Consider the following 52,650-nt stretch of genomic DNA (forward strand, 5'->3'; position numbering starts at 1 on the left):
ACCTTGGACGTCCTGTCGCTGGGACGCGAGAAGGCGATCGCGCTGGGCATCGACCACCGGCGCACGGCCACGCGCCTGCTGGTCATCATCGCGCTGCTGGTGGCGGTGTCGACGGCGCTCGTGGGACCCATCGTCTTCCTCGGGCTCCTGGTGGCGAACCTCGCCTATCAGCTCACCCGTACCCATCGCCATGCGGTCAACCTCGTGGCGGCGTCGCTCATCGCCGTCGCCGCGCTCACGCTCGGGCAGGCGCTGCTCGAGCACGTGCTCGACTTCAATGGCACCCTCGGATCCATCATCAACCTCGTGGGCGGCGTGTACTTCATCGCGCTGCTGGTCAAGGAGGCCCGCTCGTGATCACCCTCGACGCGCTCACCAAGTCCTACGGCCCCGCGACCGTCGTCGACGCGGTCAGCCTGGAGATCGCCGATGCGGGGGTCACCTCGATCATCGGGCCCAACGGGGCGGGCAAGTCGACGCTGCTGTCTCTCGCCTCGCGCATCCTCGGCGCCGATGCCGGCGGCGTGACCGCCGACGGCGTGGACGTGCTGAACGCGCCCAGCCGTGCGGTCGCGACCATCCTGTCCATCCTGCGCCAGGAGCACCACACCACCGCGCGCATCACGGTGCGCGAGCTCGTCGAGTTCGGGCGATTCCCGCACTCCCACGGCCGGCTCACCCCGGAGTGCCGCGCCGCCGTGGCGGAGGCGCTGGCCTATTGCGACCTCACGGATCTCGCGGAGCGACCCATCCATCAGCTGTCCGGCGGACAGCGCCAGCGCGCCTACGTCGCGATGGTGCTGGCGCAGGACACCCACTACGTGCTGCTCGACGAGCCGCTGAACAACCTCGACATGGTGCACGCGACGGCCCTCATGCGGCTGCTGCGGCGGCTCGCGGACGAGCGCGGCAAGTCCATCGTGCTGGTCCTCCACGATGTCAACTACGCGAGCGCGTACTCGGACAGGATCATCGCGATGCGCGACGGGGCGGTGATCCAGGATGGCCCGCCCTCTCTCGTGATCGCGGAGGACGCCCTCGAAGCCGTGTACGGCATGCGCTTTCGCGTGCACGAGCTCGACGGCGATCGCGTGGCCGCCTACTACCGCTGATCGCACTCACGAGCTCAGGACTCTCGACGGCGCGGCGACGGCGCGGCGCGCCACCGATCAGAATAACGAGCGATGACGTGCGCTTAATCCTGAGCGAGCACCAACATGCCTGGTAGACAGCCAGCAAGGGTCGCCTTTGCGGAACAATGAGGTTTCGTAAATCTATATGAAAGCGTCGCGTACTTTTATTCTTTAATGTGACAGGGAGCCATTTCGGACGTATTCTCGAGTGGTCAGCAACCGACGACTGCAGGAGGGCACCATGGCCACCATGATCTCGCTGCCGATCGTCTCGTCCTGCTCGGTCGAGACCTGCGGCTACAACCACGACGGCTGCCGTGCCGGCGCCATCAACGTGTCGGGCGACCACGGTCACTGCTCGACGTTCGTCGAGACCGACCGCAAGGGCGGCAATGCGGACCACGCCGGCGTGGGCGCCTGCACCCGCACCGAGTGCAGGTACAACCAGGACATGTCCTGCACCGCCGAGGCGATCGAGGTGGGCGCGTCGTTCGACACGGCCGACTGCCTCACGTTCGAGGCCCGTTAGGCAGCACTCAGCTCGGAGCCCCGGCTCGCCCCGCGGCAGGTCGGGGCTTCGTCATGTCGTCTGCGAGGTGCGCACACCGCAGCGGGACGCACGCTCAGGCCGCTTGCACCGACAGTGGCCCCCGCGCGCCGTGACAGACTGGCGCGGTGACCACGCCCCCGCCCCGGACCCGGCTCGGCGTGGCCCCTGAGCAGTGGGCGGACCTCTGGACGGGCACCCGGGCGATCGCGCCCCTCATGCCGGGGGCGGTGGTGTTCGGCATGGCCTTCGGCGCCCTCGTCCAGGTCGTGGGGCTGCCGGGCTGGCTGGCTCCGTACGCGAGCTCCACCGTGACCGCGGGCGCGAGCCAAATCGCGATCGTCGAGGCGCTGCGCCAGGGCGCGCCCGCGATCATCGCCATCGTCACCGCGCTCGTCATCAACGCTCGCCTGGCCCTGTACTCGGCGGCGCTCGCGCCGATCTTCGCGCCCTTCCCGCTGCGCTGGCGGCTCGCGCTCGCGTATCTCATGACCGACCAGTCGGCCGCCGTCTCGAGCTTCGAGGCCGAGCGCTGGCCCGACCCGGTGCGCCGGCGGTGGTTCATCCTGGGCGTCTCCGGACCGTTCGTGGGCGTGTGGATCCTGGGCACTGCGGCGGGCGTGGTGCTGGGACCGGTCATCCCCGAGTCCTGGCAGATCGGGTTCATCGTGCCGCTGATGTTCATCGCCGTGCTGGTCCCGGGACTGCGCGCGTGGCCGTCGGTCGCCGCGGCCGGCATCTCCGTCGCGGTCGTGCTGGCGCTCAAGGACCTTCCGTATGGGCTCAACGTCCTCGCGGGAGCGCTCACCGGCTTCGCACTGGGGTCCTTGGTGCCGGAACGACCGCGTCGCCCGCGAGGCGAGGTCCCGCCGCAGGCCGTTCCCGAGGCGGGCGACCCATGACGCTCACGGCCTTCATCGTGTTCACGCTCGCGGCCATCGGGACCTACCTGATCCGCATCTCGGGCATCGTGCTCCTGGGCGGCGACCGCGACCTGCCGCCGCGCGTGCGCAAGGCGCTCTCGCTCGTGGCGCCCGCCGCCATGGCGGCTATCGTCGCCAACTCGCTGTTCCTGGACGCCGGCGAGTGGCGCGCGTTCGGCGCGTGGCACCTCGCCGCCATCGTGGCCGTGGCGGTCGCGCTGTGGAAGCGCTCGATGGGCTGGACGCTGTCGCTGGGCGCCCTGTCCTTCGCCGCCCTCCTGCTCGCCGGACTGTAGGCGGGCCCGCGCTCGCCCGCCGGTCCCCGCGCGAGAGCGCGCCGGCCGCCGGCCCTGCCAGCACGAGCATCCGGTCACGAGGCATGCGGCCCCGACCGCGCATCGGCGCCAGCAAGCCACCGTGTCAACGGGTTGACAAGTGCGGAGCGCACAGTGTTAACTCGTTGACATGTCCGACAAGCTGACCTTCACGCTCCACGAGCTCGTCTCCGAGATCGACGCCTCGGCCGACGAAGTGCTGCGCGACCGATACGGCGTCACTGGCCCCACATTCGTGTTCCTCGCCACGTGCGCTGACGTCGAACCCACCGACATCACCACCCTCGCGCGCTGCCTGGGCGTGACGAAGGCGGCCGTCTCCAAGCGTGTGCCTGCGCTGGTCGCCGAGGGCTGGATCACGACCGCTGGCGACCCCGCCCACGGGCGCCGCGTCATGCTGAGCCTCACCGAGCGTGCTCGCGATCTGGTCGATCGCGCGGGCCGCGACCTCGACCAGCACTTCACGGCCATGCTCGCCGACCCGCGCGCCGCCGCCATCGATGCTGCGGTGCTCAACGCGCAGCTCAACACCCTGGTCGCCATCCTGCGCGAGAAGGGCGGCCGGGCATGAGCCGCATCCTCGTGGTCGTCGGCTCGCCGTTGGCGGGTTCCCTCACGCACGCCCTCGCCCGCTCCTATGCAGACGCGGCCCGCGTCACCGGCGCGGAGGTGGACGTCCTCGACCTTGCCGCCGAGCCCGTTCCGGACCATCCTGCGACGCGCGCCGACCTGCGCGCCCCCCGCACCCCCGCAGACCCCGACCTCGACCCCGTGATCGCGCCCCACGTGGAGCGGCTGCTGGCCGCCGACCACCTGGCACTGTTCTTCCCGCAGTGGTGGGGCACCTATCCGGCGGCGTTCAAGGCGTGGATCGACCGCGTCATCCTGTCCGGCTCGAGCTTCGCACCCACGGACGGCCAGAGCTGGACCAAGCTGCTCACGGGAAGGACTGCGCGGATCGTCATGACGATGGACTCGCCGCGCTGGTGGAACTGGTGGATGTACCGCGACGCCGCGGTGCGCTCGGTGCGGGTCGCCACGCTGTGGTACGTGGGCGTCAAGACCATCGGCGTGACCCGGATCCCGGACGTCAAGCATGCCGATCGCGCGCGGCTCGAGCGGGCGATCGCCGCGCTGGGCAGGCACGGCGCAGCGGATGCCGCACGCGGATCCACGGTGACGGCCGCGCGCACGGCCGCTGCTCGCTGAGCCGTCAGTGCAGCGAGCCGTCGGGCTCGCCGCGGCGGTGAGCCGTGAACGTCACCCGCAACCCCGCCCGCGTGGGTGCGCAGCAGAACAGCCCAGCCCGCGCATCGGCCCCAGGCACCAGGGGCGCCACGCGCACCAGCCGCCACGGCTCGTCCTCGACGCGAGCGCGAACGGTGACCGCATCACCCGAGCGGGAGGCGCGCACGGTCACCTCGCGATCGCGCCATTCGGGCACGGGCGCGACGGACCAGTCGGACGCCCCGCGGGTGACGACGGCGCCCACCTGCGGCAGCCCGTCGGAGACCTCGACGCCCGCCTTGATCCACGTCTCCTCGTCCACGCGGATCATCACCCCGGCCTGGTCGAACTGCTGGTCGAAGTCGAGAAGGAAGCTCACCTCCACCGCCTCCGCCGATCCGAGTGGCGCGAGCAGGGCGTGCGCATCGTCGTGCACGAACCCGTAGGACGTGGTGCGCCACGCGTCCGACTCCTCACGCGCCTCCACCACCAGGCGCGAGTCATCCATCCGCGCGGACACCGGGGGCGTCGTCCATGCGCCGTCGTCGAGCAGCGTGCTCAGATCCATGCGCCCAGGCTACGGCGCGCGTCGCACCGCGTCCGCCCCTAGTGTCGAATCCGTGGCGCCCCGTTCGTGGAGAGGGTGAGAGCGGGGACGGCCCGCTTCGAGAGAGGACATCATGACCGAGTACCTGTTCAGCGTTCACCACGACTACTCCAAGCCGCTGTTCGACAGCGACGCGGATGTCCAGAAGATGTTCCGGGACACCGCCGCGTTCAACGAGCGGGCGCAGGAGGCCGGGATCTACGTGTTCGCCGGCGGCCTCGAGGAGCCGAGCACCGCCACCACCGTCCACGTCCGCGAGGGCGAGACGCTCACCACGGATGGCCCCTTCGCGGAGGCCCGCGAGCGCATCGGCGGCTTCTGGGTGCTGAATCTGCCCGACCTCGACACCGCGCTGGAGTGGGCGGCGCAGGCGTCGGCGGCCTGCCAGGGCCCGGTCGAGGTGCGCCCGTTCCAGGGGGAGTGACCGTGCCGCGCTACATGCTCAGCGTCCACGACACCATCGACGCGCCGGCGCCCAGCGACGAGCGCATGGCGGAGTTCGCCCGGCGCGTGGGCGCGCTCGACGCGGACCTGCGCGACGCGGGCGCGTGGGTGTTCGGCCTTGGGCTCGCTCCGGCGGGCCAGGCGAGGGTGGTCACGGCCGATGCGCTGGTCACCGACGGGCCCTACCTCGAGACACGGGAGCACATCGCGGGGGTGTGGGTGATCGACGTCGCGGACGACGACGCCGCGCACAGCTGGGCCGCGCGGGTGGCCGATGCGACGGGCGCGCCGGTCGAGGTCCGACCGACAGCGGGGCCGTAGGTGGCGGTCGACGCGGCGCCGGACGCGCCGGGGGGCGCGCACGCGCACGTCGCCCGGGTGTTCCGGGAGGAGTCGGGCAAGGCCGTCGCCACGCTGGTGCGCATGCTCGGCGACATCGACGCGGCGCAGGAGGCGGTGCAGGACGCGTTCGTGCGCGCGCTCGAGGCGTGGCCCCGCGACGGCGTGCCGCCCAACCCGGCGGCCTGGATCATCACCACCGCCCGCAACCGCGCCATCGACGTGGTTCGCCGCGAGGCGACGAGGGAGTCGCGCTATCGCGGCCGCGCCGTCATCGAGGGGGACGACGGCACCCAGGCCGATCCCGCATCGGCCGTCGCGGAGGCGATCGACCAGCCGGTCGCCGACGACCAGCTCCGTCTGATCTTCACCTGCTGCCACCCGGCGCTGGGGATGGAGGCGCGAGTGGCGCTCACACTGCGCCTCATCGCGGGCCTCGAGACTCGGGACATCGCGCGGGCCTTCCTGGTCCCTGAGACCACGATGGCGCAGCGCCTCACGCGCGCCAAGCGCAAGATCGCGGCGGCGAACATCCCCTACCGGGTTCCGTCGCGCGAGGAGCTCCCGGCCCGCCTCGACAGCGCGCTCGCCGTCCTCTATCTGGTGTTCAACGAGGGGTACGCGGGGACCACGGACGCGACGCGGCCCGATCTCGCACGCGAGGCGATCCGCTTGACGCGCACCGTGCATGCGCTGCTGCCCGAGCCCGAGACCGCTGGCCTGCTCGCGCTGATGCTGCTCACCGAGGCGCGCCGACCGGCACGCTTCGATGCTGACGGCGCCGTGGTGCTCCTCGCCGACCAGGACCGCACGCTGTGGGACGGCGCACTCATCGCCGAGGGCCAGGCGCTCATGCTCGACTGCGTGCGGCGCGGGCGGCCGGGCCCATACCAGGTCCAGGCGGCGATCGCGGCGGTGCACGGCGACGCCGCACGGTTCGAGGACACCGACTGGCCGCAGATCCTCGCTCTGTACGACCAGCTGTTCGCCCTCACCCCCACCGCCGTCGTCGAGCTGAACCGCGCGGTGGCGCTCGCGGAGGTGCGCGGGCCAGAGGCCGCGCTGGCGCTGGTCGACGGGTTGCCGCTCGAGCGCTATCACCTGTGGCACGCGACGAGGGCGACGCTGCTCGACCGGCTGGGACGGACGGCCGATGCGCGGGCCGCCTTCGCGACGGCCGCTGAGCTGACGGAGAACCCGGCTGAGCGCGAGTTCCTGAAGGGCAGGGCCGGGCACTGACGCCCGCTCGGTCGCCCGCGGTGACGGGCGCTCGAGCGGTCGCGTCAGCGTCGTCTCGTTAGCGGGCTCGTGTCAGCCCTGGCCCTCCCAGCCGGAGTGGTTCATGCCCTGGCTGCGCTGCTGCTTGTGGATCTGCGAGTCCGGCGGCTGCTTGGCGTCCGGGTTCTGGTTGCCGCCCTTGGCGACGCGCCCCTCGGCGGACACGGGCTCCTTCGGAGGCGACTGCAGGTTGGGACCTCCAGCGCTGTCGGGTCGGTGGCTGTCCGCATTGTCGAGCGCGATGGGCTTGTCCTGGTCGGTGACGGCGTCGTCGTCGCGCGGCTTGTCGTCGTGGTGCGCGTGATCGGTCATGATCATGCTCCCTTCATCGGTTGCCGTACTCGCGACAACGCTCCGACCGGGCAGATCCATCCATCCGGTACGCGGTGCTAGCGTCGCGACCATGAGCGAGGCCAGCGCGGGCGCGGACGCAGTGGCGACCGTGATGCCCCGCGGCGGCGCGCCGCTGGACACCGGCCCGCCCGCGGCGCACCCCGCGATCTCGGAGACGACCGCTCGGGCCCTGCTCGACTCGCAGCTGCCGCAGTTCGCGGACCAGGAGCTGGGCGAGCGGTTCGATGGTTGGGACATGGCGATGTTCCGGTTGGGAGGCGCGCTCGGGGTGCGGCTGCCCCGCGTGGAGTCCGCCGTCGACTCCCTCGAGCGCGAGGTGCGCTGCACGACGGAGCTCGCCCATGACTGGACCTTCGCCTATCCGCACGTGATCGCCCGCGGAGAGCCCGGCGAGGGCTATCCGTGGCCGTGGGCCGTGGTGACCTGGGTTCCAGGCGACACGGCCGATGCCCACCCGCTGGGCGCATCGGCCGGGCAGCACGTGGGCCGCGCGATCGCGCAGATCCACGCCCCCGCGCCGGGGGATGCGTGGCACAACCCCGAGCAGTCCTTGCCGTTCGCCGGGCGCACCGCGGAGACGATGTGGGCGCTCGGTCGCGTCGAGGCCGGGGGTGGCCACGAGGGGCGCCTGCTCGACGCGCCGGCAGCTCGGGCGATGTGGGATGCGGGTCTGGCGGCGCACGAGCCCGCGGAGCAGGTGTGGTCCCACGCCGACCTCCACGGATCCAACCTGCTGAGCGACCGCGGGGAGTTCGCCGGCATCATCGACTGGGGCAAGATGGCCGCGTGCGACCGCGCGGTGGATCTGGCCTTCCTGTACACCGCGATGCCCCAGGCCGGCGTGCTTCAGGCCATCGAGGCCTACCGCGAGGCCACCGGTGTCATCGACCCTGGGCTCGAGGCTCGTGTGGACGCGATCGCACTGCAGAAGTGCCTGCTGTGGGCGAACCTCGGCCGGCCCCTGAACGTCGCCATGGCGTGGAGGGGACTCGCGGCGCTGGGCGTCACCGTCGCCGCGTGACAGGGGGAGCCGGGAGCGCCGTGCCACGATGGTGAGGGTCCCGCCTCGGAAGGAGCCCTCCATGCCCGACCGCCGCTTCCCCCGCTCCGTCTACGCGACCGGGGACGAGCCCGACCCACGGTTCTCGATGGCGAACGAGCGCACCTTCCTGGCGTGGGTGCGCACCTCGCTCGCGCTGATCGCCGCTGGCGTGGCCGTGGAGGCGCTCGACCTCCCCGTCCAGCCGGGGCTGCGAGCGGCGGCCGCGACGGTGTTCGGGGTGCTGGGCCTCATCGCGGCGGCGCAAGCGTGGCTGGGGTGGATGCGGGCCGAGCGTGCCATGCGGCTCGCCGCGCCCATGCCGGGACCGGGGCTGGGCGTGGTGATCGTCGCCGGAGTGTTCACCGCGGCGGGACTGCTGCTGATCGGGTGGATCCTGTGAGCGCGTGGCAGGGATGAACGCCGTGCGCTTCGATCATGGGCTGCAGCCCGAGCGCACCTTGCTGTCGTGGCGTCGCACCGCGCTCGCGATCGCCGCCGGCGGCGCTGCGGGCGCGCGCGTGTTCGCCGACTCGCTCGGGCCCGTGTCATGGGTGGTCGGTCTCGCCGTCGTGGCCGTTGCCCTCGGCGCGTACGTGGCTGCGAATCGTGCCTACCGCCGTGCCGTCGCGAGCCTCGTGCACGGCTCGGGCCTCGCGCCGTCGCCGGGCGTTCCTGTCGCGGCGCTGGCCATCGCGTGCGGTCTGCTGGGGCTCGCGGGACTGGGATACGTGGTCATCGACGCCTGGTGAGGCGCGACAGCGCAGCGCCGATGCGCGAGGGGCTTGGTGCAGTCGAGTACCTTGCGTGGGGACGAGGCACGCCCGGAACAGCGAGAGCACCATGACCGTTGGGCAGGAGACCCCCAGGAGGATGTGATGGACGCTGGCCGACGGCCGAGCCCGGCGCGCACGGCGCTGCTGTGGCTCGCGCTGGTCGCGACCGTCGCCGTCATCGCCTGGCTGACGGTCGTGCCGGAGCTGCGCGCAGGCGGGACCGGCAGCACGGGCGGCGTCAACCTCGTGCCGGGCACGGAGATCGATCGCGGGCTGCACTCGGGAGCAGGTGGTCCGCGACTCAACCTCGTGGGCAACGTGATCATGTTCGTGCCTCTGGGAGCGCTGGTCGCGCTGCTCGTCCGCGCTGGCTTCTTCACCCGCGTGCTGGTCGCCACCGTCATCGGCGCGCTGCTCTCGGTGGGCATCGAGGCGACGCAGTACGCGGTAGGCCGCGTCGCCGACGTCGACGACGTGATCCTCAACGCAGCCGGAGCGTTCGCGGGCGGCGTCGTCGCGGCCTCGCTCGCCGCAGCGAGCTCCCGGAGTCGCTCCAGGCCGACGGTGGACGGCGCGTAGGATTCTTCGCGCAAGGGCCTCTAGCTCAGTTGGTAGAGCAGCGGACTTTTAATCCGTAGGTCGTGGGTTCGAGCCCCACGGGGCCCACCCTTGACCGGCGCTCTCCAGCCCGCGACACTTCGGTCATGCCCATTCACGCGGACATCGCGCGGTACAACGACGCACTCGAGCCTCCGTTCCGGTCCGTCGCTGACCTGCTCGCCACCGAGATCGATGCCGCGCTGCCCGACGCCGAGAGCAAGATCTGGCACGCCCACCCCGTGTGGTTCCTCGAGGGCAATCCGATCGTCGGCTACAGCAAGCTCAAAGGCCCCGTGCGCCTGCTGTTCTGGAGCGGACAGTCCTTCGACCTCCCCGGCCTCGCGCCGGGGGGCACGTTCAAGGCAGCGGAGGCGCGGTACTCGAGCGTCGACGAGGTGGACGTCAAGCAGCTCGCGCTCTGGCTCGCGGCATCACGCGAGATCCAGTGGGACTACCAGCACATCCGGACTCATCGTGGCCTGGTACCACGCAAGGGGCTGTCGCAGCCGTGACCGGCGACTTGGCTTCTCACGACGACTGCATCGCCGCAGCGCCCGAACGCTTCCAAGCCGCACTGCGCGATCTGCGTGAGCGCATCGCGGCCGCGCTTCCCGACGCCGAGGAAACCGTCGCATACGGCATGCCGGGCTACCGCATCGGCGAGAAGACAGTCGTCGGCTATGCCGCATTCGCGAAGAGCTGCGGCGTGTACCTGCCCGCGGATGCGATCGCACAGTGCGAGCGCGAGCTGGCAGATGCCAACCTCGCCTTCTCGAAGACGGGCGTGAAGTTCACGCCTTCCCGGCCGATTCCTGATGACCTGCTGGCACGTCTGCTGGAAGCAACTCGGGCGACGCTCGTGGCCTAATGCCGTTGGGCGGCGGGGGGCGCGCTCTAGGCTGGGCGCGAGCGCCTGGCGTCCACCGCACGGCGTCTCTCGGCACTGCAGCCAGGGGGAGGCAACCATGCATGAGACCCGATCGCTCGTCGGCTCGGCGGATGCGCTCGCGCGGCATCTCGACGCGGCCATCACCCGCGGGTCGGTCTCCGCTTCGATCTAGCATGCAGGCGAGCTGCGCCTGGGCGACGCGCGCATGATCGTGCGCGCCTACGAGCGCTACAGCATGACGGGCAGCAACCGAGTGTCGCTGTCCGTCAGCATCCTCGCGGTCGGAGACCGCATGGAGGTCTCGCTGACCACCTCCGGTGGCAGTGAGGCGGTGTTCTTCAAGCTCAACATCTTTGGCGAGCAGGCGTTCATGGACAGGGCCATCGAGGCGCTCGACGCGTTCGACGCGGGGTGACGGTCACCCTTGCGCGCCGCGCTCATGCCCCACGACAATGCGAGCCATGGAAACCCTGCTGGCGGTCGTGCTCTCCGTCGTGCTCGGCGCTGTGTTCCTGTACGTGCTCTATCACCTGGTCCGCGCGGCGGTGCGCGACGGCATGAGGGACGCCCGCAAGGACGGAGAGTCCTGACCGCACTCGCATCCGTCTCCGCGACGTGAGGCTCCGCCGCCGTCACGCATCCGCGAACGTGAGGTTCACGAGTTCCTGCGAGACCTCCCACACCCGCCCGGCATCAGCTTCGCTGCGCAACGGCTTGTACAGCGACTGCCTGCCGGGCGCACCGCCCACCCGACCAAGCCCGGTGGGTCCGTAGAGCTCGCCGCCGCGCGCATCGGCCGATGCGGCTGCCAGCAGTGCGGGAAGACCGGCGCTGCGAGCCGTGCCGACGAGGATGCCGCGCCGCGCCATCGCGCCGATGAGCCGGCGCCCTCCGGTCTCGGTGGAGCGTCCCAGCTCGGAGCGAGCGGAGAGCAGACTCGTGGGCGCAACCCCCGGGTGCGACAGGTTGCTGGTGATGCCCCAGCCAGCGGCGGCGCTGCGACGGTCAAGTTCGAGCGCGAACAGGCCCAGCGCGATCTTGGACTGACGATACGCGCGCATGCCGTCGTAGGAGCGCTCCCCGTTCAGGTCGTCCCAGTTGATGGTGCCGCGGGAAGCGGCGATGCTCACCTGCGAGGTCACGCGGGCCCGGCCCGCGCGCAGCAGCGGCAGCAGGTGAGCGACCAGCGCCACGTGACCCAGATGGTTGGTGCCCCACTGCAGCTCGAACCCGTCCGCGGTGGTCTGGCGCTCCGGCGGCGTCATCACGCCAGCGTTGTTGATCAGAAGGTGGACCGGCTCGCCCTCGGAGCGCAGCTGCTCCCCCAGGGCGGCCACAGAGTCCAGCGAGGAGAGCTCGAGGTCGCGCAACGACACGACCGCATCCGGGGCCTCGTCGAGGATGTGCGCCATCGCAGCCTGGCCCTTGACACGATTGCGGACGGGCAGGACGAGCTCTGCGCCGGCGGCAGCGAGACGGGCCGCGATGCCGAGACCGATCCCGTCGCTCGCTCCCGTGACGATCGCTCGCTTCCCGGCGAGGTCGGGGATCTCGATGTCGAGAGGGGTGCGGGCCATGGTGGTGCTCCTTCGTGGTGGTGTCGTGAGCGTTCAGCGTTCAGCGTGCAGCCGCTCGCCGCGCTCAGCCAGGGTCGAGCTGACCGTGGATACGTCGGCCCTCGGCGAGTAGAAAGATCCTGAGAGGAGCGCGCATGGCTATCGACAGATCGGGACTGGCCGAGTTCCTTCGGCTGCGCCGCGAGGCACTGCAACCGGAGGACGTGGGCCTGCCGCGCACCCATCGCCGCCGTACGGCGGGCTTGCGTCGCGAGGAGGTGGCCTCCCTGAGTCACCTGTCTGCCGACTACTACACGAGGATCGAGCAGCAGCGCGGACCGCACCCGTCGGCGCAGAGCATCGCCGCGATCGCCCAGGGACTGCACCTGAGCCTCGCCGAGCGCGACCACCTGTTCCGCCTCGCTGGCCACGAGCCACCCGCGCGGGCCGGTTCAGTCGACCACGTGCCGCCCGGAATGCTGCGCGTGTTCGATCGCCTGCGGGACACCCCCGCGGAGATCGTCACGGAGCTGGGCGAGACGCTGCTCCAGAACGATCTCGGCGTCGCGCTCGTGGGTGACCTCACCCGATACTCAGGCTTCTCGCGCTCGATCGGCTACCGGTGGTTCGACGACCCGAGCTCGCGCGACATCTACGCTGGCGACCAGCACGAGTTCCTGGGGCATCTGTGGACATCAGGGTTGCGCGAGGTCTCGGCTCGCCGCGGCGCTCGATCCCGGGCGAACGCGATGGCCGCGGAGCTGCTCGCCCGTTCTGCCGAGTTTCGCGAGCTGTGGGAGCTGCACGAGGTGGGGATTCGGCCGCGATCAGCCAAGCGGTTCGTCCACCCCTCGCTCGGGGTGCTCGAACTGACCTGCCAGACGCTCGTCGACCCGGAGCACTCGCTGTCCCTGCTCACCTACACGGCGACGCCGGGCACCGAGAGCCACGAGAAGCTGCGCATGCTGGGCGCCGTACCGGCCTGAACCCGTGCTGTCAGCGTGCCGTCTCGACGTCCTTGCTGCGCGACGAGCGGTACTTGAACCACCAGTACGCCGCCGTCACCAGGAACAGCACGAGACCGAGCGCGGCGAGCCACAGCAGCGCCTCGATGAGGAAGCCGATCACCCCGAGGGCGATGGCGGCGATCAGGACGACGATCAGCAGGATCTTCATGCACACCGAGACGCTCCAAAGGCTCCTGGTATTCCCGAGTCGCCAGCGCCTGCCGGGCTCACCCGAAGGTGAAGGAGTACGCCTCGACCCCCTCGGAGAGCGTCACGTCGAGCACGTGCTGCTCGCCGTCGAGGTCGTCGAATAGCCCGTACGACTGCGGCGTCCCGTCCACCTCGATCTCGCGCGCCTCGCCACCATCCAGCGACACGGTCACGGTGCCGGAGCCCGCCAACACCATGCGCACCTCGGTGGCGTGGAAGTCCAGCCTGATCCGCGCATCGGCCGCCGCGGGCGTGGCGTACTGCGTCTCGAGCTGCCACGCCCCTTCGAGCGCGAACGAGTCGGCCGGCTGGCCATCCGGAAGTTCGTAGGTTCCCTCGCCGGGCGCATAGCGCACCCCGCCGCCGAAGTTCGCGTCCTTCGACGTGCCCAGGAACGTCTCCTGGGTGGTCGATCCCGCCTCGGGCGTCACATCCTCCACGTCCGTGTCGCCCGGCAGCGACACCTCCGGATCGGCGTCGACCAGCAGCTCGCGGATCATCGCCTCGGTCGCCTCGTAGTTGCCCTCACCGAACGCGATGTGCCGCACCGTTCCCTCGGCATCGATCAGGTAGTGCGCCGGCCAGTAGCGGTTGCGGTAGTTGGTCCACGTGGACAGGTTGTTGTCGAGCGCCACCGGGTAGGTGATGCCGAAGTCCTCGGCGCCCGCGCGCACATTGCCCTCGTCCTTCTCGAAGGCGTACTCGGGAGAGTGGATGCCGATGACGTTGAGGCCCAGATCTCCGTACGCCTCGTCCCACGCGACCACGTGCGGGATCGAGCGCTGGCAGTTGATGCATGAGTACGCCCAGAAGTCGATGAGCACCACCTCGCCCCGCAGGTCCTGGAGGTCGATGCCCTCCTCGTTGGGCGTGTTGAACCACGCCTCGATGCCCTTGATCGACGGCGCCGTGCCGCAGCTCTCGAGCTCGGTCGCGCCATTGGTGCACTGGTCGAGATCCTCGTTCTCCTCGTTGATCAGCCCGCCGAGCGCGAGCGCCTCCTGCGCCTCCTCGGTGTCGGTCAGGTCCTGCTGGATCTGCGAGGTGTAGTCGGGCACCAGGCGCTGCAGCGTCTGAGGAAGGTTGAACGCGAGCCCGATGGCGAGCGCGATCATCGCGACGCCCGCAGCGATGCGGAGGCCCCGCTCACGCCTGCGGAACGCCTTGACGCGCTCGGCGACGCCGCGCCCCGCGAGGGCGAAGGCCAGCAGCGGGATGGCCACGCCGATCGCGAAGGACACTGTCAGCACGACGGTCCCCACCCCGATCTGCCCGGTCGAGCCGGCGACGATGATGGCCGCGAGCACCGGCCCCGCACACGGCACGAACACCGCGCCGAGAGCCAGCCCCACCCCGAACCCGTTGCCCTTGTTGTCGACCCGCCGGGTGGGCACCCAGGTGAAGGCGCGCTCGAGCACGTGCGAGAAGCGGGGCACGATCAGCCCGATGCCGATCGCGACGAGGACGGCCATCGCGACCCACCGGATGATGTCCTGCGGAAGGCCGAGCGCCCCGAGCACCAGGGAGCCCACCAGCGTCACGAGGGTGAAGCTCGTGACGAGGCCGGCGATCATGAGGAACGGCCGCCAGCGGGAGGGCTGAGCGGGCGCCGATGCGCGGGTCGCCACCGCTGTCGCGCCTCCCGAGCGCGGCGCGGCGGGCACGCTCGCGACGCCTGTCCGCAGGGCGGCGCTGCCGATCGCATCGACCTGCGGGATGCGCGCCGACTGCGCGCCACCCGTGAGGAAGATCACCGGCAGGACCGGCAGGATGCACGGCGAGATGCCGGTGATGAGCCCGCCCAGCAGGCCGATCAGTACGAGTTCCATGGTTGCCTCCGTTGTTGCGATCGGTTCGGCCGCGCACCCGGCCCGGATTGGCGACCAGCCGCCCGGCAGAGCCTGCGGGCGAGAGCCCAGCGCGCGCATCGGCGCTGCGGACGCCGCCTGCCGTGCCGCTCACCACACAGCGGGGACTGATGGGACGGGAGGGGCGGGTGGGGATGCCCACGCGTCCCACGCCTCACGTGAGTCCCAGGTGTGTGTTGGGCGGTGCGCAGGCCAGCTCAGGGATGTCCACCAATCCGGCAGGCGGCAGCCGGCGAACCCGACTATGAACGCCGTCGACAGGCGGCGAGCGCTCCACCGGGGCGCTGCACCAGGACCCGAGATGCGGGTCCGTGACACACGGAGGAAGTCATGCTCAGCAGCAAGACGAAGTTCTCGACGGGCATCGCGCTGGCATTCGCCGGCTCGCTGGCCCTGTCCGCCTGCAGCGCGTCGGACGACGCCATGGAGGAGACCCCCACCACCGAGGCCCCCGCCATGGAGGAGTCCGCTGACCCCGCCATGACCGAGGACGCGATGGAGGAGGACGCGATGGAGGAGGACTCCATGGCGATGGACCCCTACGCCAACCTCGTGGGCCCGGCCTGCATGGACTACGACAGCGCAGTCCCTGATGGCGCCGGCTCGATCCAGGGCATGTCGCAGGACCCGGTCGCGGTGGCCGCGTCCAACAACCCGATGCTCACCACCCTCGTGTCCGCCGTCAGCGGCGAGCTCAACGCGAGCGTCGACCTGGTCGACACCCTCAACGGTGGCGAGTTCACCGTCTTCGCGCCCGTCGACGACGCGTTCGCGAAGATCGACGATGACACCATCGCCACGCTGCAGGACGACGCCGATCTGCTGACGTCCATCCTGACCTACCACGTGGTCGAGGGCCAGGTGGAGCCCGCGGAGATCGCTGGCACGTGGACCACCGTCAACGGCGCCGAGCTCGAGGTCACCGGTTCCGGCGACGAGCTGACCGTGAACGGCGAGTCGACCGTCCTGTGCGGCGGCGTGCAGACCGCCAACGCGACCGTCTACCTGGTCGACACCGTGCTCATGCCCCCGGCTGAGTGACACGCTCCTGTCGTCCGTCCGCAGGCTGAGTAGCGGACGGGCGACAGGCTAGGCGCCGGCTTCGGTCGAACGCGGCGCCATCGCGGCCGTCGACGTCTGTCCCCCCACGGCGTCGGCGGCCGTTGGCGTGCTCAGCGGTCCATCGCGCTGGGTCTCGCGAGCAACACCGATGCGCGGGCCGGGTAGACCGGCCCTCTCACCCCTTTCGCGCCAGCCAGTCGAGGACGGTGGCGGCGGTCTCCTGCGGTTGCTCCAGGTGGATCCAGTGCCCGGCGTCGATGCTCGTGATCTCGATGCCCGGAACCAGCTCCGGCAGCCTCTCCGAACGCACGATCGGGTCCCGGTCGCCGTAGATCATGAGGGCTGGCTTGCGGATGATGGGGTCCGCCTCCGCCAGCAGGTGCCAGTCGCGGTCGAGGTTGCGGTACCAATTGATGCCGCCGGTGAAGCCAGAGCGTGAGAACGCCGAGGCGTACGCTTCGAGCTCCGCCTCGCTCAGGAGCGGCTCGCCGCCGACCTGCGCTGCGCGTGCCAGGTCGAGGAGTGCCATGCCTTCCGAGGGCTCGGGCGGGAGAGCGTCGGCACGGTACATGTTGCGCAGAAACTGGCGGGGGTTCGCGTCGAAGACGGCGTCGGCCACTCCCGGCTGCCGGTTGAAGTGCACGAAGTAGTAGTCCGGCCCCAGCACCGCTTCCATCCATTCGATCCACGGGGTGCTCCCCCGCTCCAGGTAAGGCATGGCCATCGCGATGACGCCCTTCACCCGGTCGGGATGCAGGACAGCGGTGGACCACACGACGAAGGCTCCCCAGTCGTGACCGACGAAGACCGCGTCCTCGTACCCGTAGTGATCGAGCAGCCCGACCAGGTCTCCTGACAGGTGCTCGATGTCGTAGGCCTCGACGTCGGCGGGCGCCGTTGTGGCCCCGAAGCCGCGCTGGTTGGGCGCGATGACGTGATAGCCGGCGGCCACCAGCTCGGGGACAAGCCGGCGCCAGGTGAGCATCAGGTCCGGCCAGCCGTGGCACAGCACGATGGGATTGCCCGCGTTCTCGCGACCGGCCTCGACGACCTCGAGGTCGATGCCGTTCACGGCGATGAGGGTCGGCTCGGGGATGGTGGTGTCGTGCATGACTGCTCCTCTATGGGTGGGATGGGATCGCCTGACGACATGAACGGTCGCCCGGCTAGGCCGACCGTAGGAAGCATTGCGGACAGCATCGGTCCTCAAGTGGTGGCAGAGTTGGCAGATGCCGAAGGACCCCACGGGCCGCGCTCTCCAGCTCCTGTCGCTCCTCCAGACTCACCGGTTCTGGAGCGGAGTCGAGCTCGCTCGACGCCTCGAGATCACCGGCCGGACCGTGCGCCGTGACGTCGACAGGCTCCGGGCGCTCGGCTACCCGATCAGCGCGACATCGGGCAAGCACGGCGGCTACCGGCTCGAGTCGGGCGCCCACCTGCCGCCACTCGTCCTCGATGACGAAGAGGCCGTCGCCGTCGCCGTCGGCCTTCGCCACGCGTCCCAAGTCGCCGTACACGGCATCGAGGACGCCGCGGTGCGGGCGCTCGCCACGATCGAGCAGCTGCTTCCCCACCGGTTGCGGCGACGGGTCGAGGCGCTTCAGGTGAGCCTCGCACCCGCGGCCGTCGTCACCCGACAGTTTCTCGCCGATCCAGAGGCGCTCAGCGTGCTCGCCGCAGCCTGCCGGGACCGCGAGGCCATTCGCCTGGAGTACCGATCTCGCGAGGGCGACGTCAGTCGGCGTCTGGTCCATCCGCATCAGCTCGTGAGCGCACAGGAACGCTGGTACCTGGTGGCGTGGGATCACGACCGAGCCGACTGGCGTACGTTCCGCGTCGACCGGATCCGCAGCCCGCAACCCACGGGAGGGCGGTTCTCGCCTCGTGACGTCCCGGGCGGCGACGCCTCGGCCTTCGTGGCGAACGCACTGAACGCGATGCCGCGTGCGCACACTGGAACCATCGCCGTCGCCACCGCTGCAGAGGAGATCTCCGACGCGCTGCTCTGGGTGGACCACACCATCAAGGAGACCGGGCGCCGCTCGAGCGTGATCGAGGTGCGCGGCGACGACCGCCAATGGCTGGTGCTCGCCATCGCGCGGATCGCGCTCACGGCCCCCGTGACGGCAGTGCACCCGAAGGAGCTCGCCGATGCCGTCGACGAGCTGCGGAGCCGCCTTGCCTGCTCGCGCTCCTGACGGGCTCGGAAGTCTGCTGGCCTGCGTCCGCACGGAAGCCAGCCCACGCATCGGCGCTCCCCACGCTCCATACTGAACTGGTCCGCACGCACGTAGAGGAGACCAGCATGGCCCACGGCGACATCACTCACATCGACATCCCCGTGTCCGACATGGAGCGGGCGAAGGCGTTCTACTCCACGCTGTTCGGCTGGCAGATCTCCGCGCCGCCCGGCTTCGAGGGGTATCCGATGTGGCAGGCTCCCAACACGATCAGCGGAGGAGGGCTCGCACCGCGCTCGGAGGACTTCGCCCAGCCGCGCAGCTACGTCGAGGTGGACTCCATCGACGACACCCTGGCACTCGCCAAGGAGCACGGCGCGACCGTCGTGATGGAGAAGTCGGAGATCACCGAGACCAGCTGGTGGGCCGTCATGACGGACCCGGACGGCAACGTCATCGGGCTGTACGAGGGCACCACCGACGTGGGCGAGGGCTGATCACACCTCGCGCACGCCCACGACCTCCCCGAACAGCTCCTCCCCCGTGCGCACGAAGCCACACTTGAGGTAGAACTCCTCGGGCCCGTCATCGCCGGGCTCCCACAGCACCGTGATGCGCCCGACCCCTCGGCGACGCGCCTCGTCGACCACCTGCTCGACCGCGAAGCGGCCCACGCCCCGGCCGCGCGCCTCGTCCGCGACGTTGAGCCGCCAGATGCCGGCCCTGAACGCCTCATACTCGTTGTCGGGATCCCAGTTCGCCATCACGAAGCCCACCACCTGGTCGCCGTCGACGATGAGCCGCGGCCACGCGGTGGGCGTCACGTAGGCCTCGGCGAGCGAGTACACCACCGGCGCGACCGTCGACCGCTCACCCGGGGCCGGCGGCAGCGCGACGGCTCGGTCCAGATTGTCGGGCGTGATGTCGATGAGAGCGAGGGCCATGCCAACACCGTACGTCGACGCACCCGCTTGCGGTCCGCTTCCGCGCTCGCGCTCGCCGGGTCAGCTCGTCGAGGCGATGGCGGCGGCCGAGGTCACGGACGTCAGCGCGACGGTCGCAGCCGCGAGCCCGACGGCGCGTCCGACGCCTTGTGCACCCCAGTCGCCCTTCTCGAGCTGCTTGCCCCGGCGGTGAACGTCCCCCGACCAGGGAATCTCCCGGTGGAGCGCATACAGGGAGCCGTTCGCGGACAGCAGCGCGCCGATCACCGCGATGCGGGGGTTCGGCTCGACGCCGTCGACGAAGACGGGCCTGAGCTGCTCCATGAGCACCTGGCGTCTGCCGGTGCCGCCGTCCGCGAGCGTGGTCGTGGGGAAGATCTTGAGGAAGCGTCCCTTGCTCCGCGTCACATGACCGTTCTCGACCAGTCGGTCGAGCACGGGCGTGCGCAGGCTCGGGCCTACCGCGGCGAGCAGGGTGTGAACCCTCTGGGGCTTCGCGGCGATGCGGTCCCACGTGTCCTGGAGAAGCGGGTCCGCTGGCGGCTCACCCGACGCGGTCACGGCAGCCGACAGCGCCGAGCGCGACTGGTCGAGCGCGATCCTCTCGTCGAGCGCGAGCTCCGACAGGATCGCGCCGGCGAGCGGATAGAACAATGTGCCCTCTCCGTGGATGTGCCCAGTGCGCGGTTCGAAGAGGACGAGCATCAGATCCTCGGCGATGGTGGGCTCGCCGTGGTCGCGCCCGCCGACCTCACTGCTTGTCACCGCTGCCCTCCAGGCGCGACGAGTATCGCCGCTCACCTCGCCACGGTACGGGAGCGGCGTGCGCCCTCGCGTCCTTCCCGGGAGTGACCGCACGCGCCGCCGCATGGGGGAACGCCCGGTGGCACGCCGCTCGCGACTGGGGACGCACGGCCACGCGCCGGGCCGAGAACCTGGAGCCCCGCCCACGCCAACTAGCCTGAGGCCATGGCCACGACCACCACGCGCAGCACCCCGCGTGCCGCGTGGGCCATCCCTGCCGCCGCATCGTTCATCTACCTCGTCGCGGTCGTGCAGCGCACGTCCCTGGGTGTCGCGGGGGTCGAGGCGCTCGACAGGTTCGGGGTCGAGGCGATCGGGCTGTCGATGCTGTCGGTGGTGCAGATCAGCGTCTACGCCTCGCTGCAGCTCCCGGCCGGGGTGCTGCTCGATCGGTTCGGACCCCGCCGCATGCTCGCTTTCGGGTCGCTGATGATGGGGGTGGGCCAGCTGGCACTCGCTCTCGCCGACAACCTGTGGTGGGCGATCGCCGCGCGCGCACTCATAGGCGCTGGCGATGCTCCCGTCTTCATCGCCGCGACGCGCCTGGTCTCGGAGTGGTTCCCGCCGCGCAGGGCTCCGCTCATGGTGCAGATGGTGGGGATGCTCGGCCAGGTGGGGCAGATCGCGAGCGCCATCCCGGTCGCGTGGCTGCTCCACGAGAGCGGGTGGAGCGCCGCGTTCTCGATCCTCGCCGCGCTCGGGATCGCCGCGGCGGCGATCGCACTGTGGCAGATCCGCATGCCCTTGAGCGATGATGGGCACCACGCCGTGCCGTCGGTGCCGGGCGCGTCGGGAGAGGTCGCTCCGGCTGGTCGTGCCTCGTCCCCCCAGAGGACCGATGCGCCGGTCACCGTTTGGGACGCCGTCCGCGCCCCTGGGGTGAGGCTGGGCTTCTGGACTCATTGGACGGGGCTGTTTCCCGCGAACACCGTCGCCTTCCTGTGGGGCGTGCCGTTCTTCGTGCAGGGTCAGGGGCTCAGCGCAGCGCAGGCCTCTGGCCTGCTCACCTTGCTCGTGGTCACCAACCTGGTGAGCGCGCCGATCATCGGCGCACTCACGGCCAGGCACCCGCTGCGACGCTCGTGGCTGAGCCTCGGGACCGCGACGGCGATGGCGCTGGCGTGGGCGACGGTGCTGATTCCGGCGGAGCCTCGCCCGCTGTGGCACCTCGCCGCGCTCGTCGTGGTGCTAGGCCTGTGCAACCCGGCGGCGCTGGTGGGCATGGACTATGCGCGCACGTTCGGAGTGCAGGGCCGACTCGGCACGGCGACGGGCTTCGTGAACATCGGCGGCTTCGCGGCCACCGTGCTGTCGATCGCCCTGGTGGGCGCGGTGCTCCAACTGGTCTCGCCGAGCGGCTCGCAGTACGGCCTGGACGACTACCGGATCGCGCTCGCGGCCATGGCGGTGCCGTGGCTCATGGGCGTGATCGGCATTCTCAGCGCGCGGCGGCGCACGCGCCAGGAGATGGCTGCCCGGGGCCAGGTGGTCCCGCCGATTCGTCAGGCGCTGCGCGAGGGCCGGCGGCTGTGACGATCCGCCGGCCCTCGCGCGCTCAGGGCAGGTCAGTCCCAGGGAGCACGAGGCCGTCGAACACGGCGAAGTGCGGACCGTGAACGCGCCCGTCGAGCTCCGTACGACCGTCCTCATGCCGTCGGTACAGCGGGAGCCTGCACTCGGGGTCCGTGCAAATCGCAGTGGCGCCTGGGATCGTTCCTGCGAGCAGGCGGTCGGTCCAGACGGCCCAGACGACCTGGCCGACGGTGAGAGCGAGACCCTGCCCGCCCGGCCACGGCAACCGTCGTCCGAACGGCTCCTGCACGGTGACCCCCACGCCGGCGGCGACGACGGTGCGCAGTCCCGGCTGCGGCTGGCGCGGCCCCTCTGGCCACCACGGCAGTCGGTGGACCTGGGTGGCGATGGGCAAGGTCTCGATAGCGGGCTGGGTCGTGCTCATGGCGAGTTCTCCTGACGTCCGTGCTTCCCGGCGCCGGTCGACGACGGGCGGATCTTCCTCCGGGGGCACCGTGAACGGGTCGCGGTTGCCAGGCGGCCAGCCGGAGGGCTTGGGGCCGCACTTCTTGATCCGCCCACACCGTATCGCGGGCCCCTGACAGCCGCCGCAATCCCGCGAGCCCCGCAGCCGCATCGGCCCTTTTCGATCGGGCGTAGGTTGGGATCATGACGACTCCTGCACTGACCCTCAACGACGGCCATGACATCCCGGCGATCGGCTTCGGCACCTACCCCCTCAAGGGCGATGAGGCGCATGACGCGATCACCTCGGCGCTGGACACCGGCTACCGGCTGCTCGACTCGGCCGTGAACTACGGCAACGAGGCGGAGGTCGGCAAGGCCGCGCGCGACTGGCTGAAGGCCAACGGCGTGGACCGCGACCAGCTCACCGTCCAGACCAAGCTGCCCGGGCGCCATCACGACTACGAGTCCGCGCTCGACTCGGGAATGGAGTCGCTGGAGCGACTGGGCCTCGACCGGATCGACGTGCTGCTGATCCACTGGCCCAACCCCATCACAGGCAAGTATCGAGACGCGTGGCGCGGCCTGGTCGAGCTGCAGCGACGGGGCGTGGTGCGGACCATCGGGGTCTCGAACTTCACGGCGGATCACCTGAGCGACATCGTCGACGACACCGGCGTCACCCCGGCCATCAACCAGATCGAGCTGCACCCCTACTTCACCCAGGAGCACATGCGCGCAGTGCATGCCGACCGCGGAATCCTGACGCAATCATGGTCGCCGCTGGGCAAGCGGCAGGCTCCGTTCGAGGAGTCCGCGGTCGCCGATGCGTCTGCGGCCCACGCGGTCACGCCCGCCCAGGCGATCCTGCGGTGGCAGGTCCAGCTGGGCAGCGTGCCGCTGCCCAAGTCAGCCACTCCCGAGCGACAGGCGGACAACCTCGACGTGTTCGGCTTCGAGCTCACCCAGGAGGAGATGGACGCCATCAGCGCCCTGCACCGTGAGGATGGCCGCCTCTTCGGCGGCGATCCGAACACGCACGAGGAGATGTAGGCGAGGGCTCACGCCGCGCGTGCGTTCAGCTCCTCCAGGGCAGTCAGGGCGCGCGAGGCGGCGTCCGGGCGGCGCAACATGCGCGCGTGCTGGTGGTAGCCCACGATCACGCACCACATCTCGAACGCGTACTGCGCCAGGTCCAGGTCGGCACGAAAGTGCCCCTCGTCGATGGCGATCCCGGCCGCGCGCTCGACCGCGGCCACCATCCGTCCGATGTGGTGAGCGGTGCGGTCACGCACCGGCCCCTCGCGGTCGTCGTAGTCGGATGCGGCGGCGATGAAGGGGCATCCCCCCGGAAGCACGTCGGTCTCCCACTGCATCCACAGGCGCTGGATGGCCTCGATGCGCGGCAGCCCGCGCGGGGCTCGCAGCGCGGGCACCATCACCGCGTCGATGAACCGATCCGCACCTGCGTCCAGCACGGCGCACTGCAGGTCCTCCTTCGACGCGAAATGGGCGTACAGCCCGGACTTCGACATTCCGGCGCGGTCGGCCAGGGTGCCGATCGTGAGCGACTCGAGACCGAGCTCGCTCGCGATGTCCAGTCCATGCGCGAGCACTGCGGCTCGAGTCACGGTTCCCTTGCGTGGCTGGGTGGTCCGCATGGGCGCGAGCCTAGTGCCAGCCGCGGCGCAGATCCGCGTCGATCTCCGCCGGGTCCAGCTGGAGATCGACGTCGTACAGGTCCAGCGTCCAGCGGCGGGTGAGGCGGTCGAGACTCCGCGCGATGATCCCTCGGCGCGGTCGGCGTCCGAGGTCGCCGCGCTCGGGCCGGGCAGATGAAGGGTCGAGCCTCGTGACTCGGGGCACGGCCCCTGTCGGGGCGTCCTGCGGTCGTACTGGTGCCTGCGCGGTGGACGTATGCGAGGCGGTGGTGGGTCCATGAGCCATGCGCAAAAAATAGCACGACCGTTCGTTCTTGCGCAGCCGCTCAGGAATGCGACGCCCCGCTCGACTCCCCGCGCAACCCGTTCCGCATTGACATACCTAGAACTGCTATGCATACTTCCTCGAGGGATGCTGCCGCGTCCCAGAAGGAGGCGACCCATAGACATCCCCAAGGACCTCGTGGCGGCCAGCGCCGCGCCACTGGTGCTGAGCATCCTCGCCGAGGGAGACAGCTACGGCTACGCGATCATCAAGCGCGTGGGCGAGCTGTCCGGGGGCGAGCTCGAATGGACCGACGGCCTGCTGTACCCGCTGCTGCACCGCCTCGAGCGGCAGGGCCTGGTCGACAGCCGCTGGGGCGCGTCCGAGACCGGCAGGCGCCGCAAGTACTACGCGCTCACCGATCCCGGGCGTGGCGCGATCGCCCAGCACCGCGCGCAGTGGTCGACGGTCGCGGCGGCGCTCGAGGCGGCCTGGGACAAGGCGCGCGTCGAGCTGCGGTCGGCCGGCCCCGCGGGAGCCCGCGCGTGAGCGCGCCGGAGCTGTCCTCGCTCGACGACCAGGTGGCGCTGTGGCGAGGCCACATGGAGCGTCGTGGCGCCGTTGACGGGCGCGATGTCGACGAGCTCGAGGATCACCTTCGCGGCCACATCGAGGCGCTCACCGCGGCAGGCCTGTCCGAGGAGGAGGCCTTCCTCGTCGCCGTCAAACGCCTGGGCAGCCAGGACGCGATCGCGCATGAGTTCGCCCAGGAGAACTCGCGGCGGCTGTGGAAGCAGCTGGTCCTCGGCGGCGCGCCTTCGCGCCCGGCCGATGCGCGGGCCGGGGGCCTCGCGGCCGTCGCCTTCGCGGTCGCGGGAGGCCTGCTCGCACGTCTTACCGTCGCGGTGGACGCGTCGGAGGAGTTCTGGCTTCGCAACGTCTCGCTGATCGGCTTCGCCGCCCTCATCGCGTACCTGCTGTGGAGGCGCCCGCCATCGCGCGGCGTGCTCGCGGCCACCCTGGTGTGCTTCGCCGTGGTCGCGGCCGCCGCCAACGCGATCCCGCTCACGACGGGTTCCGACGCACTCGTCGTGACCGCCTTGCACGTCCCGATCCTCACCTGGCTGGTGGTGCTGCTCGCGTACACGGGCGACCGCTGGCGCACCGTCGACGGACGCATGGACGCGGTGCGCTTCACCGGCGAGTGGGTGATCTACATGGCGCTGCTCGCGATCGGCGGCGGCGTCCTGACCGCCGTCACCCTCGGCGTCTCGAGCGCGGCGGGTGTGGACGCCGCTCACGTCGTGGAGTCGTGGATCCTGCCGATCGCCGCGGCGGGCGCCGTCGTGATCGCCGCGTGGCTCGTAGAGTCCAAGCAGTCCGTCATCGAGAACATGGCTCCCGTGCTTGCCCGCGTGTTCACGCCGCTGTTCGCGCTGACCTTCGCGGCGCTGGTGGTCGTGGTGCTGGTGGGCGGTTCGCCCGGCGCCCTTGACCGCGACACGCTGCTGATCTGCGACGGCGTGCTGATCATCGCCGTCGGCCTGATCCTCTACAGCCTCACCGCGCGGCCCGACGGTGCGCGAGCCGGGTGATTCGAGCGGGTGCAGCTCGCGCTCGTCGCCGGCGCCCTGACGATCGACGCGATCGCCCTCGTCAACATCGTCAGCCGCATCGACGACGGCGGCTGGACCCTCAACCGTGTGACGGTGCTTGGAGTCAACCTGATCCTGCTGGTCAACCTGGCCGTCACGGCTTGGCTGCTGGTGCGCCTGCTGCGCTCCCGACCGGGCGCGGCACACGCGCTCGCACGCTGGCAGACAGGGCTACTGCCGGTCTACGGCGCGTGGGCGCTGGCCGCGATCCTCCTCCTGTCGCCGCTGCCGGGCCTCGTCTAGCAGCGCGACCCGCCCCGCGCATCGGCCCTCAGCGTGGTGGTCGGTTCTCGCTCATCTAGCGCGTTAGGTGCGCGAGTTGGGCCCAATTCGCGCACGTAGGGGCGGTAGGCGAGCGAGAATCGACCACCAGGGCGGCGACCTACGAGTCCTGCTCGGCCTCCATCGCCGCGACGAACTCGCCCTTGGAGGACTGCCAGCCGTCCTCGTTCATGCCAGTGCGCCAGTACCCGGAGATCGACACGTGCTCGCGGGGCACGCCTCGCTCGTTGAACAGGTAATGGCGCAGCGGCTTGATCATGTCCGCGTTGCCGTGCACGAACGCCTCGAGGTCGCCGTCGGGGAAGTCGGCGGTCTGCACGGCGTAGGTGAGGGCCTCGCCGTACCCCAGGCCGTGGGCGTCGCGCTCGACCCAGTGGACGATCGTGTTGTCGGTCACGGGGAGTTCCTGACGGGACGCGGCGTCGGGCACCTCGAGGAACACCTCGGCGCGCGCGTGGCTCGGCAGCGCCTCGAGCGCGGCAGCGATGGCCGGCAGGGCGGAGTCGTCGCCCACGAGCAGGTGCACCTGGGCGTCGCCGCGTGGGGCCCACGCTCCACCGGGCCCCTTGAAGCTGATCTCGGCGCCAGCCTTCGCGTCGCGCGCCCACGGGCCGGCCAGCCCCTCGTCGCCGTGGATCACGAAGTCGAGCGCCATCTCGCGCGCCTCGTGATCGAGCCAGCGAATGGTGTACGTCCGTGTCACGTCGCCGAAGATGATCTTGATGTAGTGATCCGTGTAGCTCAGCGGCGGGAGCTCGTCGATCGCAGGGCCGCCAGCGATGATGCGAACCATCGTGGGGCTGACCATCTCCTTGCGGAGAACGGAGACGGTGCGGGTGGGGCGGGGAGGGCGCTGGGGTGCAGACACCCGATCATGATAGGCACTCGCATCCTTGCGGCACCGCTGGGCTCTCGGGCGATGCGGCTCGCCAGGCCACGCCGCACGCCCTCGCCACTGCGGAGCGGCATAGTCTGCAGGCATGAGTCCCAGACGCTGGTCCCTCACGGCCCACATCACCGACGAGGACCACCGTGTCACCACGATGGAGCTGCTCTTCGACGTGGTGTACGTGTACGCGTTCATCCAGGTCACCAGCTGGATCGCGAGCGAGCACTCGTGGAGAGCGGTCGCCGAGGGCCTGGTCGTTCTCGCCGTGCTGTGGTGGGTGTGGATCGCGTGGACCTGGCTGGGCAACGTCATGCGCGCTGACCGGGGCCTGCCCCTTGCCGGCTTTATCATCGCCATGGTCGCGGTGTTCGGCATCGCCCTGACCATACGAGGCATCTGGGAGGCCGACGGCGGTTCGTTCGCGCCCATGGCCTTCGCAGCGTTCTACGTGGTGATCCGCGTGGTCCACGGTGCCGTGTACCTGTGGGGAGCCCGCGAGGACCGGAAGCTGCGGCGCCAGATCATGCTCACCACGGCGGCGTGGCTGCCGGCGGCGCTGCTGCTGTTCGTCGGCGCCCTGCTGCCGCCCGATCAGCGGCTGTGGTGGTGGGCCGGCACCGTCGCCCTCGATGTGGTCGCCACGTGGATCCTGTCCGTGCGAGGCCCAGGCTGGCGGGTGCAGTCGGGCTCGCACTTCGCCGAGCGATTCGACCTGCTGGTGATCCTCGCGCTCGGCGAGTCCGTGCTCGCCGTCGGCATCGCGGCCGCGAAGATCGACCCCACGCCGGAGCTGGTCGCGCTCGGCCTGCTCGGCGTGCTCGTCGCCGTCGCGCTGTGGTGGCCGTACTTCAAGGACGTGGGGCCGTCGCTGGAGGAGGCCCTCGAGGAGGCCGAGCCTCGACGCAAGGCCGACATCGCCCGCGACTCCTACACGTACCTCCACCTGCCGCTGCTCATGGGCATCATCCTGGTGGCGGCAGGGAACGAGGAGGCGGTGATCGCGCTCGAGAACGAGGAGGCCAGCGAGGCGGCGGCGCTGCTGATCAGCGCTGGCGCGGCGCTGTTCGCCGCCACCGCAGCGGTGCTCATGAGGCTCGCCGGCGCCACCTGGCACTGGCTCGCAGGCTCCGCAGCGTTCTTCGCGCTCGGAACCCTGTGGCTTCCCCTCCTCGACCCGACGGTCGCGGTCGCCGCGGCCGTGGTCGTGCTCGCCTTCGTCGGATGGCTGACTCCGGCCACCCGCCACCGGGAGCCGGTCGCCGTGGAGGCCGACGCGCACGGCGAGGGCGCCGCCTGACCCGGAGGGCGCCTCGGCTCGCCCACCGCGCCCGAAGCCCCTCGTACCGCTAGCGTGGACAGCGGAGGACATCAATGAGCGAGACCACGCCAACGACCACAGCCAGCACATCGATGACCCGTTCGACGCTCGCGAAGTGGGTGTTCTGGCCGTCGGCGGCGATCATCCTGAGCTTCTGCGCGTTCGCGATCATCGCGCCCACCGCGGCCGAGAGCTTCTTCGACGCCATCCAGTCCGGCATCATCAACTCGTTCGGCTGGTACTACGTGCTGATCGCGGCCTTCTTCGTCGTGTTCGCGCTCGTCATGGGCTTCAGCAAGTTCGGCAACATCAAGCTGGGGCGCGACGACGACAGGCCGCAGTTCTCGATGTTCTCCTGGTTCGCGCTGCTGTTCGCCGCCGGAATGGGCATCGGCCTGGTGTTCTATGGCGTGTCAGAGCCGCTCGCCCACTACGCCGACCCCCGCCCCGGCGTCACCGGCACCCCGGAGCGACTCGCCCAGCAGGCCATGGCGCAGACGTTCCTCCATTGGGGCATCCACGCCTGGGCGATCTACATCGTCGTCGGCCTCGCGATCGCCTACGCCGTCCATCGCCGCGGGCGGCCGGTATCGATCCGCTACGCCCTCGAGCCGCTGCTGGGCAAGCGCATCAAGGGCGGATGGGGCAACGCGATCGACGTCACGGCCGTCGTCGGCACCCTCTTCGGAGTCGCCACCTCCCTCGGCCTCGGCGTGCTCCAGATCTCGTCCGGTCTCGAATCGGTCGACATCGCCGAGCCGACCACTCGCACCCAGATCATCCTCATCATCTGCATCACGATCGTGACCATCTTCTCGCTCGTCACGGGGCTGCAGCGCGGCATGAAGTGGCTGTCCAACATCAACCTCGCACTCGCGCTGTTCCTGCTGCTGTTCGTGTTGTTCGCCGGACCCACGGCGTTCCTCATGCGCGAGTTCGTCCAGTCCATCGGCGCGTACATCCAGGAGTTCATCGGGCTGGCGTTCAACGTCTCCGCGTTCCAGGGAGCCGCCGGCGAGGAGTGGCAGGCGAGCTGGACCACCTTCTATTGGGGCTGGTGGATCTCATGGGCCCCCTTCGTGGGCGTGTTCATCGCGCGCGTGTCCAAGGGCCGCACGGTGCGCGAGTTCGTATGGGGGATCCTGCTGGTGCCGACTCTGATCACCATGCTGTGGTTCTCGGTGATGGGCGGCACGGCGCTGTACGCCGAGCTGTACGAGGGCGGCGGCGTGCTGCTGCCGGACGGCTCGGTCGACTACAACGGCTCGCTGTTCTTCATGCTCGACCTGCTGCCTGGAGGGACGCTGCTCGCGATCGGCGCGATGATCCTCATCGCGGTCTTCTTCGTCACGAGCTCGGACTCTGGGTCGCTGGTGCTGTCGATGCTGACGACCGGAGGCGACGAGAGTCCCAAGCGCTGGATCCGCGTGTTCTGGGCGTGCACGACGGCGCTCGTGGCCATCGCGCTGCTGCTGTCGGGAGGGCTGTCAGCCCTGCAGACGGCCGCGATCATCACGGCGCTGCCGTTCTCGATCGTCATGATCGGGATGTGTCTCGCGACCATCAAGGCATTCAGGCGCGAGCACAGCGCCTTCCTGCGATCGAACCGCGAGGAGTTCGTCACGCACATCACCGAGTCCATCGGCGAGTCCTACGGCCTCGAGAGGTCCACCGACGCGCTGATCGACGTCGAGGGCGCCAAGACACCCCTTCCGCATCCCGGCCGCTGGCACCTGCCAGGCAGGCGCAGGAAGGACGCCGATGCGCGGGCAGGCTCGCCCTCCGACGGCGCCACTGGAGCGGGCGAGGTCGGCCGCGACGCGTACGTCACGGCCGGAGCGGGCGCGGCCGCCGGCGCCTCCGGCGGTGCTCCCGGGAGCGCCGAGGCGCAGGCGTGGGACGCGGCCTCCGCCGAGGCTGCGTCAGACTCGAACGCGACGTCGACCGAGGACCCAGCCGGCGCATCGGCGCCGCCCCGCGACACGCCCCCGCACGCCGACGTGTCGCCGGGGCCGGAGATCCCCGTCTCGCCCGGACCTGACGAGGGCGGCGTGCCGCCGAGCGCGGACGAGCAGGAGCAGGCGCCCACCTACGAGACCCTGCACACCGACCAGATCGTGCGGCCGCTGCCGGAGGAGCCCGACTCCTAGGAGTGACGCGCGACCGCCGGGCGCCCTGGCAGTCGGGACCTGCTACAGCCCCTGCGCGAGGCGGTAGTACGCCTTGTTCCAGCGCACCTGATCACGGAAGCCGCGCGCGGTGGTGTCCTCATCGATCTCGAGCAGCTCGATCTGCGCGATCTCCGCGAAGTCGCGGAACACCTCGATGCCCACCGCGGTGGTCATGACGGTGTGGTGCGCGGCGCCGGCGGTCAGCCAGCACTCGGCGCTCGTCGCGAAGTCCGGCGCCGGCTTCCACACCGCGCGGCCCACGGGCAGCTGCGGCAGGTCGGGCGCCTCGACGTTCTCGACGACGTTGGCGACCAGACGGAAGCGCTCGCGCATGTCGGACATGGCAACCACCAGGGCCGGCCCAGGGTCCGCGGTGAACACCAGGCGCACCGGGTCCTCCTTGCCGCCGATGCCCAGCGGGTGGATCTCGAGACGCGCCTTCGTGGTCGACAGCGACGGCGACACCTCGAGCATGTGAGCGCCCAGGATGCACTCCTCGCCCGGGACGAGGTCGTAGGTGTAGTCCTCCATGAGGCTCGCGCCGCCCGGCAGCCCCGCGCCCATGACGTTCGCGACACGGACGAGGATCGCGGTCTTCCAGTCGCCCTCGGCGCCAAAGCCGTAGCCCTCCGCCATGAGGCGCTGCACCGCGAGTCCCGGCAGCTGCTTGAGCCCGCCCAGATCCTCGAACGAATCCGTGAAGGCGTGGAAGCCGCCGCCCTCGAGGAAGGAGCGAAGTCCCACCTCGATGGCCGCGGCGTCGCGCAGCGACTGGTGGCGATCGCCGTCGGGCAGCAGCTCCTCGGCGACCTCGTAGCTCGCGAGGTAGTCCTCGATGAGCGCGTCCACCTGGTCGTCGGTCGCGGCCTCGACGGCGTCGACCAGCTCGTTGACGCTCCAGGTGTTGACCTGCACGCCCAGGCGGATCTCCGCCTCCGTCTTGTCGCCCTCGGTAACCGCGACCTGACGCATGTTGTCGCCGAAGCGCGCGAGCTTGAGCGTGCGCACCGCGGCCCAGCCGGCACACGCGCGCTGCCAGGAGTCGATCCTGGCGACCACCGCGGGGTTGGACACGTGGCCCACCACGGTCTTGCGCGGGATCGCCATCCTGGACTGGATGTAGCCGAACTCGCGGTCGCCGTGCGCCGCCTGGTTGAGGTTCATGAAGTCGAAGTCGATGTCCTCCCACGGGAGCTCGACGTTCGCCTGCGTGTGGAGGTGCAGCAGCGGCTTGGCGAGCGCGTCGAGGCCCGTGATCCACATCTTGGCGGGGCTAAACGTGTGCATCCACGCGATCACGCCGATCACGTCGTCGCGCGCATTGACCTCGAGCGCGAGCCTGCGGATGGACTCAGTGTCCTTGAGGACCGGCTTCCACACGACCCTGACGGGCAGCCCGTCCAGGCCGGCGACGACCTCCTGCGACTGCTCGGCGACCTGGCGCAGGGTCTCCTCGCCGTAGAGGTTCTGGCTGCCGGTGACGAACCAGATCTCGTACTGCTCGAGCGTGGGCTGGGGCATGAGGGCTCTCCTTGGGTGTGACGCGTCAGAGGGCCGATGCCGCGGCGCGCTCGATCTCGAGCCCCGCGCGGTAGCGGTCCAGGTAGGTGGCGTACCCGGCCACGTCGGCCGGATCGGGGTCGACGATGGACACGGCGGCGTCCGCGAAGACCGTGCTGTCGAGGTAGGTGGGGAGGTCGGATCCGCCGGAGCCGTCGACCTTGGCGGCGCGGAACGCCGCGAGCACCGCCATGCCCCAAGCGCCGCCCTCGGCTGCGGTGTCGCCCACGGCGACGGGTGCACCCACGGCGGCGGCGAGGAACCGCTGCGCGACACCGGCTGTGCGGAAGATGCCGCCGTGGGCGACCATCCTGTCCACGGCGACGCCCTCGCCCGCGAGCACCTCCATGCCGAGGCTCAGCGTGCCGAACATGCCATAGACCTGAGCTCGCATGAGGTTCGCGAGCGTGAGCCGGCTGTCGGGCGTGCGGACGATCAGCGGTCGGCCCTCGGGCAGGTCGGCGATGGGTTCGCCTGCGAGCGTGTTGAAGGCGAGGATGCCGCCGGCGTCCGCCTCGGCTTCGAGCGCCTGGGTGAGCAGCGTACGGAAGACGGCGTCCGCATCGGCCGGCTGTCCGCTCGCCGCGGCGAACTCGCCGAACAGCGCCGCCCAGGCGCCCAGCTCGGAGGCACCGTTGTTGCAGTGCACCATGGCGACCGCGTCCCCAACTGGCGTGGTGACGAGGTCGAGCTCCTCGTGGACGTTCGCGAGCGCCTTCTCGAGCACGACCATGGCGAAGATCGACGTGCCGGCGGACACGTTCCCGGTGCGCGGCGCGACGGCGTTGGTCGCGACCATGCCGGTGCCGGCGTCGCCCTCGGGCGGCGCGAGCGGCACCCCGGCCCGCAGCGAGCCCGTGGGGTCGAGCAGTGCTGCGCCCTCGGCGGTGAGGCTGCCGGCCTCCTCGCCGGCGACGCGCACATGTGGCAGCAGCGCGCGCACGTCGACGCGACCCGCGGCGAGCGTGTCGTAGGCGTCGAGCATCGCGGCGTCGTAGTCGCGCGTCGCAGAGTCGATGGGGAACATGCCGGACGCGTCGCCGACCCCCAGCACCTTCTCGCCCGTGAGCCGCCAGTGCACGTACCCGGCGAGGGTCGTGATGTGGTCGACGTGCGGCACGTGAGGTTCGCCGTCGATGACCGCCTGGTGCACGTGGGCGATCGACCAGCGCAGCGGAATGTTGACGCCGAGGGCGTCCGTGAGGGCCGATGCGGCCGTGCCGGTGCTGGTGTTCCGCCAGGTGCGGAAGGGGGTCAGCAACTCGCCGTCCGCGTCGAAGGCCAGGTAGCCGTGCATCATCGCGCTGACGCCGATGGCGCCATAGGTGGTCGGGGCGACGCCGTGCCTCGCCTCGGCGTCCGCGACGAGCGCGGCGTAGGCGGCCTGGAGCCCGGTCCATACGTCCTCGAGCGCGTACGTCCACAGCCCGTCGACGTACTGGTTCTCCCACGCGTGCGAGCCGACGGCGAGCACCTCCGCAGTGTCGGCGTCGATCAGACAGGCCTTGATCCTCGTCGACCCGAGCTCGATGCCCAGGCTCGTGCGGCCCCCAGCCAGCGCATCGGCGCTCATCAGGCAGTCTCGTCGTCGCGGCGGTCGTCCGAGGCCTGGCCGTACACGTTCTGGTAGCGCGCGTAGAGGGCGTCGATCGCCTCCTGCGGGATGGGGATGAGGTCGCCGCCCTGCTTCGCGATGTGGACCGTGCGAGCCACGTCCTCGAGCATGACGGCGGCCTTGACGGCGTCCTTCGCACTCGCGCCGATCGTGAACGGGCCGTGGTTCTGCATGAGCACGCCGCGCGAGCGGTGGCCCCGCAGGGTCTCGACGATGCCGCGGCCGATCGAGTCGTCGCCGATGATCGCGAATGGGCCCACGGGGATGGGGCCGCCGAACTCGTCGGCCATCGCGGTGATCACGCAGGGGATCTCCTCGCCGCGGGCGGCCCAGGCGACGCCGTACGTGCTGTGCGTGTGCACCACGCCGCCCACCTCGGGCATGTGGCGGTACACGTAGGCGTGCGCGGCGGTGTCGGAGGAGGGGCTCCGCTCAGAGCCTTCGCTGCCAGGGACGACGTTGCCGTCGAGGTCGCACAGGATCATGTTCTCCGGTGCCAGGTCGTCGTACGAGACGCCCGAGGGCTTGATGACGAAGAGGTCGGCGCTGGGGTCGTCTCCCACCCGCACTCTGCCGGAGACGTTGCCGCCGGTCCACACGATGAGGTGGTAGCGCACGAGCTCCGCATGCAGGGCCGCGACATCCTCGCGGACCTTCTGAATCGCGCCGTCGAGATCGGTCATGGGCTGAATGTTAACGTTCATGGCTGAGCGCGTCCACCCCACTCCCGCCGCCGTGCGCCCTGCGAGGTTCTGAGTGCCGGGGCGTGCCGGCTCTGGGCACTCAGAGCCTGCCAGGGCGCGGCGCGAACGTGACCGCCTCCCCAGGGCGCAGTTGAGCGGCGCGCGCGACGGATTCCTGCGTGAGGACGCCGATCGCCGGGTACCCGCCCGTGGTCGGGTGATCAGCGAGGAAGATGACGGGCATGCCGCTGGGAGGGACCTGGATCGCGCCGAGCACCATCCCCTCGCTCGGCAGCTCGTCCTCGCGCGCCCGGGCGAGCGGCTCGCCGGCGAGCCTCACTCCTACTCGGTTGGAGTCGCCGGTCACCGTGTATGCGCTACCCGTCAGCGTCCTGCGGGCCTCGGCGGCGAACCACTCCTCGCGGGGGCCCCACGTGAAGTCCAGTTCCACAGCCGTTGCGCTGGCGCGGTCGGCGTCCGAGCCGGAGACCGCGATGGAGCGCAGTGCGGCGAAGGCGTCGTCATCGAGCGGCGGGGCCGGTCCGGTGGGCACGCTCGCACCGTCGCGCAACGGCTCCGGCCCGAGGCCGGACAGGACGTCCGTCGACCGGCTGCCCAGCACGGGCTCGACGGCGATCCCGCCTCGAATCGCGACGTAGGTGCGCAGGCCATCGGCCGCGGCTCCCACCTCCAGGAGCTGTCCTGCAGCCAGTCGGATCGGAGCGCCGTGGGGAGCAGGAACATCACCCACCCACACCGGCGCGCGGGCGCCGGTCACCGCCACGACGGCGGAGCCGCCGACGCGGAGCGCGCACCCGTCGAGGGTGCTCTCGAGCACGGCGATGTCGGGATCATTGCCCACGAGCGCGTTCGCCCGGGCGGCGGCGGGCGCGTCTGCCGCTCCCGACCTCGGCACCCCCAGGTGCGCATGACCGCCGCGGCCCTGATCCTGCACGGTGGTGAGCGCTCCGGCGCGGACCACCTCGATGGCGCTCCCACCTCCGGCCCGCCCCGAACTCACAGGCGAACTGCTCAGGCCCGACGCCGTCTCCGCACGGTTCTCGCCGCCGTCATCCGGTTCATCTGCGAGCTCGGCTCGGTCGCGTGCCCCCGATGCCTCGACGAACCGCACGCGGGTCCCCGGAGCGAGCAGCGCCGGCGGGTCGCGCCGCTCGTCCCACAGCACCGCGTCCACGGCTCGCCCGACGAGCTGCCAGCCGCCGGGAGAGGCACGGGGGTAGATGCCCGCGTAGGTGCCGGCGAGCCCGAGGGCGCCCGCTGGCACCCGCGTGCGCGGCGACTCGCGGCGCGGCACTCGCCACGCAGCAGGCAGACCCGCCAGGTACGCGAACCCCGGTGCGAACCCGCTGAACGCGACGCGCTGCTCGGTGGCGAGCAGCCGCGCGACCACCTCGTCGGAGCTCACGTCCCAGAGGCGCGCGACATCCTCGAGGTCGGGACCGTCGAAGACGACGGGCACCGTCACGACCGGGCCATCGTCGGCCGGCACCGGGGCGAGGTCCCACCCTGCGATCTCCGCCGCGAGCGCGCCCGGCTCGAACCCGTCGATGCCGTCCACGAGCACCGTCGTCGCCCCCGGCACGACCTCGCGCGCCGTCCAGTCGCCGCCCGACAGGGATCGCAGCCGTCGCGCGAAGGCCGTCACCTGGCCGGCGTCGAGCCCGTCCACGAGCAGCGCACCGGCGCCGACCATCCGCACGTCCGTCACCGCAGAGGCCTCGCCACGTCTGGCCCCGCGCTTGAGCCGAGCGGGCCACGGCCAGCCGCGCTCACCCGGCGTCGCCGCCGTCGACCGGCGCGAATGGCTCGACCGCCACGCCGGCGTCGGCAAGCGCGGCTCGCACCCGCGCGGCCACCTGGACCGCATCGGGCGAGTCGCCGTGGACGCACAGCGACTGCGCCTCGATGGTCAGCGGCGTGCCATCGAGGGCGGTGACCGTGCCGCCCGTCGCCATCGCGACCGCCCGGTCGACCACCGCATCGGCGCTGTCGACGAGCGCCCCTTCACTCGAGCGCGGAACCAAGGTTCCATCGGACAGATACGCGCGGTCCGGGAACGCCTCGGCGACAGCCGGCAGCCCGGCCGCCGCAGCGAGCCGCAGCACGGCGGATCCCGGCAGGCCGAGCACCGGCAGCGCGTAGCCCAGCGCCGTCGACGCGAGCAGCGCGCCGTCGACGACGGCCTTGGCCTGCTCGACATCGGTGACCACGCGGTTGTAGAGCGCGCCGTGCGGCTTCACGTACTCCACGCCGCCGCCAGCACCCGCCGCGAACACGTCGAGCGCGCCGATCTGGTAGGCGACCTCGGCCGCGAGCTCGGAGGCCGGAACGTCCATCGCCCGCCGCCCGAAGCCCGCCAGATCCCGGTAGGAGACCTGGGCGCCGATCGCCACACCGGCGGCCGCCGCATCGGCGCACACGGTGCGCATGGTGAGCGGGTCGCCGCCGTGGAAGCCGCACGCGACGTTCGCACTGGACACCGATTCGAGCAGCCCGGCGTCGTCGGTCAGGCTCCACCGCCCGAAGCCCTCGCCCAGATCCGCGTTGAGGTCGATCCTCATGCGCCCAAGGTAGCGCGCGGGAGGTCGGGCACAGGAATGCCCGGGGCCGCGAGCGCGTCACACGAGACATGGCTGCCGAGTATCGCGAGGGATCGCTGAGCCTCAAGGGAGCCGTGGCGATGGGCACCGGAGTGATGGTGGGCGCCGGGATGTTCGCCCTCACCGGCCAGGTCGCGGGTCTCGCCGGTCCGATGTTCCCCCTCGCGTTCCTCGCGGCCGCGGGGGTCGCCGCCCTGGGCGCCTATTCGTACGTCAAAGTCACCCGCAAGCATCCCGACGCAGGTGGCATCGCGATGATCCTCACCCAGGCCTACGGCCGCTCGACGGTGGCCGCCGGTTCGGCCATGCTGATGGCGCTGTCGATGGTCCTCAACGAGGCACTGGTGGCGCGCACGTTCGGCACCTACATCGTGGAACCGCTAGGGATTGGCGCCGGCTGGCTGATCCCGGTCCTCGCCGCGGTGGCGATCACCGCGGCGGTCGCGATCAATCTGGCCCGCAACGAGGCGATCGGCTGGCTGCAGACGGGCGGCGCGATCGTCAAGATCGGCGGCATCGGGCTGCTCGCAGTGGCGGCGATCGTCGCAGCGGGCGGCTCGTACGAGGCAGGGTCGGAGGGCCTGACCGCCGGCGCCAGTGCCGGAGGCTTCCTCGCTGCCACAGGACTCGCCGTGCTGGCGTACAAGGGCTTCACGACCATCACCAATGACGGCTCCGAGCTCCGCGATCCGGCCCGCAACGTGGGACGCGCGATCTGGATCTCGCTCGCGATCTGCGCGGTCGTCTACGTGGTGGTCGCCATCGGGGCCGGCTCCTCCCTCAGCGTCGACGAGATCGTCGAAGCCCAGGACTTCTCGCTCGCGGAGGCCGCGCGGCCTGCGCTCGGCGACGTCGGCGTGATCGCCACCGTCGCGGTCGCCGTGGTGGCGTGCCTCACCGGCCTGATCTCGTCCATGTTCGCCGTGTCACGGATGCTGACCATGGTCACGGACATGCGGATGATCCCCACCGCCACCTCGGGATGCCAGGGGACGTGCGCCACCACATCCTGGTCTACCTGGGCGTGACGGCCGCGCTGCTCGCCGTGAGCCTCGACCTGTCCCAGATCGCCGCCGTCGGCATCGTCTTCTACCTCATCATGGACATCGTCATCCACTGGGGCGTGCTGCGACGCCTGCGCAGCGAGGTAGATCCCAAGCCCGGCATCATCATCGCCGCGATCGCGGCCGACGCGGTGGTCCTCCTCGCCTTCACCGTCCTGCGAGGGATGGAGTCACCGTGGATGATCGCGGGCGCCTACGGCGCCGCCGCCGCGGTCTTCGCGTACGAGGCCTGGTACCTCAGGCGGCACCCCGAGCGCGACTCCAATGGATCCGGCGAGCACGAGTCGTCTTCCGCGGAGAGCGACGCGGACTGACCGAGCGCGCCCGACCCGGCACGCGCATCGGCGCTGCTAGCGGTACTCGGGGTTGGGGTGGCCGAACCGCTCCCCGTCCGTCCATGCCTCGGTCGAGTTGCCGCCCGACGGGAACCCGCCGCGGGACTTGAGCCACGCGGCCGTGTGCATGAGGTTCCATGCTTGAAAGGTGATGTTGCGCTGGGTGAACTCGGTCTCGGGCCCCCCCGAGCCTTCGTCGAGGTACGACGGCCCCGGGCCGATGGGACCGATCCAGCCCGCATCTGCGTTGGGAGGGATGGCGTAGCCGAGGTGCTGGAGCGAGTACAGGACGTTCATCGAGATGTGCTTCACGCCATCCTCGTTGCCGGTGACGATCACGCCTGCAGTGCGGCCGTAGAAGAGGAACTGACCGCGGTCATTGGTCTCGCCCGACAAGCCGTACAGGCGCTCGATCAGCCTGGTCGCGATCGATGACTTCTCACCCAGCCAGATGGGCGTGCCGACCACCAAGATGTCCGCCGCGAGGATGCGGCGGGACAGGTCGGGGAAGTCGTCGTGGTCGAGCCCTCCACCGGGGACGTCCTCGCGCATATCTGGGTAGACGCCGGGCGGCACGTCGTAGTCCACCAGCCGGATCTGGTCCACCTCGACGCCCTGACCCTGCATGATGCGCACGGAGTCCTCCATGAGCCCCTGCGTGTTGCTGAGCGCCGGGTTGGGCTTGAGTGTGCAGTTCACGAACACGGCCTTCAGGCCGGTGAAGTCGTGCTGCTGTGCTGTGTCGGTCATCGTCGCACCTCCTCCCGGTGCGACACTGGCCGGGCCCCGCCTATTCCGAGGGCGACAGCTAGCGGGGGGTGACGTCCACGTAGGACGCCTGCTGGCTGAGCCGCGCCTCCCACTCGTTCTTCTCGCGCGTGGCGAGCATCACCACCACGCCCCACAGGCCCAGGTCGTCGATGAAGCCGAGCGGACCGAGCAGAAGCTCCGGGATCAGGTCGACGGGGCTGAGCGTGTAGATCACCGCGGCGACGGCCGTCAGCCACGTCGTGGGCGCGAGCTTGTGCTCGCCGCGTCGCACCGCCTGGAAGAACTTCCACCACATGGGACACCTCCTGTCCTCCTACGGTAACCCCGGCGGATGTGCGCGGCTTCCCGAAGACGAGGCCGATGCGCGGGCTGGCTCCCGCTCGGGGTCAGACGACCTCGCGCACCGCACCCGTCTGGACGTCGAAGATCAGACCGCGCACGTGTGCGGTGTCGACCAGGAAGGGATCGCTCCGCACTCGCTCGACGGAGTCCCGCACCGACTGCTCGAGGTCCCCGAACGCACCTGGCGCCCACGAGGGGGCCTCGCCCACGTCCTCGCGCAGCTCCTCGACAAAGCCCTCGTCGGTGATCGTCATCATCCCGCAGGCCGTGTGCTGCACGATGACCACCTCGCGCGTACCGAGCTTGCGCTGAGAGATCACGAGCGAGCGCAGCGCGTCGTTGGAGACGATGCCGCCGGCGTTGCGGATCACGTGCGCCTGCCCCACCTCGAGGCCGAGCACGGGCAGCGGGTCGAGCCGCGCATCCATGCACGCCACGATCGCCACCTGACGGGACGGAGCGCCCTGGGGCTCCGGCTCGAACGTCGCTGCATACGCGGCGTTGTTCTCGATCAGCTCGTCGGCGATGCCCATGGATGTGCCTCCAGAAGTCGTGAGCGGTTCATCGGATGTTCGTCCCGTCGGGACCGAGGGTCCGGTCAGCACAGACTACTGGCGCGTACGCTGGACCTGTCGAGGCCGTACTTCTCTGGGCGTTGTGTGCCGTTCCGGTGGAGTGCGGCCTCGGCGCTTCGCGCCGCCTAGGGTGATCGCATGGCACGCATCCTCGTCACCGGTTCCGCCCAGGGCATCGGCGCCCAGACCGCTCGCGACCTCACCGCGCTCGGCCACCAGGTCGTGGTCCATGGACGTGACTCCACCAGGGCCGATGCGGCACTCGCCGAGGTACCCGACGCGGAGGCCGTGGTCGCGGGCGACCTCTCGTCGCTCGCCTCCGTGCGGGAGCTCGCCGCCGCGGCCCGCCACGCGGGACCGTTCGATGCCGTGATCCACAACGCCGCCCTGGGGCCGGAGCAGGACGCTCCAGTCATCACCGAGGACGGCCTCGAGCGCCTGTTCCAGGTCAACGTGGTCGCGCCCTACGTGCTGACCTGCCTCATGCCGCTCAGCCCGCGCATGGTGTACATCGGCTCGGATGCGCACCGGTACGGGCGCGCCGATCTGGGCGCACCCGGCCCTGACTGGACGGGCCACCAGGCGTACGCGGACTCGAAGCTGCTGCTGCAGATGTGGGTCTTCGAGCTGGCGGCGAGCGCGACGCACGCGGCCATCAACGTCGTCCACCCTGGCTGGGTGCAGACCGCGATGGGCGGCCCCAACGCGACGCTGCCGCTGCGCGAGGGCACCGACACCCCTGTGTGGATGGCCACCAGCGACGACGACCTCGCACTCGGCTCCGGCGCGTTCGTGCACCGGCGCGCACAGGAGGACGTCAACCCCGCGACCCTCGATCACGACCAGCGCGCGGCCGTCGTGGCGCACCTCGAGGAGATCACCGGGCTGGTGCTCCCCACCAGCTGACCATCCGCGCGCGTCAAGATTCCTCCGCGACTCGTGTCTACGCTGGGCGCATGGCACGCATCCTCATCACCGGATCCTCCCAGGGCATCGGCGCCGAATGCGCCCGGCAGCTGCTCGACCTCGGCCACGAGGTGGTCCTCCACGCGCGCGACGGCCGCAGAGCCCAGGCCGCCATCGCCTCCAACCCGGGTGCCCTCGCCGTGGTGACAGGGGACCTGTCGAGCATCGAGGAGACCCGAGCCCTCGCATCGGCCGCGAACGAGCACGGCCCCTACGACGTCATCATCCACAACGCCGGCATCGGCGGCGGCGCGACCTCGCGCACCGAGACGGCCGACGGGCTCGAGGAGATCTTCCAGGTCAACGTGGTCGGCCCGTACCTGCTCACCGCGCTCATGCCGATCGCTCCGCGGATGATCTACCTGACGAGCGGACTCGAGGCGGACGGCACGTGGGTGCCCGCCGACCTGCAGTGGTCCACGCGCGACTGGAACGGGATGCAGGCCTACTCCGACTCGAAGCTGCACGACTCGATGCTCGCGTTCGAGATCGCGAGCCGCCACCCTGAGGCGATCGTCAACGTCGTCGACCCCGGCTGGATCAAGACTGCGCTGGGCGGCGAGGACGCGTGGGACGAGGTCGAGGACGGCGCCGAGACGCAGGTCTGGCTCGCCGTCTTCGATGACCCCGCGGCCACGGTGTCCGGCCGCTACGTCAAGCGTCGCGAGACGTTGAATCCCAACCCGATCGTCGAGGACGCCGATGCGCGGGCCGGTCTGGTCGCTGAGCTCGAGCGGGTGACGGGCGTCTCGCTGGGATAGCGGGTCTAGGCTCGCGGCGCGGCCGTGGAGGACCGCTCGACCAGGGTCGGGACGATGAAGCCCGTCTCGCGCGGAAGCTCACCCGCCATGTGGGCGACCACGAGCTCGACGGCTCGACGGCCCACGGCCTCGAAGTCCTGGCGCACGGTGGTGAGCGGCGGGAGGGAGTGACGCGACGTCTTGGTGTCGTCGAAGCCGACCACCGAGAGCTCGTCCGGCACGGAGCGGCCGGCTGCCACGAGCGCGTGGATGAGTCCGAACGCCATGTCGTCGTTCGCGCTGAACACCGCGGTCGCACGGGGATCGATCGACGCGCCAGCCGCGAAGCCCGAGTCCGTGGTCCAATCGCCCTCGAGGATCTCGAGCTCTGGCAGACGCGCCTGGGCGATCAGGTCGCGGAACTCGTCGCGACGCAGTTGGGCCTCGATGAAGGTGAGCGGCCCGGCGAGGTGCTGGATGCGGGTGTGCCCGAGCCCGATGAGATGCTCCACCGCGAGGCGGGCGCCAGCGCGCTGGTCGATCGACGCGGCCTCGCCCACCGGCTCTCCACCCGTGAGCAGGCGAATGACGGGCACGCCCACCTCGACGCCGTCGAGCGCCTCGAGCACCGTGTGCTCCTGCGCGACGAGCACGACCGCGTCCACCCCGCGGCCGACGATGAACTCGAGCGCGTCGCGCACGTGCGCAGTCGAGGGGTCCGCGCTGGTCATCATCGTGTGGAGCCCTGCATCGCGGGCCGCGCGCTCCACGGCATGCAGCGTCGACAGTGGGCCGATGTCGGGGATCTCCGGCCCGATCATCCCGATGGTGTGGGACCGACCGGTCACGAGCGCACGCGCCGCCAGATTGCGGCGGTAGCCCAGCTCCTCGATCGCCGCGAGCACCTTGTCGCGGGTCTCTGGCCGGATCCCGGGGAAGTCGTTGAGGACGCGGCTGACCGTCTGGTGCGAGACGCCCGCGCGTGCGGCGACGTCGTGCATGCTCGGACCGCGCTTGCCGTTCACGAATGCTGCCCCTCCCCGTTGCACGCTCACACTAGCGGGAGGTGGCTCGAGCGCACGGCAGAGGGCCCGCGCTGTCGCAGGGCCGATGCGGTCGCTCGCGGTCGCCCCTCGCCCACCTGCGCCCACGGAGACGAGCGAGTTGGGCCCAACTGGTGCGCCTCAGCGCTTAGATGAGCGAGTTGGGCCCAACTCGCCGAGTGGAGCGGGCGGGTGGGGAGCGTGCGATGGGGCCAGATAGACTGGCTGTGACCGGTCACAGTGACGCGCTTGCCTGCGATACTGGACCCCGCCCGACCCCGAGTGGAGCCATGGATGACTGACCGCGTAGCCGCCGTGACGGCCGCATTCGAGGCCGCCTACGGCCGCCTGCCGACCGGGGTGTGGTCGGCGCCGGGACGCGTGAACCTCATCGGCGAGCACACCGACTACAACAATGGCTATGTGCTCCCGTTCGCGATCAACCGGCGGACGTGGGCCGCGGTGGGCATGCGCGAGGATCGCACCGTGCGACTGCGCTCCACGTTCGCGGACGGCGAGACCACCGCGAGCCTCGACGCGCTGAGCCCCGATGCCATGGGCGGCTGGAGCGCGTACGTGCTGGGCGTGGCGTGGGCGATGGCCGATGCGGGGATCGACCTGGGCGAGGCGTCCGGGCTCGACATCCTCATCGACTCCGACGTCCCGGTCGGCGCGGGGCTGAGCTCCTCGGCCGCGCTCGAGTGCGCGGCCGGCGTCGCGTTCACCGAGCTGTGGACGCTCGACCTGGACAAGATCGCCCTCGCGCGGATCGGCCGCGTCGCGGAGAACAAGGCCGTCGGGGCGCCCACCGGGTTGCTGGATCAGGCGGCGTCGATGCTGGGCGAGGAGGACCACGCGGTGTTCCTCGACTGCGACACCGAGGCAGCGCACCCAGTCCCGCTGCACCTCAAGCAGGAGGGACTCGCGATCCTGGTGATGAACTCGAACGTCGAGCACGAGCACGCCACTGGCGGCTACGGCGACCGCTTCGCGTCCTGTGCGAACGGCGCGAAGGCGCTGGGCGTGGCGACGCTGCGCGAGATCGGCGCCGATGACCTGACCCGCGCCGAGGGCGCCCTCGACGAGGAGACCTACCGGCGCGTTCGGCACGTCGTGACCGAGAACCAGCGAGTCCTCGACACCGTGGACACGCTCGCCGCCGCGGGCCCGCGCGCCATCGGCGACCTGATGAACGCCTCCCAGGCTTCCATGCGCGACGACTTCGAGATCACCGTGCCCGAGATCGACCTCGCTTGCGACGCAGCAGTCCTCGCTGGCGCGGTCGGTGCAAGAATGACCGGTGGCGGCTTCGGTGGTTCCTCTATCGCCCTCGTGCCTGCCGAGAAGGCCCAGGAGATCGCTTCGGCGGTGCAGGGCGCCCTCAGCGACGCCGGTCTGCGCGAGCCCACCATCTTCACCGTCGCGCCCTCGCAGGGCGCGCGTCGCGACCGCTGACTTAAGGAGAGGCTCACATGACCTGGATGGTGACCGGCGGCGCCGGATACATCGGCTCGCACGTGGTGCGAGCGCTGACCGACGCCGGCATCGATGCGGTGGTCCTGGACGACCTGTCGAGCGGCTTCGAGAGGTTCATTCCTACGGGTGTCCCGTTCGTCAACGCGTCGATCCTCGAGACCGAGCGCGTGCGCGACGCCCTCGCCGAGCACCGCGTCAAGGGCGTCATCCACTGCGCGGGCTACAAGTACGCCGGCGAGTCCGTGAAGCACCCCATCCACACCTACCGCCAGAACGTCGAGGGGACGGCCTGCCTGCTCGAGGCGATGGCCGATGCGGGGGTCACCCGTCTGGTGTTCTCGTCGTCCGCCGGGGTCTACGGCACGCCCTCCGAGCCGGTGGTCACGGAGGAGACCGCGACGGCACCCGAGTCGCCGTACGGGGAGTCCAAGCTCATCGGCGAGTGGCTGATCCGCGATCAGGTGCGCGCTACCGCGGACACCGACGCCCCGCTGCGCGCCACCTCACTGCGCTACTTCAACGTCGTCGGCTCCGGCACCCTTGACGTCCACGACGCGTCCCCGCACAACCTGTTCCCCAAGGTGATCCGCGCCATCAAGGCGGGGCAGGCGCCGCTGATCTTCGGCGACGACTACGCCACCGAGGACGGCACCTGCGTGCGCGACTACGTGCATGTCCAGGACCTCGCCCACAGCCACGTCGCCGCCGCCCGCATGCTCGACTTCGGGAAGCCCCTCGCGCCGGTGTACAACCTGGGATCCGGCGACGGCACCTCCGTGCGCGAGATCGTCGGGTCGCTGCTCGAGGCGGCCGGCTCCGACCTCGAACCCGAGGTTCGCGAGCGCCGCCCGGGCGATCCCGCGCGCATCGTCGCCACCGGCGAGCTCGCCGCTGACGACATCGAGTGGAAGATGTCCCACACCATCGAGGAGATGGCCGCGAGCGCTTGGGCCGCCGCTCCCGACGAGGACTGAGCGGCCGCCGGTGAGCCCCTACGACTCGATGTAGGCGTCCGCCTGGATCTCCACGAGGTAGTGCGGATCCGCGAGCGCGCTCACCTCGACCAGAGTCGCGGCAGGGCGTACGTCCCCGAACACGCTGCGATGCGCCGCGGCCACCTTCTCCGTGTCACGAATGTCCGTGACGTAGGCGACCGTGCGGACCACGTCCCCGAGGGAGCCGCCTGCTTCGGCGAGCGCGCGCTCGACCACCCGCAGCGCATCGAGTGCCTGCGCGTAGGCGTCCGGCACGATCGCCTCGTCCCTCGCGCACGAGCCCGATACCCACACGTGCGGGCCTACCCGAACCGCGCGCGAGTAGCCGTACATGTCCTCGAAGGGCCCGTCGGAGCCGAAGGTCTGCCGCATGGTGCTCACGCTACGCCCACCCGCGTACGCTGGCACGATGGAGCCGTTCAGCATGACCCACGGGACGCAGGTCAAGGTGTTCCACACCGAGGATGACGGCACAACGCTCGTCACCACGACGACGGACACGGCGCACCCTGAACGCCCGCCGCACGTGGGCTACGAGCAGTGCGAGAACGAGTCGGAGGTGGAGGCCGTGCTGCAGAAGTTCGTCTTCGACCTCGAGCGGCGGGGGTGGCAGGCCCAGGCGTAACGCTGGCGACGGAGCCCCTTCTCGCCTCAGCCCCAGCCCAGCTGGTGCAGCCGCTCGTCGTCGATGCCGAAGTGGTGCGCGATCTCGTGCACGACGGTGACCGCGACCTCCTCTCGCACGTGACCGGCGTCCTCGCAGTGCCGCAGCGTGGGATTCATGTAGATGAAGATGCGGTCCGGCAGGTCGCCCAGTCCCCATTCGGAGCCGCGATCGGTGAGGGCGATGCCGTCGTAGAGGCCCAGCAGGTCGGGGTCGCTCTCGGGTGCGTCGTCCTCGATCAGGATCACCACGTTGTCCACGAGCGCGAGCAACTCCTCGGGGATCGAGTCGATCCCGTCGTCGACGGCCTCCTCGAACTCCTCGCGCGTCATCTCCACCATGGCGCCATCATCCCAAACCCGGCAGGCGCATCGGCCCGTTTGTCGCGGTGGCTGCGCGCCCCGTACGATGGGCGGGTCCTCGGCGCCTGGCCTGCCAGGCGTCGGACGGCGCCCTCATCGTCTAGCGGCCTAGGACGCCGCCCTTTCACGGCGGTAGCACGGGTTCGAATCCCGTTGGGGGTACTGAGGAAGATGTGTGCTCCATGTGATCGTGGTCACCTCGCGCAGGCGGGGGTACAAACCGGCCGCCTCCATGGTCTACAATCTTCTTCGGCCCACTTCTCGCGAGGTGGGACACAGCAAGGCCCTGTGGCGCAGTTGGTTAGCGCGCCGCCCTGTCACGGCGGAGGTCGCGGGTTCAAGTCCCGTCAGGGTCGCGAGTGGCGATGCCCCTTGTTCGCAAGGGGCATCGTGCTTACCGTGGGTGACATCCACAAGGCTCTGTAGCTCAGTTGGTAGAGCGTTCGACTGAAAATCGAAAGGTCACCGGATCGACGCCGGTCGGAGCCACACCGAGAAGGCCCTCGCCGTTCGCGGCGGGGGCCTTCTGCTGTGCGCTGCATCTCCCTAGAGTCGGGCCATGGCGCGCCTCCACGAGCAGCAGATCGACGTCCCCGACGCGCTCGTCGATCGCCTGATCCGCGATCAGGCTCCCGCCTTCGCGGGGCTGCCGCGGCGACGGCTTCCCTCCGACGGCACCATCCATCGCGTCGACCTGCTGGGAGCCGATGCGGTGGCGAGGATGCCCTTCATCGACTGGGCCGGAGACGAGGCCGGAGACGACGCGCGGCGGGTTCCCGTGCTCGCCGCGGCCCTGGCGGAAGCGGGGATCGCCGTGCCAGAGGTGTTGCTGCGCGGCGAACCGTCCGCGGGCATGCCGTGGCCGTGGGGGATCTGGTCCCGCCTGCCGGGCCGGCACCCGCGTCGCGGAGATCCCCACGACGAGGCCGCCGTGGCGCGTGGCGTCGCGGCGGCGATGGGCGCGCTTGCCAGCATCGACCTCCCCTGGCCGCCAGCCCCCGACCCCACCTTCCTCGCCACCGACGACGGCACGCGCGACAAGGTCGTCGCGCTCGGCTCGGCGGCTGCGCTCGCGGCGTGGGACGCCGCCACGGATCCGGGATCCGACGAGCGACCCCAGTGGATCCACGGCGACCTCATGCCAGGCAACCTGCTGCTGGAGGGCGAGGGCGCATCGGCCCGCCTGACCGGGATCATCGACTGGGGCGCCTCCGGCATGGGCGACCGCGGGTTCGACCTGCTCGCAGGGTGGGTGTGCATGGGGCCTGACGCGCGGGTGCTGCTGTTCGATGCCGCCGCGGCCACAGACGCCCAGATCGCACGATCGCGCGCGTACGCGGTGCGCAAGGCCGCATGGGGCATCGAGTACTACCGGGAGTCCCTGCCGGCTTTCGCGTCCACCCTGCGATACGCCCTTCGCCAGGCGGAGATGGAAGCCTGAGCGCCCTTCACGCGTTTGCGCTGGTGTGCCGATAGACGGTGTACTAGAGGAAAGCCAATCTGGGAGGAACCATGGCCTCGAGCTACGGGAAGATGTTCGTCAACGCCATCCTCGGCGCGATCGCCGGGCAGTGGATCGCGACCATCAAGTCCGAGGTGGAGGTCGTCAAGGTCGAGCTCAAGTACAAGAGCCAGCGACTTGGCCTCGGGGCTGCCCTGGTCGTCGTCGCCGCCGTGCTCGGGTTCTTCATGACGATGGTGCTCATCGCCGCAGCGGTGCTCGGATTCTCCAACGTGATGGAACCCTGGGGAGCTGCCCTGCTCGTCGCGGGGATCCTGCTCGTGTTCGTCCTGATCTTCGCGCTGATCGGCGTGCGCCTGATCAAGAAGAACAAGGACCTGTTCCCGTCCGCCTCGATCGAGCGAATCAAGAACTCCGTCTAGTCCGCTAGGCCGGTGAGCCCTTGAGCTCCTGCATCACCTCAGGACGCGGTCGCGGCTTGCGCTGAGCGAGCCACACTCCCGTCAGCACGATCGCGGCGCCCACAGGCTCATACCAGTGCAGGTGCTCGCCGAGCACGAGAATTCCGAGCGCGGTCGCCACCACCGGCACGGCGTACGTCACCGACGCCGCCATGGTCGCACCTGCCGCCTTGACGATCTTCCAGAACCACACGTACGCGAAGCTCGTGCCCGTCACGCCCAGCGCGACGATCGCCCACAGCGACACGGAGTTCAGCGCGAGCGCGTCGGCCCCGGGGTTGGGAGCGGCGAGCGCGAAGGGCGCGACGATCAGCACCGACAGCGAGATCTGCGTGGCGGACAGCACCACCGGCGACTCCTGGACGCGCGCCAGCAGGACCCGGGACAGGGTCGATCCGATGCCGTAGCATGCCGTGGCCCCCAGCATCAGGGCCGCCCCCACCAGCGGGAAGTCGTCGACGTTCCACGCCCCCAGCAGCACGGCGATCCCCATCGCGCCCAGCACGAGCCCGACGATCTGCACGCGGCTCACGCGCTCCGTGGGGATCAGGAGCGCCACGAACAGCGCGGTCCACAGCGGCGTGGCGGCGTTCAGGAGACTCGCCAGGATGCTGGTGAGGTGCTCCTGGGCGAGCGGGATGAGGATGAGCGGGATGCCCGAGAGGAACGCGCCCACCACGGCGATCGCGCCCACCTGACGCCACGAGAGCCGAGGCAGTCGCCGCAGGGATACGACCATCGCGAGCAGCACCACCGCCCCGAAGATCAGCCGGCCGAGCCCGACCTGCGCCGGCGCGAAGCCCTCCAGGCCCACCTCGATGAAGAGGAAGCTCGCGCCCCACGCCGCGGATACGCCCAGGAAGTACGGGAGCCACGCGCGCAGCGGCACGTCAGTGGCGGCGCTCATGACCAGCCTCCCCGATGCGCCGGCCGGGTCGCGCTCACCATTCACCCGCGCTCTGTCGCACAGGTCGAGGCGAGGTCGCCGCCCAGGTGACCGCCGCATCGGCCCCCACCAGCGAGTCCGCGGTGACAGGTCCCGGCGCGATGGCCACCCCCTCGTGCTCGAGCAGCGCCGCCTTGATGCCGGACCCGCCGAAGCCGTACCCGCCCAGGCGCCCGCGGGCGGCGATGACCCGATGGCACGGCACGAACAGGCTGAGCGTGTTTTGGGCGCACGCCGTGCCGGCGGCGCGCATCGCGCGGGGCCTTCCCGCCATCTCGGCGAGCTCCGCGTAGCTCACCACCTCGCCAGCCGGGACCGTGCGCAGCGTGTCCCACACCTCGGTGAAGAAGGGGCTCCCCGTGAGCCGGACGGGAACGCGAGTGAGCGCGTCGGCGTCGCCGTCCTCCCACGCCGCGAGTGCCTCGGCGATGCGTGGCAGCCGGCCGGGCTCGGTGCACGCAGCGCTCCCCGGTCGGAGCTCGGCGGCGTGCACCGTGCCGTCCGCGCTCGCGACCACATGCAGCGAACCGAAGGTGGTCGCGAAGTCGGCCGACACGAGCGTGGAGGACATGGCACCAATCTACGGCTCCGGCGCCTCGCCACGGGCGCGCCGACTGGCACCTGCGCCGGCCCCGCCGAGGATGAAAGCGGCCCCCATCCCTCAGGGACAGGGGCCGCATCAACGGTCGTTGCTACGGGCGACGCTGCTCTTCAGCCTCCGCGAGGAGGGCCCGGACCTCTGCCTCGCGAAAACGACGGTGGCCGCCCAGGGTGCGAATCGAGGACAGCTTGCCGACCTTGGCCCACCGCGTGACGGTCTTCGGGTCAACCCTGAAGATCGCAGCGACCTCACTGGGGGTCAGCAGCTTGTCCGGCTCCTGGACTGTGTCAGCCATCATCTCTAGCTTCCTATCGGTTTCCTATCCGACCCTGGGTGGGTCGTCGCGATATGAGACGGGCGACGTTCGGGATGATGACGACGTTTGTTGAAGATTTCTCTTTTCGCACTCTCGGGAGGGACTCGCAAGCATCGCGATGAGCGTTGTAAAGTACGTGCAGGACTCAAACCGCAGGGCCCGCACTACATGCGCGCCCGCGAAGCAACCCGGGAAGGGACGGCGACATGGGGCGCGGCCGTCAGAAGGCAAAGGACGCGAAGATCGCGCGTCAGCTCAAGTACTCGAACCACGGCGCGGACCTGCGCGACCTGGAGCGGGAGCTGATCTCTGGATCCGCGGAGTCCTCGCCGTCCGCAGCCTCTGCGACCGACACCGACGACCGGGACACCTACGATCGCTGGGCGGACGACGACCGCTGAGACTCGGTCGCCCCGCGGTTGATTCTGGTTCACCCACGCCTGTGGGTGCGCGAATGGGGCCCAACTCGCGCGTCTAAGGCGCTGGGCGCACCAGTATCGACCACCACGGCGGACTTCTCCGCGCCGATGCGCGGGCCCGGCTGGCAGCGTCAGCGGCGGTAGTCGCCGGTCAGGTACACCGCGCCTCCGTGAACGCCCTTGGCGCCGCGGACGGTGTCCGCACCGGCGGTGCGACCGTCGTCGGCGCTCACCTCGCCGAGCACCCACGCGTCCACCCCGGCGGTGCGTGAGGCGGCGATGAGAGCCTGTGCGTCCTCAGGCGCCACCACGGCGACCATGCCCACGCCCATGTTGAGCGTCGACTCGAGGTCGGCCGTGGGCACGGAGCCGGCGTCCTGGACCACGGAGAACACCGCGGGGAGCGACCAGGAGTCGCGCGCGATGGTCGCGGCGAGACCCGTGGGGAGCACGCGCGCGAGGTTGGCCGCAAGCCCACCGCCGGTGACATGCGAGAAGGCCCGCAGACCCGGCACGGACGCGGCCAGGGACACGCACAGGCGAGAGTAGATCCGCGTGGGCTCGAGCAGCTCCTCGCCCGCGGTGCGGCCCAGATCGTCGAGGTGCGTGTCGAGCGACCAGCCCGCATGCTCGACAACGCGCCGCACCAGCGAGTACCCGTTGGAGTGCAGCCCGGAGGAGGCCATCGCGACCACCACGTCACCGGAGCGCACCCGGTCGGGGCCGAGCAGCGCGGAGGCCTCCACCACGCCGATCGCCGCGCCGGCCACGTCGTAGTCGTCGGCCTCCATGACGCCGGGATGCTCGGCGGTCTCGCCGCCGACGAGCGCCACACCGGCCATCTCGCAGCCCTCGGCGATGCCGCGCACGATGTCCGCGATGCGCTCGGGCACCACGCGGCCGCACGCAATGTAGTCCGTCATCACGAGTGGCCTGGCGCCGCACACCACGATGTCGTCGACGACCATCGCGACCAGGTCCTGGCCGATGGTGTCGTGCACGTCGAGCGACCGCGCGATGACGATCTTGGTGCCCACGCCGTCGGTCGAGGATGCCAGGAGAGGACGCTCGTAGTCCTTCAGCGCGCTCGCGTCGAACAGGCCGGCGAACGACCCGATGCCCCCAAGGACCTCCGGACCGTGCGTGCGCGCGACAGCCTCCTTCATCAGCTCGACGGCCTTATCGCCCGCCTCGGTGTCGACTCCCGCGCCGGCATACGTGATGGGTTCGGTCACGGCTTAAGCCACCTCCACGGGCTGGATCGCGAGCAGGTGCCGAGCGTTGATGGGTGGTGCGATCGGGTACTCACCCGTGAAGCACGCCGTGCACAGCCGCTCTCGCGACTGCTCGGTCGCGGCGATCATGCCCTCGGCTGAGATGTAGCCCAGCGAGTCCGCGCCCAGCTGGTCGCGGATCTCCTCGACGGAATGGCCCACCGCCGCGAGCTCCTCACGCGTCGCGAAGTCGATGCCGTAGAAGCACGGCCACTGCACGGGTGGCGAGGAGATGCGCACGTGGACCTCGGCGGCGCCGGCCTCCCGCAGCATCGCCACGATCGCGCGCTGGGTGTTGCCGCGCACGATCGAGTCGTCGACCACCACGAGCCGCTTGCCGGCGATCTGCTCGCGCAGCGGGTTGAGCTTGAGACGGATCCCCAGCTGGCGCAGCGTCTGCGACGGCTGGATGAAGGTGCGTCCCACATAGGCGTTCTTGGTGAGTCCCTGCCCGAACGGAATGCCGGACTGCTGCGCATAGCCCACGGCCGCAGGTGTGCCCGACTCGGGCGTGGGCATCACCATGTCGGCCTCGACGGGGTGCTCGCGCGCGAGCGCGCGGCCCATCTCGACGCGCGCGGCATGAACGGAGCGGCCGCCGATGGTCGTGTCGGGCCTGGCCAGGTAGACGTACTCGAACACGCAGCCCTTGGGGTCGGCCGTGGCGAAGCGCTGCGAACGCACGCCGGAGGCGTCGATTGTCAGGAACTCGCCCGGCTCGACCTCGCGCACCAGGCGAGCGCCCACGATGTCCAGCGCCGGCGTCTCGGACGCCACGACGTACCCGCCGGACGGCATCTCGCCGAGCACGAGAGGCCGGACTCCCTGCGGGTCGCGGGCCGCATACAGCGTGTCCTCGTCCATGAAGACCAGCGAGAACGCTCCCTCGATGTGGGGCAGCAGCTCGATCGCGGTCTCGGTGACGGTGTCGTAGCGGTCCCAGCCGAGCAGCGCGGTGAGGAGGATCGTGTCCGACGCGCCTCGTGCCTCCATCTCGGCGCGACGCTCGGCGCCCAGAC

67 protein-coding genes, 4 tRNA genes and 1 riboswitch (2 of these 72 cut by a window edge) are annotated in these 52,650 nt (G+C 70.6%); of the genes, 43 read left to right on the top strand and 28 right to left on the bottom strand.

Features of this window, described 5'->3' with window-relative positions; genetic code table 11:
* The 7 genes from B7K22_RS04730 to B7K22_RS04760 form a co-directional block, all read left to right on the top strand.
* Positions 1 to 357, top strand: partial view of an iron chelate uptake ABC transporter family permease subunit gene (locus B7K22_RS04730; protein ID WP_084038803.1) — the 3' end only. 672 nt of this gene lie to the left of the window's left edge; the window shows 357 of its 1,029 coding nt (coding positions 673-1,029); its start codon lies beyond the left edge, outside the window; its stop codon occupies positions 355 to 357.
* Positions 354 to 1,112, top strand: a complete 759-nt coding sequence (locus tag B7K22_RS04735) for an ABC transporter ATP-binding protein (protein ID WP_084038805.1) — start codon at positions 354 to 356, stop codon at positions 1,110 to 1,112. The genes B7K22_RS04730 and B7K22_RS04735 overlap by 4 nt, the downstream gene beginning before the upstream one ends.
* A 262-nt stretch (positions 1,113 to 1,374) precedes the next feature.
* Positions 1,375 to 1,662: a DUF1540 domain-containing protein gene (locus B7K22_RS04740; RefSeq protein WP_084039763.1), complete on the top strand. Its 288-nt coding sequence runs from the start codon at positions 1,375 to 1,377 to the stop codon at positions 1,660 to 1,662.
* A gap of 146 nt (positions 1,663 to 1,808) precedes the next feature.
* Positions 1,809 to 2,582 (top strand): AzlC family ABC transporter permease, encoded by a 774-nt coding sequence (locus tag B7K22_RS04745; RefSeq protein ID WP_084038807.1) that lies wholly within the window; start codon positions 1,809 to 1,811, stop codon positions 2,580 to 2,582.
* Entirely contained in the window at positions 2,579 to 2,899 is a 321-nt protein-coding gene (locus B7K22_RS04750; protein ID WP_084038809.1) for an AzlD domain-containing protein, read from the top strand. Before B7K22_RS04745 ends, B7K22_RS04750 begins: the two co-directional genes overlap by 4 nt.
* A 169-nt stretch (positions 2,900 to 3,068) precedes the next feature.
* Entirely contained in the window at positions 3,069 to 3,509 is a 441-nt protein-coding gene (locus B7K22_RS04755; RefSeq protein WP_084038811.1) for a MarR family winged helix-turn-helix transcriptional regulator, read from the top strand.
* Positions 3,506 to 4,147: an NAD(P)H-dependent oxidoreductase gene (locus tag B7K22_RS04760; RefSeq protein WP_084038813.1), complete on the top strand. Its 642-nt coding sequence runs from the start codon at positions 3,506 to 3,508 to the stop codon at positions 4,145 to 4,147. Before B7K22_RS04755 ends, B7K22_RS04760 begins: the two co-directional genes overlap by 4 nt.
* 4 nt (positions 4,148 to 4,151) lie before the next feature.
* Here B7K22_RS04760 and B7K22_RS04765 read toward each other — a convergent pair whose 3' ends face one another.
* Positions 4,152 to 4,733 carry a DUF1349 domain-containing protein gene (locus B7K22_RS04765; RefSeq protein WP_084038815.1) on the bottom strand — a complete coding sequence of 194 codons (582 nt, stop codon included), beginning with the start codon at positions 4,731 to 4,733 and terminating at the stop codon, positions 4,152 to 4,154.
* Between the two features lie 112 nt (positions 4,734 to 4,845).
* Between B7K22_RS04765 and B7K22_RS04770 the strand changes: the two genes are divergently transcribed.
* From B7K22_RS04770 to B7K22_RS04780, 3 genes are read left to right on the top strand one after another with little or no spacing between them, the layout of a single operon-like run.
* Entirely contained in the window at positions 4,846 to 5,196 is a 351-nt protein-coding gene (locus B7K22_RS04770; protein ID WP_084038817.1) for a YciI family protein, read from the top strand.
* A complete protein-coding gene (locus B7K22_RS04775; protein ID WP_234983312.1) occupies positions 5,193 to 5,537 on the top strand; it encodes a YciI family protein in 345 nt (114 codons plus the stop codon). Before B7K22_RS04770 ends, B7K22_RS04775 begins: the two co-directional genes overlap by 4 nt.
* A complete protein-coding gene (locus B7K22_RS04780; RefSeq protein WP_234983313.1) occupies positions 5,538 to 6,794 on the top strand; it encodes an RNA polymerase sigma factor in 1,257 nt (418 codons plus the stop codon).
* A 72-nt stretch (positions 6,795 to 6,866) separates the two neighbouring features.
* Here the strand turns inward: B7K22_RS04780 and B7K22_RS04785 are convergent, their stop codons facing one another.
* Positions 6,867 to 7,145: a hypothetical protein gene (locus B7K22_RS04785; RefSeq protein ID WP_084038819.1), complete on the bottom strand. Its 279-nt coding sequence runs from the start codon at positions 7,143 to 7,145 to the stop codon at positions 6,867 to 6,869.
* A gap of 91 nt (positions 7,146 to 7,236) precedes the next feature.
* Here B7K22_RS04785 and B7K22_RS04790 point away from each other — a divergent pair, with 91 nt between their 5' ends.
* The 9 genes from B7K22_RS04790 to B7K22_RS12400 all read left to right on the top strand — a co-directional run bounded on the left by B7K22_RS04790 (position 7,237) and on the right by B7K22_RS12400 (position 11,081).
* The gene (locus B7K22_RS04790; RefSeq protein ID WP_159448761.1) at positions 7,237 to 8,208 is read left to right on the top strand and encodes a phosphotransferase; all 972 of its coding nucleotides are present in this window, start codon (positions 7,237 to 7,239) and stop codon (positions 8,206 to 8,208) included.
* 61 nt (positions 8,209 to 8,269) lie between these two features.
* On the top strand, positions 8,270 to 8,629 hold the full coding sequence (locus B7K22_RS04795) for a YidH family protein (protein WP_084038823.1): 360 nt from the start codon (positions 8,270 to 8,272) through the stop codon (positions 8,627 to 8,629).
* Positions 8,630 to 8,642: 13 nt separating this feature from the next.
* Positions 8,643 to 8,978 carry a DUF202 domain-containing protein gene (locus B7K22_RS04800; RefSeq protein ID WP_084038825.1) on the top strand — a complete coding sequence of 112 codons (336 nt, stop codon included), beginning with the start codon at positions 8,643 to 8,645 and terminating at the stop codon, positions 8,976 to 8,978.
* A gap of 126 nt (positions 8,979 to 9,104) precedes the next feature.
* Positions 9,105 to 9,581, top strand: coding sequence for a VanZ family protein (locus B7K22_RS04805; protein ID WP_084038827.1), 477 nt, complete (start codon positions 9,105 to 9,107; stop codon positions 9,579 to 9,581).
* A gap of 14 nt (positions 9,582 to 9,595) precedes the next feature.
* Positions 9,596 to 9,668, top strand: a tRNA-Lys gene (locus B7K22_RS04810).
* Positions 9,669 to 9,706: 38 nt separating this feature from the next.
* Positions 9,707 to 10,114, top strand: a complete 408-nt coding sequence (locus B7K22_RS04815) for a DUF1801 domain-containing protein (RefSeq protein ID WP_084038829.1) — start codon at positions 9,707 to 9,709, stop codon at positions 10,112 to 10,114.
* Positions 10,111 to 10,470: an iron chaperone gene (locus tag B7K22_RS04820; protein WP_234983314.1), complete on the top strand. Its 360-nt coding sequence runs from the start codon at positions 10,111 to 10,113 to the stop codon at positions 10,468 to 10,470. Before B7K22_RS04815 ends, B7K22_RS04820 begins: the two co-directional genes overlap by 4 nt.
* Before the next feature lie 211 nt (positions 10,471 to 10,681).
* The gene (locus B7K22_RS04825; protein ID WP_255372178.1) at positions 10,682 to 10,906 is read left to right on the top strand and encodes a DUF6054 family protein; all 225 of its coding nucleotides are present in this window, start codon (positions 10,682 to 10,684) and stop codon (positions 10,904 to 10,906) included.
* Between the two features lie 46 nt (positions 10,907 to 10,952).
* Positions 10,953 to 11,081: a hypothetical protein gene (locus B7K22_RS12400; RefSeq protein ID WP_255372166.1), complete on the top strand. Its 129-nt coding sequence runs from the start codon at positions 10,953 to 10,955 to the stop codon at positions 11,079 to 11,081.
* A gap of 42 nt (positions 11,082 to 11,123) precedes the next feature.
* On the opposite strand, the gene B7K22_RS04830 is transcribed toward B7K22_RS12400, so the two are convergent.
* A complete protein-coding gene (locus B7K22_RS04830) occupies positions 11,124 to 12,068 on the bottom strand; it encodes an SDR family oxidoreductase (RefSeq protein ID WP_084038833.1) in 945 nt (314 codons plus the stop codon).
* A 134-nt stretch (positions 12,069 to 12,202) separates the two neighbouring features.
* Between B7K22_RS04830 and B7K22_RS04835 the strand changes: the two genes are divergently transcribed.
* On the top strand, positions 12,203 to 13,033 hold the full coding sequence (locus B7K22_RS04835; RefSeq protein ID WP_084038835.1) for a helix-turn-helix transcriptional regulator: 831 nt from the start codon (positions 12,203 to 12,205) through the stop codon (positions 13,031 to 13,033).
* Between the two features lie 10 nt (positions 13,034 to 13,043).
* Here B7K22_RS04835 and B7K22_RS04840 read toward each other — a convergent pair whose 3' ends face one another.
* A complete protein-coding gene (locus B7K22_RS04840) occupies positions 13,044 to 13,223 on the bottom strand; it encodes a hypothetical protein (RefSeq protein ID WP_084038837.1) in 180 nt (59 codons plus the stop codon).
* A gap of 58 nt (positions 13,224 to 13,281) precedes the next feature.
* A complete protein-coding gene (locus B7K22_RS04845; protein WP_084038839.1) occupies positions 13,282 to 15,093 on the bottom strand; it encodes a cytochrome c biogenesis protein DipZ in 1,812 nt (603 codons plus the stop codon).
* A gap of 369 nt (positions 15,094 to 15,462) precedes the next feature.
* Between B7K22_RS04845 and B7K22_RS04850 the strand changes: the two genes are divergently transcribed.
* Positions 15,463 to 16,173 carry a fasciclin domain-containing protein gene (locus B7K22_RS04850; protein ID WP_084038841.1) on the top strand — a complete coding sequence of 237 codons (711 nt, stop codon included), beginning with the start codon at positions 15,463 to 15,465 and terminating at the stop codon, positions 16,171 to 16,173.
* A 196-nt stretch (positions 16,174 to 16,369) separates the two neighbouring features.
* On the opposite strand, the gene B7K22_RS04855 is transcribed toward B7K22_RS04850, so the two are convergent.
* Complete coding sequence (locus B7K22_RS04855; protein ID WP_084038843.1) at positions 16,370 to 17,305, bottom strand: alpha/beta fold hydrolase; 936 nt, start codon at positions 17,303 to 17,305, stop codon at positions 16,370 to 16,372.
* Between the two features lie 118 nt (positions 17,306 to 17,423).
* Here B7K22_RS04855 and B7K22_RS04860 point away from each other — a divergent pair, with 118 nt between their 5' ends.
* Positions 17,424 to 18,392 carry a YafY family protein gene (locus B7K22_RS04860; protein ID WP_084038845.1) on the top strand — a complete coding sequence of 323 codons (969 nt, stop codon included), beginning with the start codon at positions 17,424 to 17,426 and terminating at the stop codon, positions 18,390 to 18,392.
* 107 nt (positions 18,393 to 18,499) lie between these two features.
* Positions 18,500 to 18,871, top strand: a complete 372-nt coding sequence (locus B7K22_RS04865; protein ID WP_084038847.1) for a VOC family protein — start codon at positions 18,500 to 18,502, stop codon at positions 18,869 to 18,871.
* On the opposite strand, the gene B7K22_RS04870 is transcribed toward B7K22_RS04865, so the two are convergent.
* Positions 18,872 to 19,318: a GNAT family N-acetyltransferase gene (locus B7K22_RS04870; protein ID WP_084038849.1), complete on the bottom strand. Its 447-nt coding sequence runs from the start codon at positions 19,316 to 19,318 to the stop codon at positions 18,872 to 18,874.
* Positions 19,319 to 19,378: 60 nt separating this feature from the next.
* Positions 19,379 to 20,083, bottom strand: a complete 705-nt coding sequence (locus B7K22_RS04875; RefSeq protein ID WP_234983315.1) for a GPP34 family phosphoprotein — start codon at positions 20,081 to 20,083, stop codon at positions 19,379 to 19,381.
* A gap of 204 nt (positions 20,084 to 20,287) precedes the next feature.
* Between B7K22_RS04875 and B7K22_RS04880 the strand changes: the two genes are divergently transcribed.
* Complete coding sequence (locus B7K22_RS04880; protein ID WP_084038851.1) at positions 20,288 to 21,655, top strand: MFS transporter; 1,368 nt, start codon at positions 20,288 to 20,290, stop codon at positions 21,653 to 21,655.
* Between the two features lie 22 nt (positions 21,656 to 21,677).
* Here the strand turns inward: B7K22_RS04880 and B7K22_RS04885 are convergent, their stop codons facing one another.
* Entirely contained in the window at positions 21,678 to 22,079 is a 402-nt protein-coding gene (locus B7K22_RS04885) for a hypothetical protein (RefSeq protein WP_084038853.1), read from the bottom strand.
* A gap of 15 nt (positions 22,080 to 22,094) precedes the next feature.
* Positions 22,095 to 22,209, bottom strand: a riboswitch (SAM riboswitch).
* Positions 22,210 to 22,300: 91 nt separating this feature from the next.
* On the opposite strand from B7K22_RS04885, the gene B7K22_RS04890 reads away from it, so the two are divergent.
* A complete protein-coding gene (locus B7K22_RS04890; protein WP_144276238.1) occupies positions 22,301 to 23,152 on the top strand; it encodes an aldo/keto reductase in 852 nt (283 codons plus the stop codon).
* A gap of 8 nt (positions 23,153 to 23,160) precedes the next feature.
* Here the strand turns inward: B7K22_RS04890 and B7K22_RS04895 are convergent, their stop codons facing one another.
* Both B7K22_RS04895 and B7K22_RS04900 read right to left on the bottom strand, forming a co-directional pair.
* Positions 23,161 to 23,760, bottom strand: coding sequence for a TetR/AcrR family transcriptional regulator (locus tag B7K22_RS04895; RefSeq protein ID WP_084038857.1), 600 nt, complete (start codon positions 23,758 to 23,760; stop codon positions 23,161 to 23,163).
* 10 nt (positions 23,761 to 23,770) lie between these two features.
* Positions 23,771 to 23,965, bottom strand: coding sequence for a hypothetical protein (locus B7K22_RS04900; RefSeq protein WP_084038859.1), 195 nt, complete (start codon positions 23,963 to 23,965; stop codon positions 23,771 to 23,773).
* A 207-nt stretch (positions 23,966 to 24,172) separates the two neighbouring features.
* Between B7K22_RS04900 and B7K22_RS04905 the strand changes: the two genes are divergently transcribed.
* Genes B7K22_RS04905 through B7K22_RS04915 form a run of 3 tightly spaced genes read left to right on the top strand, consistent with a single transcriptional unit; the run spans position 24,173 to position 25,923 of the window.
* On the top strand, positions 24,173 to 24,574 hold the full coding sequence (locus B7K22_RS04905) for a PadR family transcriptional regulator (RefSeq protein ID WP_371327652.1): 402 nt from the start codon (positions 24,173 to 24,175) through the stop codon (positions 24,572 to 24,574).
* Positions 24,571 to 25,620, top strand: a complete 1,050-nt coding sequence (locus tag B7K22_RS04910) for a permease prefix domain 1-containing protein (RefSeq protein WP_084038861.1) — start codon at positions 24,571 to 24,573, stop codon at positions 25,618 to 25,620. The genes B7K22_RS04905 and B7K22_RS04910 overlap by 4 nt, the downstream gene beginning before the upstream one ends.
* A gap of 9 nt (positions 25,621 to 25,629) precedes the next feature.
* Complete coding sequence (locus B7K22_RS04915; RefSeq protein WP_084038863.1) at positions 25,630 to 25,923, top strand: hypothetical protein; 294 nt, start codon at positions 25,630 to 25,632, stop codon at positions 25,921 to 25,923.
* 139 nt (positions 25,924 to 26,062) lie between these two features.
* On the opposite strand, the gene B7K22_RS04920 is transcribed toward B7K22_RS04915, so the two are convergent.
* Positions 26,063 to 26,830: a siderophore-interacting protein gene (locus B7K22_RS04920; RefSeq protein WP_234983316.1), complete on the bottom strand. Its 768-nt coding sequence runs from the start codon at positions 26,828 to 26,830 to the stop codon at positions 26,063 to 26,065.
* A gap of 112 nt (positions 26,831 to 26,942) precedes the next feature.
* On the opposite strand from B7K22_RS04920, the gene B7K22_RS04925 reads away from it, so the two are divergent.
* Complete coding sequence (locus B7K22_RS04925) at positions 26,943 to 28,148, top strand: low temperature requirement protein A (protein WP_084038867.1); 1,206 nt, start codon at positions 26,943 to 26,945, stop codon at positions 28,146 to 28,148.
* A 113-nt stretch (positions 28,149 to 28,261) separates the two neighbouring features.
* Positions 28,262 to 30,319, top strand: coding sequence for a BCCT family transporter (locus B7K22_RS04930; protein WP_371327653.1), 2,058 nt, complete (start codon positions 28,262 to 28,264; stop codon positions 30,317 to 30,319).
* 42 nt (positions 30,320 to 30,361) lie between these two features.
* Here the strand turns inward: B7K22_RS04930 and araA are convergent, their stop codons facing one another.
* From araA to B7K22_RS04955, 5 genes are all read right to left on the bottom strand, one after another.
* Entirely contained in the window at positions 30,362 to 31,861 is a 1,500-nt protein-coding gene (gene araA, locus B7K22_RS04935; protein ID WP_084038869.1) for an L-arabinose isomerase, read from the bottom strand.
* A gap of 25 nt (positions 31,862 to 31,886) precedes the next feature.
* Positions 31,887 to 33,473, bottom strand: coding sequence for a xylulokinase (locus tag B7K22_RS04940; RefSeq protein WP_084038871.1), 1,587 nt, complete (start codon positions 33,471 to 33,473; stop codon positions 31,887 to 31,889).
* Positions 33,473 to 34,198 carry an L-ribulose-5-phosphate 4-epimerase gene (locus tag B7K22_RS04945; RefSeq protein ID WP_084038873.1) on the bottom strand — a complete coding sequence of 242 codons (726 nt, stop codon included), beginning with the start codon at positions 34,196 to 34,198 and terminating at the stop codon, positions 33,473 to 33,475. Before B7K22_RS04945 ends, B7K22_RS04940 begins: the two co-directional genes overlap by 1 nt.
* Positions 34,199 to 34,298: 100 nt before the next feature.
* The gene (locus B7K22_RS04950; RefSeq protein WP_159448762.1) at positions 34,299 to 35,927 is read right to left on the bottom strand and encodes an urea amidolyase family protein; all 1,629 of its coding nucleotides are present in this window, start codon (positions 35,925 to 35,927) and stop codon (positions 34,299 to 34,301) included.
* Between the two features lie 61 nt (positions 35,928 to 35,988).
* Positions 35,989 to 36,780 (bottom strand): LamB/YcsF family protein, encoded by a 792-nt coding sequence (locus B7K22_RS04955; protein ID WP_084038877.1) that lies wholly within the window; start codon positions 36,778 to 36,780, stop codon positions 35,989 to 35,991.
* Between the two features lie 68 nt (positions 36,781 to 36,848).
* Between B7K22_RS04955 and B7K22_RS04960 the strand changes: the two genes are divergently transcribed.
* Positions 36,849 to 37,847 (top strand): APC family permease, encoded by a 999-nt coding sequence (locus B7K22_RS04960; protein ID WP_200807361.1) that lies wholly within the window; start codon positions 36,849 to 36,851, stop codon positions 37,845 to 37,847.
* Positions 37,814 to 38,197: a hypothetical protein gene (locus B7K22_RS12200; protein ID WP_200807362.1), complete on the top strand. Its 384-nt coding sequence runs from the start codon at positions 37,814 to 37,816 to the stop codon at positions 38,195 to 38,197. Before B7K22_RS04960 ends, B7K22_RS12200 begins: the two co-directional genes overlap by 34 nt.
* 36 nt (positions 38,198 to 38,233) lie before the next feature.
* On the opposite strand, the gene B7K22_RS04965 is transcribed toward B7K22_RS12200, so the two are convergent.
* The 3 genes from B7K22_RS04965 to B7K22_RS04975 form a co-directional block, all read right to left on the bottom strand.
* Entirely contained in the window at positions 38,234 to 38,968 is a 735-nt protein-coding gene (locus tag B7K22_RS04965; protein ID WP_084038879.1) for a flavodoxin family protein, read from the bottom strand.
* A 58-nt stretch (positions 38,969 to 39,026) separates the two neighbouring features.
* A complete protein-coding gene (locus tag B7K22_RS04970; RefSeq protein WP_084038881.1) occupies positions 39,027 to 39,284 on the bottom strand; it encodes a YkvA family protein in 258 nt (85 codons plus the stop codon).
* Positions 39,285 to 39,375: 91 nt separating this feature from the next.
* The gene (locus tag B7K22_RS04975) at positions 39,376 to 39,864 is read right to left on the bottom strand and encodes a carbonic anhydrase (protein WP_144276239.1); all 489 of its coding nucleotides are present in this window, start codon (positions 39,862 to 39,864) and stop codon (positions 39,376 to 39,378) included.
* Between the two features lie 180 nt (positions 39,865 to 40,044).
* Here B7K22_RS04975 and B7K22_RS04980 point away from each other — a divergent pair, with 180 nt between their 5' ends.
* Positions 40,045 to 40,812, top strand: coding sequence for an SDR family NAD(P)-dependent oxidoreductase (locus B7K22_RS04980; protein ID WP_084038885.1), 768 nt, complete (start codon positions 40,045 to 40,047; stop codon positions 40,810 to 40,812).
* A gap of 50 nt (positions 40,813 to 40,862) precedes the next feature.
* Entirely contained in the window at positions 40,863 to 41,633 is a 771-nt protein-coding gene (locus B7K22_RS04985) for an SDR family NAD(P)-dependent oxidoreductase (protein WP_084038887.1), read from the top strand.
* Between the two features lie 5 nt (positions 41,634 to 41,638).
* Here the strand turns inward: B7K22_RS04985 and B7K22_RS04990 are convergent, their stop codons facing one another.
* The gene (locus B7K22_RS04990; RefSeq protein ID WP_084038889.1) at positions 41,639 to 42,637 is read right to left on the bottom strand and encodes a LacI family DNA-binding transcriptional regulator; all 999 of its coding nucleotides are present in this window, start codon (positions 42,635 to 42,637) and stop codon (positions 41,639 to 41,641) included.
* 312 nt (positions 42,638 to 42,949) lie between these two features.
* On the opposite strand from B7K22_RS04990, the gene galK reads away from it, so the two are divergent.
* Both galK and galE read left to right on the top strand, forming a co-directional pair.
* Positions 42,950 to 44,110, top strand: coding sequence for a galactokinase (gene galK, locus B7K22_RS04995; protein WP_084038891.1), 1,161 nt, complete (start codon positions 42,950 to 42,952; stop codon positions 44,108 to 44,110).
* A 17-nt stretch (positions 44,111 to 44,127) separates the two neighbouring features.
* A complete protein-coding gene (gene galE / locus B7K22_RS05000) occupies positions 44,128 to 45,105 on the top strand; it encodes a UDP-glucose 4-epimerase GalE (protein WP_084038893.1) in 978 nt (325 codons plus the stop codon).
* Between the two features lie 18 nt (positions 45,106 to 45,123).
* Here galE and B7K22_RS05005 read toward each other — a convergent pair whose 3' ends face one another.
* Positions 45,124 to 45,498, bottom strand: coding sequence for a RidA family protein (locus B7K22_RS05005; protein WP_144276240.1), 375 nt, complete (start codon positions 45,496 to 45,498; stop codon positions 45,124 to 45,126).
* Positions 45,499 to 45,535: 37 nt separating this feature from the next.
* On the opposite strand from B7K22_RS05005, the gene B7K22_RS05010 reads away from it, so the two are divergent.
* Positions 45,536 to 45,751 (top strand): hypothetical protein, encoded by a 216-nt coding sequence (locus B7K22_RS05010; protein ID WP_144276241.1) that lies wholly within the window; start codon positions 45,536 to 45,538, stop codon positions 45,749 to 45,751.
* Between the two features lie 26 nt (positions 45,752 to 45,777).
* On the opposite strand, the gene B7K22_RS05015 is transcribed toward B7K22_RS05010, so the two are convergent.
* The gene (locus tag B7K22_RS05015) at positions 45,778 to 46,131 is read right to left on the bottom strand and encodes a metallopeptidase family protein (protein WP_084038896.1); all 354 of its coding nucleotides are present in this window, start codon (positions 46,129 to 46,131) and stop codon (positions 45,778 to 45,780) included.
* A 110-nt stretch (positions 46,132 to 46,241) separates the two neighbouring features.
* Here B7K22_RS05015 and B7K22_RS05020 point away from each other — a divergent pair.
* The 5 genes from B7K22_RS05020 (at position 46,242) to B7K22_RS05040 (ending at position 48,036) form a co-directional block, all read left to right on the top strand.
* Positions 46,242 to 46,314, top strand: a tRNA-Glu gene (locus B7K22_RS05020).
* 120 nt (positions 46,315 to 46,434) lie between these two features.
* Positions 46,435 to 46,508 (top strand) — tRNA-Asp (locus B7K22_RS05025).
* A 60-nt stretch (positions 46,509 to 46,568) separates the two neighbouring features.
* Positions 46,569 to 46,641: transfer RNA gene (locus B7K22_RS05030), tRNA-Phe, on the top strand.
* A gap of 70 nt (positions 46,642 to 46,711) precedes the next feature.
* A complete protein-coding gene (locus tag B7K22_RS05035) occupies positions 46,712 to 47,593 on the top strand; it encodes a phosphotransferase (RefSeq protein WP_084038897.1) in 882 nt (293 codons plus the stop codon).
* Between the two features lie 71 nt (positions 47,594 to 47,664).
* Complete coding sequence (locus tag B7K22_RS05040; RefSeq protein ID WP_084038898.1) at positions 47,665 to 48,036, top strand: phage holin family protein; 372 nt, start codon at positions 47,665 to 47,667, stop codon at positions 48,034 to 48,036.
* 4 nt (positions 48,037 to 48,040) lie between these two features.
* Here B7K22_RS05040 and B7K22_RS05045 read toward each other — a convergent pair whose 3' ends face one another.
* The 3 genes from B7K22_RS05045 to B7K22_RS05055 all read right to left on the bottom strand — a co-directional run bounded on the left by B7K22_RS05045 (position 48,041) and on the right by B7K22_RS05055 (position 49,917).
* Positions 48,041 to 48,982, bottom strand: coding sequence for a DMT family transporter (locus B7K22_RS05045; protein WP_159448763.1), 942 nt, complete (start codon positions 48,980 to 48,982; stop codon positions 48,041 to 48,043).
* Between the two features lie 34 nt (positions 48,983 to 49,016).
* Complete coding sequence (locus tag B7K22_RS05050) at positions 49,017 to 49,592, bottom strand: methylated-DNA--[protein]-cysteine S-methyltransferase (RefSeq protein WP_084038900.1); 576 nt, start codon at positions 49,590 to 49,592, stop codon at positions 49,017 to 49,019.
* Positions 49,593 to 49,713: 121 nt separating this feature from the next.
* The gene (locus B7K22_RS05055) at positions 49,714 to 49,917 is read right to left on the bottom strand and encodes a BldC family transcriptional regulator (RefSeq protein WP_084039776.1); all 204 of its coding nucleotides are present in this window, start codon (positions 49,915 to 49,917) and stop codon (positions 49,714 to 49,716) included.
* Positions 49,918 to 50,144: 227 nt separating this feature from the next.
* On the opposite strand from B7K22_RS05055, the gene B7K22_RS05060 reads away from it, so the two are divergent.
* Entirely contained in the window at positions 50,145 to 50,339 is a 195-nt protein-coding gene (locus B7K22_RS05060; RefSeq protein ID WP_084038901.1) for a DUF3073 family protein, read from the top strand.
* A 149-nt stretch (positions 50,340 to 50,488) separates the two neighbouring features.
* Here B7K22_RS05060 and purM read toward each other — a convergent pair whose 3' ends face one another.
* Both purM and purF read right to left on the bottom strand, forming a co-directional pair.
* A complete protein-coding gene (gene purM, locus B7K22_RS05065; protein ID WP_084038902.1) occupies positions 50,489 to 51,592 on the bottom strand; it encodes a phosphoribosylformylglycinamidine cyclo-ligase in 1,104 nt (367 codons plus the stop codon).
* A gap of 3 nt (positions 51,593 to 51,595) precedes the next feature.
* Positions 51,596 to 52,650 carry the 3' portion of an amidophosphoribosyltransferase gene (gene purF / locus B7K22_RS05070; RefSeq protein ID WP_200807363.1) on the bottom strand. 418 nt of this gene lie beyond the right edge of the window, so 1,055 of the gene's 1,473 nt are visible here — the last part of the coding sequence; its start codon lies beyond the right edge, outside the window; it ends in the stop codon at positions 51,596 to 51,598.

This window comes from Demequina sp. NBRC 110053 (assembly GCF_002090095.1).
Classification (GTDB): domain Bacteria; phylum Actinomycetota; class Actinomycetes; order Actinomycetales; family Demequinaceae; genus Demequina.

Bases quoted from the DNA above. Each gene is read 5' to 3' on its own strand.
- B7K22_RS12400 (WP_255372166.1), top strand. From the start codon at position 10,953: ATGGAAACCCTGCTGGCGGTCGTGCTCTCCGTCGTGCTCGGCGCTGTG.
- B7K22_RS04815 (WP_084038829.1), top strand. From the start codon at position 9,707: ATGCCCATTCACGCGGACATCGCGCGGTACAACGACGCACTCGAGCCT.
- B7K22_RS04800 (WP_084038825.1), top strand. From the start codon at position 8,643: ATGAACGCCGTGCGCTTCGATCATGGGCTGCAGCCCGAGCGCACCTTG.
- B7K22_RS05040 (WP_084038898.1), top strand. From the start codon at position 47,665: ATGGCCTCGAGCTACGGGAAGATGTTCGTCAACGCCATCCTCGGCGCG.
- B7K22_RS04770 (WP_084038817.1), top strand. From the start codon at position 4,846: ATGACCGAGTACCTGTTCAGCGTTCACCACGACTACTCCAAGCCGCTG.
- B7K22_RS04930 (WP_371327653.1), top strand. From the start codon at position 28,262: ATGACCCGTTCGACGCTCGCGAAGTGGGTGTTCTGGCCGTCGGCGGCG.
- B7K22_RS05005 (WP_144276240.1), bottom strand. From the start codon at position 45,498: ATGCGGCAGACCTTCGGCTCCGACGGGCCCTTCGAGGACATGTACGGC.
- B7K22_RS04845 (WP_084038839.1), bottom strand. From the start codon at position 15,093: ATGGAACTCGTACTGATCGGCCTGCTGGGCGGGCTCATCACCGGCATC.
- B7K22_RS04760 (WP_084038813.1), top strand. From the start codon at position 3,506: ATGAGCCGCATCCTCGTGGTCGTCGGCTCGCCGTTGGCGGGTTCCCTC.
- B7K22_RS04865 (WP_084038847.1), top strand. From the start codon at position 18,500: ATGGCCCACGGCGACATCACTCACATCGACATCCCCGTGTCCGACATG.
- B7K22_RS05060 (WP_084038901.1), top strand. From the start codon at position 50,145: ATGGGGCGCGGCCGTCAGAAGGCAAAGGACGCGAAGATCGCGCGTCAG.
- B7K22_RS04870 (WP_084038849.1), bottom strand. From the start codon at position 19,318: ATGGCCCTCGCTCTCATCGACATCACGCCCGACAATCTGGACCGAGCC.
- B7K22_RS04855 (WP_084038843.1), bottom strand. From the start codon at position 17,305: ATGCACGACACCACCATCCCCGAGCCGACCCTCATCGCCGTGAACGGC.
- B7K22_RS05035 (WP_084038897.1), top strand. From the start codon at position 46,712: ATGGCGCGCCTCCACGAGCAGCAGATCGACGTCCCCGACGCGCTCGTC.
- B7K22_RS04835 (WP_084038835.1), top strand. From the start codon at position 12,203: ATGGCTATCGACAGATCGGGACTGGCCGAGTTCCTTCGGCTGCGCCGC.
- B7K22_RS05010 (WP_144276241.1), top strand. From the start codon at position 45,536: ATGGAGCCGTTCAGCATGACCCACGGGACGCAGGTCAAGGTGTTCCAC.
- B7K22_RS04740 (WP_084039763.1), top strand. From the start codon at position 1,375: ATGGCCACCATGATCTCGCTGCCGATCGTCTCGTCCTGCTCGGTCGAG.
- B7K22_RS04790 (WP_159448761.1), top strand. From the start codon at position 7,237: ATGAGCGAGGCCAGCGCGGGCGCGGACGCAGTGGCGACCGTGATGCCC.
- araA (WP_084038869.1), bottom strand. From the start codon at position 31,861: ATGCCCCAGCCCACGCTCGAGCAGTACGAGATCTGGTTCGTCACCGGC.
- B7K22_RS04970 (WP_084038881.1), bottom strand. From the start codon at position 39,284: ATGTGGTGGAAGTTCTTCCAGGCGGTGCGACGCGGCGAGCACAAGCTC.
- B7K22_RS04955 (WP_084038877.1), bottom strand. From the start codon at position 36,780: ATGAGGATCGACCTCAACGCGGATCTGGGCGAGGGCTTCGGGCGGTGG.
- B7K22_RS04795 (WP_084038823.1), top strand. From the start codon at position 8,270: ATGCCCGACCGCCGCTTCCCCCGCTCCGTCTACGCGACCGGGGACGAG.
- B7K22_RS04785 (WP_084038819.1), bottom strand. From the start codon at position 7,145: ATGACCGATCACGCGCACCACGACGACAAGCCGCGCGACGACGACGCC.
- B7K22_RS04960 (WP_200807361.1), top strand. From the start codon at position 36,849: ATGGCTGCCGAGTATCGCGAGGGATCGCTGAGCCTCAAGGGAGCCGTG.
- B7K22_RS04765 (WP_084038815.1), bottom strand. From the start codon at position 4,733: ATGGATCTGAGCACGCTGCTCGACGACGGCGCATGGACGACGCCCCCG.
- B7K22_RS05015 (WP_084038896.1), bottom strand. From the start codon at position 46,131: ATGGTGGAGATGACGCGCGAGGAGTTCGAGGAGGCCGTCGACGACGGG.
- B7K22_RS04980 (WP_084038885.1), top strand. From the start codon at position 40,045: ATGGCACGCATCCTCGTCACCGGTTCCGCCCAGGGCATCGGCGCCCAG.
- B7K22_RS05050 (WP_084038900.1), bottom strand. From the start codon at position 49,592: ATGTCCTCCACGCTCGTGTCGGCCGACTTCGCGACCACCTTCGGTTCG.
- B7K22_RS04750 (WP_084038809.1), top strand. From the start codon at position 2,579: ATGACGCTCACGGCCTTCATCGTGTTCACGCTCGCGGCCATCGGGACC.
- B7K22_RS05055 (WP_084039776.1), bottom strand. From the start codon at position 49,917: ATGGCTGACACAGTCCAGGAGCCGGACAAGCTGCTGACCCCCAGTGAG.
- galK (WP_084038891.1), top strand. From the start codon at position 42,950: ATGACTGACCGCGTAGCCGCCGTGACGGCCGCATTCGAGGCCGCCTAC.
- B7K22_RS04885 (WP_084038853.1), bottom strand. From the start codon at position 22,079: ATGAGCACGACCCAGCCCGCTATCGAGACCTTGCCCATCGCCACCCAG.
- B7K22_RS05045 (WP_159448763.1), bottom strand. From the start codon at position 48,982: ATGAGCGCCGCCACTGACGTGCCGCTGCGCGCGTGGCTCCCGTACTTC.
- B7K22_RS04940 (WP_084038871.1), bottom strand. From the start codon at position 33,473: ATGAGCGCCGATGCGCTGGCTGGGGGCCGCACGAGCCTGGGCATCGAG.
- B7K22_RS04975 (WP_144276239.1), bottom strand. From the start codon at position 39,864: ATGGGCATCGCCGACGAGCTGATCGAGAACAACGCCGCGTATGCAGCG.
- B7K22_RS04945 (WP_084038873.1), bottom strand. From the start codon at position 34,198: ATGACCGATCTCGACGGCGCGATTCAGAAGGTCCGCGAGGATGTCGCG.
- B7K22_RS04805 (WP_084038827.1), top strand. From the start codon at position 9,105: ATGGACGCTGGCCGACGGCCGAGCCCGGCGCGCACGGCGCTGCTGTGG.
- B7K22_RS04895 (WP_084038857.1), bottom strand. From the start codon at position 23,760: ATGCGGACCACCCAGCCACGCAAGGGAACCGTGACTCGAGCCGCAGTG.
- B7K22_RS04830 (WP_084038833.1), bottom strand. From the start codon at position 12,068: ATGGCCCGCACCCCTCTCGACATCGAGATCCCCGACCTCGCCGGGAAG.
- B7K22_RS04860 (WP_084038845.1), top strand. From the start codon at position 17,424: ATGCCGAAGGACCCCACGGGCCGCGCTCTCCAGCTCCTGTCGCTCCTC.
- B7K22_RS04925 (WP_084038867.1), top strand. From the start codon at position 26,943: ATGAGTCCCAGACGCTGGTCCCTCACGGCCCACATCACCGACGAGGAC.
- B7K22_RS04850 (WP_084038841.1), top strand. From the start codon at position 15,463: ATGCTCAGCAGCAAGACGAAGTTCTCGACGGGCATCGCGCTGGCATTC.
- galE (WP_084038893.1), top strand. From the start codon at position 44,128: ATGACCTGGATGGTGACCGGCGGCGCCGGATACATCGGCTCGCACGTG.
- B7K22_RS04755 (WP_084038811.1), top strand. From the start codon at position 3,069: ATGTCCGACAAGCTGACCTTCACGCTCCACGAGCTCGTCTCCGAGATC.
- B7K22_RS04880 (WP_084038851.1), top strand. From the start codon at position 20,288: ATGGCCACGACCACCACGCGCAGCACCCCGCGTGCCGCGTGGGCCATC.
- B7K22_RS04840 (WP_084038837.1), bottom strand. From the start codon at position 13,223: ATGAAGATCCTGCTGATCGTCGTCCTGATCGCCGCCATCGCCCTCGGG.
- B7K22_RS04985 (WP_084038887.1), top strand. From the start codon at position 40,863: ATGGCACGCATCCTCATCACCGGATCCTCCCAGGGCATCGGCGCCGAA.
- B7K22_RS04905 (WP_371327652.1), top strand. From the start codon at position 24,173: ATGCTGCCGCGTCCCAGAAGGAGGCGACCCATAGACATCCCCAAGGAC.
- B7K22_RS04965 (WP_084038879.1), bottom strand. From the start codon at position 38,968: ATGACCGACACAGCACAGCAGCACGACTTCACCGGCCTGAAGGCCGTG.